General features: G+C 72.9%; 47 protein-coding genes, 1 tRNA gene and 2 riboswitches (2 of these 50 cut by a window edge). Of the genes, 21 read left to right on the top strand and 27 right to left on the bottom strand.

The features are described from left to right. From ACIP4P_RS34000 to ACIP4P_RS33930, 15 genes are all read right to left on the bottom strand, one after another. Nucleotides 1-341, bottom strand: the start of a protein-coding gene (locus ACIP4P_RS34000) for an aspartate aminotransferase family protein (RefSeq protein ID WP_400925108.1). It extends 1,144 nt beyond the left edge of the window; only the first 341 of its 1,485 coding nucleotides appear in the window; its start codon is at nt 339-341; its stop codon lies beyond the left edge, outside the window. Continuing rightward, a complete protein-coding gene (gene dxs, locus ACIP4P_RS33995; protein WP_400925106.1) occupies nt 331-2,241 on the bottom strand; it encodes a 1-deoxy-D-xylulose-5-phosphate synthase in 1,911 nt (636 codons plus the stop codon). The genes ACIP4P_RS34000 and dxs overlap by 11 nt, the downstream gene beginning before the upstream one ends. 132 nt (nt 2,242-2,373) lie before the next feature. Continuing rightward, entirely contained in the window at nt 2,374-3,402 is a 1,029-nt protein-coding gene (gene hpnH / locus ACIP4P_RS33990; RefSeq protein ID WP_350512777.1) for an adenosyl-hopene transferase HpnH, read from the bottom strand. A 2-nt stretch (nt 3,403-3,404) separates the two neighbouring features. Beyond that, nucleotides 3,405-4,106 carry a 1-hydroxy-2-methyl-2-butenyl 4-diphosphate reductase gene (locus tag ACIP4P_RS33985; RefSeq protein WP_400925103.1) on the bottom strand — a complete coding sequence of 234 codons (702 nt, stop codon included), beginning with the start codon at nt 4,104-4,106 and terminating at the stop codon, nt 3,405-3,407. Then, a complete protein-coding gene (gene shc, locus ACIP4P_RS33980) occupies nt 4,103-6,184 on the bottom strand; it encodes a squalene--hopene cyclase (RefSeq protein WP_400925101.1) in 2,082 nt (693 codons plus the stop codon). Before shc ends, ACIP4P_RS33985 begins: the two co-directional genes overlap by 4 nt. 7 nt (nt 6,185-6,191) lie before the next feature. Next, nucleotides 6,192-7,280 carry a polyprenyl synthetase family protein gene (locus ACIP4P_RS33975; RefSeq protein WP_400925099.1) on the bottom strand — a complete coding sequence of 363 codons (1,089 nt, stop codon included), beginning with the start codon at nt 7,278-7,280 and terminating at the stop codon, nt 6,192-6,194. Between the two features lie 197 nt (nt 7,281-7,477). Then, a complete protein-coding gene (hpnE, locus tag ACIP4P_RS33970; RefSeq protein WP_400925097.1) occupies nt 7,478-8,905 on the bottom strand; it encodes a hydroxysqualene dehydroxylase HpnE in 1,428 nt (475 codons plus the stop codon). 154 nt (nt 8,906-9,059) lie between these two features. After that, nucleotides 9,060-9,917 (bottom strand): presqualene diphosphate synthase HpnD, encoded by an 858-nt coding sequence (hpnD, locus tag ACIP4P_RS33965; RefSeq protein ID WP_400925183.1) that lies wholly within the window; start codon nt 9,915-9,917, stop codon nt 9,060-9,062. Between the two features lie 41 nt (nt 9,918-9,958). Continuing rightward, a complete protein-coding gene (hpnC, locus tag ACIP4P_RS33960; RefSeq protein ID WP_400925095.1) occupies nt 9,959-10,906 on the bottom strand; it encodes a squalene synthase HpnC in 948 nt (315 codons plus the stop codon). Between the two features lie 299 nt (nt 10,907-11,205). Beyond that, nucleotides 11,206-12,015, bottom strand: a complete 810-nt coding sequence (locus ACIP4P_RS33955) for an ABC transporter ATP-binding protein (protein ID WP_400925093.1) — start codon at nt 12,013-12,015, stop codon at nt 11,206-11,208. Further along, a complete protein-coding gene (locus tag ACIP4P_RS33950; RefSeq protein WP_400925091.1) occupies nt 12,008-12,949 on the bottom strand; it encodes an ABC transporter permease in 942 nt (313 codons plus the stop codon). The genes ACIP4P_RS33955 and ACIP4P_RS33950 overlap by 8 nt, the downstream gene beginning before the upstream one ends. Nucleotides 12,950-13,092: 143 nt before the next feature. Beyond that, nucleotides 13,093-14,007 (bottom strand): glycosyltransferase family 2 protein, encoded by a 915-nt coding sequence (locus ACIP4P_RS33945; RefSeq protein ID WP_400925089.1) that lies wholly within the window; start codon nt 14,005-14,007, stop codon nt 13,093-13,095. After that, nucleotides 14,004-14,741 carry a CDP-alcohol phosphatidyltransferase family protein gene (locus tag ACIP4P_RS33940; RefSeq protein WP_350512825.1) on the bottom strand — a complete coding sequence of 246 codons (738 nt, stop codon included), beginning with the start codon at nt 14,739-14,741 and terminating at the stop codon, nt 14,004-14,006. Before ACIP4P_RS33940 ends, ACIP4P_RS33945 begins: the two co-directional genes overlap by 4 nt. A gap of 91 nt (nt 14,742-14,832) precedes the next feature. Then, nucleotides 14,833-15,894: an iron-containing alcohol dehydrogenase family protein gene (locus ACIP4P_RS33935; protein WP_350512770.1), complete on the bottom strand. Its 1,062-nt coding sequence runs from the start codon at nt 15,892-15,894 to the stop codon at nt 14,833-14,835. Continuing rightward, complete coding sequence (locus ACIP4P_RS33930) at nt 15,882-16,637, bottom strand: sugar phosphate nucleotidyltransferase (RefSeq protein WP_400925087.1); 756 nt, start codon at nt 16,635-16,637, stop codon at nt 15,882-15,884. The genes ACIP4P_RS33935 and ACIP4P_RS33930 overlap by 13 nt, the downstream gene beginning before the upstream one ends. 489 nt (nt 16,638-17,126) lie before the next feature. On the opposite strand from ACIP4P_RS33930, the gene idi reads away from it, so the two are divergent. After that, nucleotides 17,127-17,777 (top strand): isopentenyl-diphosphate Delta-isomerase, encoded by a 651-nt coding sequence (gene idi / locus ACIP4P_RS33925; protein ID WP_400925085.1) that lies wholly within the window; start codon nt 17,127-17,129, stop codon nt 17,775-17,777. Nucleotides 17,778-17,857: 80 nt separating this feature from the next. On the opposite strand, the gene ACIP4P_RS33920 is transcribed toward idi, so the two are convergent. Continuing rightward, entirely contained in the window at nt 17,858-18,379 is a 522-nt protein-coding gene (locus ACIP4P_RS33920; protein WP_400925083.1) for an ATP-binding protein, read from the bottom strand. 431 nt (nt 18,380-18,810) lie between these two features. On the opposite strand from ACIP4P_RS33920, the gene ACIP4P_RS33915 reads away from it, so the two are divergent. Further along, nucleotides 18,811-18,895 (top strand) — tRNA-Leu (locus tag ACIP4P_RS33915). 307 nt (nt 18,896-19,202) lie between these two features. Further along, the gene (locus ACIP4P_RS33910; protein ID WP_400925081.1) at nt 19,203-20,852 is read left to right on the top strand and encodes an APC family permease; all 1,650 of its coding nucleotides are present in this window, start codon (nt 19,203-19,205) and stop codon (nt 20,850-20,852) included. A 102-nt stretch (nt 20,853-20,954) separates the two neighbouring features. Here the strand turns inward: ACIP4P_RS33910 and ACIP4P_RS33905 are convergent, their stop codons facing one another. Beyond that, nucleotides 20,955-21,929, bottom strand: a complete 975-nt coding sequence (locus tag ACIP4P_RS33905) for a class I SAM-dependent methyltransferase (protein WP_400925079.1) — start codon at nt 21,927-21,929, stop codon at nt 20,955-20,957. A 649-nt stretch (nt 21,930-22,578) separates the two neighbouring features. Between ACIP4P_RS33905 and ACIP4P_RS33900 the strand changes: the two genes are divergently transcribed. After that, the gene (locus ACIP4P_RS33900) at nt 22,579-24,012 is read left to right on the top strand and encodes an aldehyde dehydrogenase family protein (protein ID WP_400925077.1); all 1,434 of its coding nucleotides are present in this window, start codon (nt 22,579-22,581) and stop codon (nt 24,010-24,012) included. 133 nt (nt 24,013-24,145) lie between these two features. On the opposite strand, the gene ACIP4P_RS33895 is transcribed toward ACIP4P_RS33900, so the two are convergent. Then, nucleotides 24,146-25,612, bottom strand: coding sequence for a glycine hydroxymethyltransferase (locus tag ACIP4P_RS33895; RefSeq protein ID WP_400925075.1), 1,467 nt, complete (start codon nt 25,610-25,612; stop codon nt 24,146-24,148). A 20-nt stretch (nt 25,613-25,632) separates the two neighbouring features. Continuing rightward, nucleotides 25,633-25,728, bottom strand: a riboswitch (ZMP/ZTP riboswitch). Between the two features lie 304 nt (nt 25,729-26,032). Here ACIP4P_RS33895 and ACIP4P_RS33890 point away from each other — a divergent pair. The 6 genes from ACIP4P_RS33890 (at nt 26,033) to ACIP4P_RS33865 (ending at nt 33,060) form a co-directional block, all read left to right on the top strand. Further along, a complete protein-coding gene (locus tag ACIP4P_RS33890) occupies nt 26,033-27,004 on the top strand; it encodes an ABC transporter permease (protein ID WP_400925073.1) in 972 nt (323 codons plus the stop codon). Nucleotides 27,005-27,093: 89 nt separating this feature from the next. After that, nucleotides 27,094-28,848 carry an ABC transporter substrate-binding protein gene (locus ACIP4P_RS33885; protein ID WP_400925071.1) on the top strand — a complete coding sequence of 585 codons (1,755 nt, stop codon included), beginning with the start codon at nt 27,094-27,096 and terminating at the stop codon, nt 28,846-28,848. A 116-nt stretch (nt 28,849-28,964) separates the two neighbouring features. Further along, nucleotides 28,965-29,957, top strand: a complete 993-nt coding sequence (locus ACIP4P_RS33880) for an ABC transporter permease (protein ID WP_400925069.1) — start codon at nt 28,965-28,967, stop codon at nt 29,955-29,957. Nucleotides 29,958-30,004: 47 nt separating this feature from the next. Next, the gene (locus tag ACIP4P_RS33875) at nt 30,005-31,720 is read left to right on the top strand and encodes a dipeptide ABC transporter ATP-binding protein (protein ID WP_400925067.1); all 1,716 of its coding nucleotides are present in this window, start codon (nt 30,005-30,007) and stop codon (nt 31,718-31,720) included. Nucleotides 31,721-31,912: 192 nt separating this feature from the next. Then, the gene (locus ACIP4P_RS33870; RefSeq protein WP_400925065.1) at nt 31,913-32,329 is read left to right on the top strand and encodes a cytidine deaminase family protein; all 417 of its coding nucleotides are present in this window, start codon (nt 31,913-31,915) and stop codon (nt 32,327-32,329) included. 167 nt (nt 32,330-32,496) lie between these two features. Next, nucleotides 32,497-33,060 carry an EF-hand domain-containing protein gene (locus ACIP4P_RS33865; protein WP_400925063.1) on the top strand — a complete coding sequence of 188 codons (564 nt, stop codon included), beginning with the start codon at nt 32,497-32,499 and terminating at the stop codon, nt 33,058-33,060. 96 nt (nt 33,061-33,156) lie between these two features. On the opposite strand, the gene ACIP4P_RS33860 is transcribed toward ACIP4P_RS33865, so the two are convergent. Continuing rightward, nucleotides 33,157-34,191: an EamA family transporter gene (locus tag ACIP4P_RS33860; protein WP_400925061.1), complete on the bottom strand. Its 1,035-nt coding sequence runs from the start codon at nt 34,189-34,191 to the stop codon at nt 33,157-33,159. 133 nt (nt 34,192-34,324) lie between these two features. Here ACIP4P_RS33860 and ACIP4P_RS33855 point away from each other — a divergent pair, with 133 nt between their 5' ends. The 6 genes from ACIP4P_RS33855 to ACIP4P_RS33830 all read left to right on the top strand — a co-directional run bounded on the left by ACIP4P_RS33855 (nt 34,325) and on the right by ACIP4P_RS33830 (nt 38,905). Beyond that, complete coding sequence (locus ACIP4P_RS33855) at nt 34,325-34,813, top strand: gamma-glutamylcyclotransferase family protein (RefSeq protein WP_400925059.1); 489 nt, start codon at nt 34,325-34,327, stop codon at nt 34,811-34,813. Nucleotides 34,814-35,019: 206 nt separating this feature from the next. Continuing rightward, the gene (cbiE, locus tag ACIP4P_RS33850; protein ID WP_400925057.1) at nt 35,020-36,258 is read left to right on the top strand and encodes a precorrin-6y C5,15-methyltransferase (decarboxylating) subunit CbiE; all 1,239 of its coding nucleotides are present in this window, start codon (nt 35,020-35,022) and stop codon (nt 36,256-36,258) included. Continuing rightward, nucleotides 36,255-37,016 carry a precorrin-4 C(11)-methyltransferase gene (gene cobM, locus ACIP4P_RS33845; protein ID WP_350512754.1) on the top strand — a complete coding sequence of 254 codons (762 nt, stop codon included), beginning with the start codon at nt 36,255-36,257 and terminating at the stop codon, nt 37,014-37,016. The genes cbiE and cobM overlap by 4 nt, the downstream gene beginning before the upstream one ends. Next, nucleotides 37,013-37,780 carry a cobalt-precorrin-6A reductase gene (locus tag ACIP4P_RS33840; RefSeq protein ID WP_400925054.1) on the top strand — a complete coding sequence of 256 codons (768 nt, stop codon included), beginning with the start codon at nt 37,013-37,015 and terminating at the stop codon, nt 37,778-37,780. Before cobM ends, ACIP4P_RS33840 begins: the two co-directional genes overlap by 4 nt. Before the next feature lie 55 nt (nt 37,781-37,835). Further along, a complete protein-coding gene (locus ACIP4P_RS33835; RefSeq protein ID WP_400925052.1) occupies nt 37,836-38,336 on the top strand; it encodes a DinB family protein in 501 nt (166 codons plus the stop codon). 44 nt (nt 38,337-38,380) lie between these two features. Continuing rightward, complete coding sequence (locus tag ACIP4P_RS33830) at nt 38,381-38,905, top strand: protein phosphatase (protein WP_400925050.1); 525 nt, start codon at nt 38,381-38,383, stop codon at nt 38,903-38,905. 31 nt (nt 38,906-38,936) lie between these two features. On the opposite strand, the gene ACIP4P_RS33825 is transcribed toward ACIP4P_RS33830, so the two are convergent. Beyond that, nucleotides 38,937-40,466, bottom strand: a complete 1,530-nt coding sequence (locus tag ACIP4P_RS33825; RefSeq protein WP_400925048.1) for a UDP-N-acetylglucosamine 1-carboxyvinyltransferase — start codon at nt 40,464-40,466, stop codon at nt 38,937-38,939. Nucleotides 40,467-40,897: 431 nt separating this feature from the next. Here ACIP4P_RS33825 and ACIP4P_RS33820 point away from each other — a divergent pair, with 431 nt between their 5' ends. After that, the gene (locus ACIP4P_RS33820; RefSeq protein WP_400925046.1) at nt 40,898-42,637 is read left to right on the top strand and encodes a TIGR03767 family metallophosphoesterase; all 1,740 of its coding nucleotides are present in this window, start codon (nt 40,898-40,900) and stop codon (nt 42,635-42,637) included. A 136-nt stretch (nt 42,638-42,773) separates the two neighbouring features. Here ACIP4P_RS33820 and ACIP4P_RS33815 read toward each other — a convergent pair whose 3' ends face one another. The 3 genes from ACIP4P_RS33815 to ACIP4P_RS33805 are packed head-to-tail and all read right to left on the bottom strand — an operon-like array spanning nt 42,774 to nt 46,197. Next, nucleotides 42,774-44,291 (bottom strand): precorrin-2 C(20)-methyltransferase, encoded by a 1,518-nt coding sequence (locus ACIP4P_RS33815; protein ID WP_400925044.1) that lies wholly within the window; start codon nt 44,289-44,291, stop codon nt 42,774-42,776. Continuing rightward, on the bottom strand, nt 44,288-44,914 hold the full coding sequence (locus ACIP4P_RS33810) for a precorrin-8X methylmutase (RefSeq protein ID WP_350512747.1): 627 nt from the start codon (nt 44,912-44,914) through the stop codon (nt 44,288-44,290). Before ACIP4P_RS33810 ends, ACIP4P_RS33815 begins: the two co-directional genes overlap by 4 nt. Continuing rightward, nucleotides 44,911-46,197, bottom strand: a complete 1,287-nt coding sequence (locus ACIP4P_RS33805; protein WP_400925041.1) for a cobalamin biosynthesis protein CobG — start codon at nt 46,195-46,197, stop codon at nt 44,911-44,913. Before ACIP4P_RS33805 ends, ACIP4P_RS33810 begins: the two co-directional genes overlap by 4 nt. A 202-nt stretch (nt 46,198-46,399) precedes the next feature. Continuing rightward, nucleotides 46,400-46,485: riboswitch (cobalamin riboswitch) on the top strand. A 47-nt stretch (nt 46,486-46,532) separates the two neighbouring features. Here ACIP4P_RS33805 and ACIP4P_RS33800 point away from each other — a divergent pair. The 3 genes from ACIP4P_RS33800 (at nt 46,533) to lnt (ending at nt 52,088) form a co-directional block, all read left to right on the top strand. Then, a complete protein-coding gene (locus tag ACIP4P_RS33800; protein WP_400925039.1) occupies nt 46,533-46,667 on the top strand; it encodes a hypothetical protein in 135 nt (44 codons plus the stop codon). Then, nucleotides 46,664-50,320 carry a cobaltochelatase subunit CobN gene (gene cobN / locus ACIP4P_RS33795; protein WP_400925037.1) on the top strand — a complete coding sequence of 1,219 codons (3,657 nt, stop codon included), beginning with the start codon at nt 46,664-46,666 and terminating at the stop codon, nt 50,318-50,320. The genes ACIP4P_RS33800 and cobN overlap by 4 nt, the downstream gene beginning before the upstream one ends. Before the next feature lie 190 nt (nt 50,321-50,510). Continuing rightward, a complete protein-coding gene (gene lnt / locus ACIP4P_RS33790; RefSeq protein WP_400925035.1) occupies nt 50,511-52,088 on the top strand; it encodes an apolipoprotein N-acyltransferase in 1,578 nt (525 codons plus the stop codon). A gap of 10 nt (nt 52,089-52,098) precedes the next feature. Here the strand turns inward: lnt and ACIP4P_RS33785 are convergent, their stop codons facing one another. The 3 genes from ACIP4P_RS33785 to gdhA all read right to left on the bottom strand — a co-directional run bounded on the left by ACIP4P_RS33785 (nt 52,099) and on the right by gdhA (nt 55,613). After that, nucleotides 52,099-52,863: a VOC family protein gene (locus ACIP4P_RS33785; protein ID WP_400925033.1), complete on the bottom strand. Its 765-nt coding sequence runs from the start codon at nt 52,861-52,863 to the stop codon at nt 52,099-52,101. A gap of 295 nt (nt 52,864-53,158) precedes the next feature. Next, nucleotides 53,159-54,034 carry a GyrI-like domain-containing protein gene (locus ACIP4P_RS33780; RefSeq protein ID WP_400925031.1) on the bottom strand — a complete coding sequence of 292 codons (876 nt, stop codon included), beginning with the start codon at nt 54,032-54,034 and terminating at the stop codon, nt 53,159-53,161. Between the two features lie 163 nt (nt 54,035-54,197). Beyond that, nucleotides 54,198-55,613, bottom strand: coding sequence for an NADP-specific glutamate dehydrogenase (gene gdhA / locus ACIP4P_RS33775; RefSeq protein ID WP_400925029.1), 1,416 nt, complete (start codon nt 55,611-55,613; stop codon nt 54,198-54,200). A 328-nt stretch (nt 55,614-55,941) separates the two neighbouring features. On the opposite strand from gdhA, the gene ribA reads away from it, so the two are divergent. Then, nucleotides 55,942-56,571, top strand: coding sequence for a GTP cyclohydrolase II (ribA, locus tag ACIP4P_RS33770; RefSeq protein ID WP_400925027.1), 630 nt, complete (start codon nt 55,942-55,944; stop codon nt 56,569-56,571). 105 nt (nt 56,572-56,676) lie between these two features. Here the strand turns inward: ribA and ACIP4P_RS33765 are convergent, their stop codons facing one another. Continuing rightward, nucleotides 56,677-57,473 carry the 3' portion of a hypothetical protein gene (locus ACIP4P_RS33765; protein WP_400925025.1) on the bottom strand. 2,464 nt of this gene lie beyond the right edge of the window, so 797 of the gene's 3,261 nt are visible here — the last part of the coding sequence; its start codon lies off the right edge, out of view; the stop codon is at nt 56,677-56,679.

Here is a 57,473-nt window from a genome sequence, read left to right as displayed (position 1 = left end):
GAGGAGCGCACCACCGGGTGGTGCCGGCCGAGCGCGAAGATGCCGAAGCCGGCCAGCATGTCGAGGTACTCGTTGCCCTCGGCGTCGTAGAAGTACTGGCCCTCCGCACGCTCGTAGTACTTGTCGAAGCCGATGGTGCGGAGCATCCGGGGCAGCTGCGGATTGAGGTGGCGGCTGTGCAACTCGTAGCGCTCGCCGCCGCGTTCGGCGAGCAGGGCGGCGAGGTCGAAGGCGGGGCGACCGCCGGCCGGGCGGCCGACGGCGGCGGGGTCGGCAGCGGTGCGCTCGGCGGCGGTGCGCTCGGCGGCGGTGCGGTCGGCGGCGGCGGGGTCAGCCGGCATGGCGCGGGTTCGCTCCTCGGGTCGGTAGCAGGTTCTTGGCGAAGACGGCGGTCTGGGCCGCGACCCCGGTGCCGGTCAGCCCGGCCTCCTCCAGGATCTCGCCGCGGGCGGCGTGGCCGAGGAACTCCTGCGGCAACCCGAGCATCCGGACCGGGACGTCCACGTCGGCGTCGCGCAGCGCCTGGGCGACGGCCGAACCGACGCCCCCGGTACGGCCGTTGTCCTCGACCGTGACCACCAGCCGGTGGGCGGCGGCGAGTTCGGCCAGCGCCGGGTCGACCGGTTTGACCCAGCGCGGGTCGACCACGGTCGCGGTGAAGCCCTCGGCCAGCAGCAGCCGGGCGGCGTCCAGACAGGCCGAGGCGGTGACGCCGACGGCCACCAGCAGGATCTCCGGTGCCCGGCCGGTGCGCAGCAGCACGTCCGTCCCGCCGATCCGCTCGACCGCCGTGACCACCGGCCCGACGTTGCCCTTGGGGAAGCGCACCACGGTCGGCGCGTCCGCGACCTCGACGGCCTCCCGCAGCTGGGCCCGCAGTTGCTCGGCGTCGCGCGGCGCGGCCAGCCGCAGCCCGGGGACGACCTGGAGGATCGACAGGTCCCACATCCCGTTGTGCGAGGCCCCGTCGGAGCCGGTCACCCCGGAGCGGTCGAGCACGAAGGTGACGCCCAGCCGGTGCAGGGCGACGTCCATCAGGACCTGGTCGAAGGCCCGGTTCAGGAAGGTCGCGTACACCGCCACCACCGGGTGCAGCCCGCCGGTGGCCAGCCCCGCCGCGCTGGTGACGGCGTGCTGCTCGGCGATCCCGACGTCGAAGGTCCGGTCCGGGTACGCCTTGGCGAACGGCGCCAGCCCGACCGGTTGGAGCATCGCGGCGGTGATCGCCACCAGGTCGGGCCGCTCGGCGCCGAGCTCGACCATCTCCTCGCCGAACACCGAGGTCCAGGAGACCCCGGCGCTGGGCGAGATCGGCAGACAGGTGTACGGGTCGATCGGGTTGACGGCGTGGAAGCGGTCCGCCTCGTCCTGCTCGGCGGGCCGGTAGCCGCGTCCCTTGACGGTCAGGCAGTGCACGATGACCGGGCCGCCGAAGTTCCGGGCCTGGCGCAGCGCCTGCTCGACCGCTCCCGGGTCGTGGCCGTCGATCGGGCCGAGGTACTTGAGCCCGAGGTCCTCGAACATGCCCTGCGGGGCGAAGGCGTCCTTGAAGCCCTTCTTGGCCCCGTGCAGGGCGTCGAAGATCGGCTGCCCGACCAGCGGGGTGCGCTGCAGCGCCTCCTTGCCGATGGCCAGGAAGCGCTCGTAGCCCTGGGTGGTGCGCAGGGTGGCCAGGTGGTTGGCCAGGCCGCCGATGGTCCGGGCGTAGGAGCGCTCGTTGTCGTTGACCACGATGACCAGCGGCCGGTCGCGGGCTTCGGCGATGTTGTTGAGCGCCTCCCAGGCGAGGCCGCCGGTGAGCGCGCCGTCGCCAATGACCGCGACGGTGTGCCGGTCGTGCTGGCCGAGCAGTTGGGCGGCCTTGGCGAGTCCGTCGGCGTAGGAGAGCGCGGTGGAGGCGTGCGAGTTCTCGACCAGGTCGTGCTCGGACTCGGCCCGCGAGGGGTAGCCGGACAGTCCGCCCTTCATCCGCAGCCGGGAGAAGTCCTGGCGCCCGGTGAGCAGCTTGTGGACGTAGCTCTGGTGTCCGGTGTCGAAGACGATCCGGTCGTACGGCGAGTCGAAGACCCGGTGCAGCGCGATGGTGAGCTCCACCACGCCGAGGTTGGGTCCGAGGTGTCCGCCGGTGCGGGTGACGGCGTCGATCAGGAAGTCGCGGATCTCGTCGGCGAGCAGCGGCAGTTCGGCGGCGGGGAGCTTGCGCAGCTCGGCCGGGGACGTGACGCGGGAGAGCAGTGACATGGGTACACCTCACGACTCGGAGCGGTGGTGCCCCCGCCCACCGGGGGCGGGGCCGGCCCGGGCACGAGGGCCCGGGCCGGGCGGGAGCTCAGGACGCGGTCGGCTGCGGGGCCGGGCGGCGCCGGCCCGGCCTCAGCGCCCGCGGTTGGAGCTGACGGTCTCGGTGATGGCGCGCAGCGACTGCTGGAGCGAGCCCATCGTCGCGAGGACGGCGGTCGGCTCGTAGCCGCAGTGGGCCATGCAGTTCTCGCAGCGCGGGTCCTTGCCGCGCCCGTACTTGCTCCAGTCGGTCTTCTCGACCAGCTCGCGGTAGGTCGGCACGTAGCCGTCGGCCATCAGGTAGCAGGGCCGCTGCCAGCCGAACAGGGAGTAGTTGGGGATGCCCCAGGGGGTGCACTCGAAGTCGGCCTTGCCCTCCAGGAAGTCCAGGAAGAGCGGGCTGTGGTTGAGGCGCCAGCGCTTGCGGTTGCCGCCGGCGAAGGCCTTGCGGAAGAGCTCCCGGGTCTGCTCGACGCCGAGGAAGTGCTCCTGGTCGGGGGCCTTCTCGTAGGCGTAGGCCGGAGAGATCATCATCTCGTCGACCTTGAGCTCGTCGTTGAGGTAGTCCAGCACGTCGATGACGGTCTGCGGGGTGTCGGTGTTGAAGAAGGTGCTGTTGGTGGTGACCCGGAAGCCGCGCCGCTTGGCCTCCTTGATCGCCGCCACCGCCTCGTCGAAGGTGCCCTCCTTGGCCACCGACTCGTCGTGCCGCTCGCGCAGCCCGTCGATGTGCACCGCGAAGGTGAAGTACGGCGAGGGCTTGAACTTGTCCATCTTCTTGCGCATCAGCAGCGCGTTGGTGCAGAGGAAGACGTACTTGCGGCGCTCCACCAGCTGTCGGACGATCTCGTCGATCTGCGGGTGCATCAGCGGCTCGCCGCCGGCGATCGAGACCATCGGGGCACCCGACTCCAGGACCGCGCCGACCGCCTGGGCGACGGGCATCCGCTGCTTGAGGACGCCCGCCGGGTGCTGGATCTTGCCGCAGCCCTCGCAGGCGAGGTTGCAGGCGAACAGCGGTTCCAGTTCGACGATCAGCGGGAACTTGTCGCGTCGCTTGAGCAGCTTCTGCTGCATCAGGTAGGTGCCGACCCGCACGGTCTGGCGCAACGGCATGGCCATGGCTAGCTCGCCTCCTGGGGGAGCGTCGAGGATGTGGGGTGGTTCAGGTCTGCGGAGCCCGTGACGTGCTCCTGGGAGCCCGTGACGTGCTCCTGCCGGTACCAGTCGACCAGGGCGGGTACCGTCGCCCGCAGGGTCCGCCAGGCGCGCACCCCGGCCGGCAGGGTGCCGGGCCGCAGCAGTTCGTGCTCGGGGGTGTCCACCACCACCCGCAGCACCGCGACCGGCAGGACCGGGCGCACCTCCCGCAGCGCGGCCAGCACGGCCGCCGCCTCCATGTCGACGGCGAGCGCGCCCTGGAGGTGCAGGGCGCGCCGCTCGATGCCGCGCACCACGTGGTCGGCGGTGTGGTGCACCCCGGTGTGCGCGGTCAGGCCCTGTTCCTTGAGCGCCCGGGCCAGTTCCGGCCCGGAGTCGACCGGGTAGAGATGGCCCTCGGCGTCGCGCACGCCGTCGGCGGCCACCACCTCGCCGGGTGCCACGCCCGGTCCGACGGCGGCGCCGAAGCCCGCGACCACGACCGCGCCGTAGCCGCCCGGGGCGGAGCCGAGCAGCCGGCGCACGGCCGTCCCGGCGCGCCGCCGGCCGACCCCGGTGCGCACCAGCACCGGCGGTCCGCCGGCCGAGCCGCGCCAGTCACCGCCGCGCAGGGCCCACACCTCGGGGCCCAGGGCGCAGAGCACCAGCAGGGGGGCGGTGGTCACCGCGCCGCCCCGATCGTCGGGGTGCCGCCCGGCGACACCATGCCCGGGGCGCCGTTGAGGTAGCGGCCGAGCGCGGTGACCGGGAAGACCAGCCGGTAGAGGTGGTAGTTGATGGAGAAGTCCCAGGGGAAGCCGGTGCCGGTGAACTGCGGTTCGTCCCAGGTGCCCTCGGGCAGCTGGGTGCGCACCAGCCACTCCACCCCGCGTTCCACCGCCGGGTTGGTCCGGCCGTCCGGGCCCTCGCCCGCCGAGAGCAGTGCCATCAGCGCCCATGCGGTCTGCGAGGCGGTGGAGTCGCCGCGTCCGGCCCAGCGCGCCGGGTCGTCGTAGGAGCGCATGTCCTCGCCCCAGCCGCCGTCGGCGTTCTGCCGGTCCTCCAGCCAGCGCACCGCCCGGCGGATCGCCGGGTGCTCGTCCGGGACGCCGGCCGCGGCCAGGGCGGGCAGCACCGAGCCGGTGCCGTAGATGTAGTTGGTGCCCCAGCGGCCGAACCAGGAGCCGTCCGCCTCCTGGTTGCGCAGCAGCCACTCGATGCCGCGCCGGGTCCGCGGGTCCCGGGCCCGGCCGGTCTCGGCGAGCATCTCCACGACGTGGGCGGTGACGTCGGCGGACGGCGGGTCGACCACCTCGCCGAAGTCGCAGAACGGCAGCTTGTTCGGCAGCAGGCTGGTGTTGTCCACGTCGAAGGCGCCCCAGGCGCCGTTCTTGGACTGCATCCCGAGGTTCCACAGCACGCCCCGGTCCACCGCCGCGTCGACCCGGCCCTGGTCGGGGTGGGCGACCCGGCGCAGCGCCAGCACCACCTCGGCGGTGTCGTCGATGTCGGGGTAGGTGTCGTTCTCGAACTCGAAGGCCCAGCCGCCGGCCGGCAGGGCGGGCCGCTGGACGGACCAGTCACCGGGCTTGCGGATCTCCTCGGCGAGCATCCAGTCGACCGCGGAGACCAGCGCCGGGTGGTCGGCCGGCACCCCGGCGTCGACCAGCGCGATGGTGGCCAGGCAGGTGTCCCAGACCGGGGACTGGCAGGCCTCCATCCAGCGCATGCCGTCCTCGGTGTGCACGGTGAAGCGGTCGAAGGAGGAGAGCCCGGCCGTCATCACCGGGTGCTCCAGCTCGTAGCCCTCCAGGTGCAGGGCGATCAGCGAGTAGACGGCCGGCGGCTGGATGCCGCCCCAGCAGCCGTCCGCCTCCTGGCGCTCGACGATCCAGCGGCAGGCCTGGGCGACGGCGAGTCGGCGCAGCGGTCGGAAGGCCCGGCGGTGGTAGGCGTGCAGCACCTTGTCCAGGCGCTCGAACATGCCGTCCCAGCTGGTGGCGGGGGCGAACGGCCGGTCGGGGAAGGGGTGGTCCGGGTCGGTGTGCAGCTCGGTGAGCGCGAAGGGGGCCGGACGGACCGGGCGGTGGGCCGAGACGATGGTCAGCGGGACGATGGTCTGGCGGGCCCAGCAGCCGAAGGCGTAGATGTTCAGCGGCAGCCACTTGGGCAGGAAGATGATCTCGGGTGGCATCTCGGGCAGCCGTTCCCAGGGCCACCAGCCGAAGAGCGCGAGCCAGATCCGGGTGAACACCCGGGCGGCCGCGATGCCCCCGGCGGAGCGGACGTAGCGCGCGGCGGCCAGCATGTGCGGGGCGTTCGGGTCGTCGCCGGCGAGTTTGAGGGCGACGTAGGCCTCGACGGTGGTGGACAGTTCGGCCGGCCCGCCGTGGAAGGTGGCCCAGGTGCCGTCCTCCCGCTGCTGGGAGCGGATCCACTCGGCGGTGGCCCGGGTCTGCTCCTCGGTCCGGATGCCCAGGAACTGGCGGAGCAGTAAGTCCTCGGCGTCCATGGTGACGTTGGTCTCCAGGTCGCCCTTCCACCAGCCCTCGGAGGACTGCAGCGAGAGCAGGTGGGTGGTGGCACGCGCGAGCGCCTCGCGCGCGTCACCGGGCTGCCGGCCCGCCTCACCGACCGGCCGCGGCCGGTCGGTGTCCTCGGGCTGGCGCCGCCCCGCGCCCAACAGGGTCGGGGGGCGGTCGCCCACCGCGACCGGCTCGGAATCGTACTCAGGGTCGAGCCGGCCGTCCGCGGTTGCTGTCAACGTAACGTCACCTCTCTCGTACCACCACGAATTCGGCGAGTGCGACGAAGTGCTCGCGCACCCCGTCGGCCATGGGCACCTCGTCCAGGGCGGCGAGGGCAGTCGTGTGCTGGCGGCGGGCCTCCTCCTGGGTCCAGGCGCGGCCGCCGGCCTCCTCGATCAGCGCGGCCCGGGCGGCGAGCTCGGGCTCGCCCTCCTCACCGCGGCCCTTCGGGTCGGCGAGCTGCTCGGCCAGCCGGCGGGAGGCGGCCCCGCCCTCGGCCAGGGCGGCGGCGACCGGCAGGGACTTCTTGCGCTGGCGCAGGTCGCCCCAGTGCGGCTTGCCGGTGACCTCGGTCGCACCCCAGATGCCCAGCAGGTCGTCCACCGCCTGGAAGGCCAGGCCCAGGTGGTGGCCGTAGCGCTGGAGCGCGTCGGAGACCTTGTCGTCGGCCCCGGCCAGGACGGCGCCGATCGCCGAGGCGGCGGAGAGCAGGGCGGCGGTCTTGCCGCCCTCCATCTCCAGGCACTCGGCGACGGTGACACTGTCGCGCTGTTCGAAGGCGACGTCCATGGCCTGGCCGTCGATCAGTCGGCGGGTCGCCGTGGTGAGCAGCCGGACGGCCCGCGCGGCGTCGGTGGGGCTCGCGCCACCGGTCACCGCGGCGTCGAGCAGCACCTCCGTGCCGAGCGTCGCCAGGGCGTCGCCGACCAGGATCGCCTGGGCCGGCCCGAAGACCGTCCAGGCGGTGGCCCGGTGCCGCCGGGTCTCGTCACCGTCCATCAGATCATCATGAAGGAGGGAAAAGTTGTGCACCAGTTCAACCGCCACCCCACCGGGCACGCCCACCTCGGCCGCCGCACCGGCCGCCCGGGCCGACAGCAGCGCCAGGGCCGGGCGCACGGCCTTGCCGCCGTCGCCCTCCACCAGGGTGCCGTCCCGGTCGATCCAGCCGAAGTGGTACGCGGCGACGGTGTCCATGGGTGCGGCCAGACGGGCGACGGCGGCCCGGAGCGGCGGGGTGCAGAGCGTACGGCTGCGGGCGAGCAGCTCCGGCACGGAGACCGGTTCGGCGTGCGCCGTGCCTCCGACGGCGAAGCCGGTGCGTGACTCCACGTGCGTTCCCTCTCCCTCGTGGTGCCGGACCGCACGGGGCGGCCGGGTGCTGTCGGTGCGGCTGGTGCCAGTACGAGTGGTGCCAGTACGAGTGGTGCCAGTGCGGGTGGTGCCGGAACGAACGGTGTCGGTACGGCCGATGGGGCCGACGGTACGCCCGTCGGCTCTGGCGGGCTCTCCGGCGCCGGGGCCCACCGTCACCTCGGCCACCGCCCGTCGCCCCGGTCCACCGGCACCCGGGCGCCGGCCGCGGCGAGCGCGGCGTCGGCCGCGGCGTGGCCGCTGCGCACGGCGCCCTCCATGGTCGCGGGCCAGCCGGTGGCGGTCCAGGCGCCGGCCAGCAGCAGCCCGGGGACGCCGGTCGCGGCCGCCGGGCGCAGCGCGGCGCTGCCCGGGGCCCCGTCGAAGGTGGCGGTGCGCTCCCGGGTGACGAAGAAGTCCAGCACCTCGGCGCCCGCGGCGGCCGGGAGCAGCCGGGCCAGCTCGGGCAGGTAGCGGTCGCGGAGTTCGGCGACCGGCAGGTCGATCTCGTCCTGGACGGCGGACTGCGAGAGCGCCAGGTACTGGGCGCCCGGGTGGGTTCGGCCGATCGGGGTGCCGGCCAGGCCCGAGTGGGTGGTGCGGTCGAAGACCCATTGGACCGGGCTGTCGAGCGCGGCGAAGAACGGTCGGCGCAGCACCTTGCGGTCGTAGACCACGTGCACGTTGAGGATCGGCGTGGTGCCGAGGTCCGCCAGCCGCTGGGGGACGGCGCCCGGCGGCAGCAGGGCGGCCGCGGTGTCCTGGGCCCCGGCCAGCACCACGGTGTCGGCGGTGAGCAGCTCACCGCCCTCCAGCCGGACGGCGTGCTGGGGCGTGGCGGGCTTGAGCTCCGCGACCCGGGCGCGCAGCAGCACCCGCACGCCGGCGCGTTCCAGCTCGGCGAGCGCCCGGTCGTGGTGGATCACCCCGAGCGGAACGGCGGCGATGCCGATGTCGGAGGCCCCGGGGTCGGAGAGCAGGCCGGTCTTGAAGACCATCGCGGCGAGCGCCAGCGACACCTGGTCGGCCCGGGCGTTCAGGGTGGCCACGCCGACCAGGTCCCACAGGGCGGCCGTGGTGGCCGCGTTCTGCCCGTTGCGGCGCAGCCACTCGCCGAAGGAGAGCTCGTCCAGGGCCGGGTCGGCGAGGTCCAGGCCGTTCAGGGCGAGGGCGCCGCGGACCACCCGGGCCCGGTCGGCCGGGGACAGGTGGGGGTAGCGGGCCAGGCTGCCGGCCAGGTGCAGCGGGACGGGCAGACCGGCCCGGCGCAGTCGGCCGAGGGTGCGCACCGGGGCCCGGTCGGGGCCGGTGACGGAGAGCACCGGGACGTCCAGCCGGTCCTGGAGGTGGGTCATCCGGGTGGCGCCGAGGCGCTCCAGCAGGCCGCGGTAGGCGGTGCAGCAGCGCAGGAAGACGTGTTGGCCGTTGTCGACGGTCAGCTCGCCGCGCTGGAAGGAGAAGGCCAGGCCGCCGAGTCGGGGACGCCCCTCGGCGAGGGTGACGTCGTGGCCGGCCTCGGCCAGTCGCAGTGCGGTGGTGATGCCTGCCAGGCCGCCGCCGACCACGACGGCGGCCGGGCGTGCGGCAACGGCTCGCCCGGTCATCGACCCTCCCCCTCGCAGTCGCCGGACCGCCCGGCGGCGGTCGCGGTGGCCGGCCCGCTCGCGGCCGGCACCCTCGTGGTCAGCGACGTGGTCAACACGGCTCTACCCGGATGTGATTCCCCGCTGACACAGCGTGACAGAACTGTGACGAGATTCAAGAACGCCCCCCGGCGAGCCCGGAAAGCGCGACGTACGCCTTCTCCCAGCCCGGCAGCGAGACCCGGCCGCGCAGCACCGACTCGGGATCGGCGGCGATCCGGCCGAGCAGCCGGTGGTAGATCCCGGCCATCGCGGCGGTGCAGGCGCGGCTGCGGCGGTCGAGCATCGGCAGCAGGCGCAGGCCCTCCTCGAAGGCGGCCTGGGCGCGGGCGGCCTCGAAGGCCACCAGTCCGGTGAAGTCCGCGCCGACCGGCGGCTTGGGCAGCGCGAAGCCCTGCTCGCAGCCGAACCGGGCCAGGTCCTCGCTGGGCAGGTAGGTGCGGCCGGTCAGGGCGTCCTCGCGCAGGTCGCGCAGGATGTTGGTGAGCTGCAGGGCCAGGCCCAGGGTGTCCGCGTAATGCGCCCCGCGCTCGGGGTCGTCGCAGCCGTAGACGCCCAGCGAGAGCCGGCCGATCGCGCCCGCCACGCAGCGGCAGTAGACCTTCAGCTCCTCGTAGGTCTGGTACTCGGCGCCCTTGAGGTCCATCTCCACGCCGTCGATCAGCTCGTCGAAGCCGCCGAGCGGGATCGGGAAGCGCCGGGCCGCGTCGGCCAGGGCGACCTTGATCGGGTCGGTGTCGTCCTCGGCGACCGTGCCGGCGCGGACCTCGTCCACCAGCTCCCGGGTGCGCACCAGCGCCTCGGCCTTGCGGTCGGCCGGGAGGTCGCCGTCGCCGATGTCGTCCACCCGGCGGGCCAGCGCGTACAGGGCCGACATGGCCAGCCGCTTGGGTTCGGGAAGCAGCCGGATGCCGTAGCTGAAGTTGCGCGCCTGCAGCCCGGTGACTGCCTCGCAGTACCGGTACGCCGCCATGGTCGGGGCCGACGCCAGTGGTGATGCCGCCACTCGGGCGTTCACCTTCCCTTCGCGAAGATGGCCGCCGCCTTCATTGCGAGGCGGCGCTTGTCCGGCTTCGCCTGCCGGGCGAGTACGTCGTACCCGGCGTCCTCGACGGCCGCCAGGGCCGCGTAACCACCTGCGGTGAATCCCGCCAGGAGCAGTCGAAGCCTCCCCCGAACCGTACCTACCAATGGTGCGCCGTGGTCGAGCAGGGTGCGGGCCCGTTCGACCTCGAAGGCGATCAGTTCCCGAACCGCACCGGTCGCGGCGGGCTCGGCGAGCTCCTCCTCGGTGACGCCGAAGCGTTCGAGGTCCTCGGCGGGGAGGTAGATCCGGCCGCGGGTGAGGTCCTCGGCCACGTCCTGGATGTGTTCGACCAGCTGGAGGGCGGTGCAGATGGCGTCGGAGAGCTCGATCCGCTCGGGGGTGGAGACGCCGGCGATGGCCAGCACCAGGCGGCCGACCGGGTCCGCGGAGAGCGTGCAGTAGCCGACCAGGTCCTCGTAGCCGGCGTAGCGGGTGGTGGTCTGGTCCACCCGGTTGGCCTCGATCAGACGGCGGAACGGCTCGGGGGTCAGGCCGTGCCGGTCGACCAGCGGGACCAGCCGGGCCAGCAGCGGGTGGCGGGGCTGTTCGGCGCCGCCGGGACGCAGGGCGGACTCGAACACCCGGTCGAGGTCGTGCTCCAGTCCGTCCAGCAGTGCGAACCGGAAGGAGACCTCCGCCGGGCTCGGCGGGCCGGACTGGGCCGAAGGGGTGGCGGGGGGCCGCTGCTCGACCCCGAGCAGGGCGGCGGTGGCGGCCGGGTCGGCGAGGTCCCCGTCGCCGGCGTCGTCGACCAGCCGGGCGAAGCCGTAGACGGCCATCAGGTCGTCGCGCCAGGCCGCGGGCAGGAAGAAGGGGGCGACCGGGAAGTTCTCCGCACCCGCCTTGTCCAGGGTCTGTCCCGCGGAAGGGTTCACCGGCGTATCTCTGGGCTGGGCCGAAGCCGACACTGCAGTCACTCCCCCGTTCTACACCGCTGGGTACCACCGGTCCGACTCGGACACGCGTCCGAGCGCGGGCGTCACGCACGGCACACCGCCCCCGCGGCCCCCAGCCTGACACCCCGCGACGCGCCCGAGAAGAGCGCCCCGCCCGGCGCACGGTGGCGCTCACCCCCGCGGCGGCGGGCCACCCGGGGTAGGGCGGCACGCCGAAGGGCCGGTTCCGGAGTATTCCGGGACCGGCCCTTCGGTGCCAGGGCTTTTCGCGCGGACGGTTACGGGCGCTCGCCGCGCTCGTACCGGCCGACGACCTCCTCGGTCGGGCCGTCCATGACCAGCTCGCCGGCCTCGATCCAGATGGTCCGCTCGCAGACCTCGCGGATCGAGTTGTTGTCGTGGCTGACCAGGAAGACCGTACCGGCGGAGCCGCGCAGCTCGTCGATGCGGCGCTTGCTGCGCTGCTGGAAGGCCTGGTCGCCGGTGGCCAGCGCCTCGTCGATCAGCAGCACGTCGTGGGTCTTGGCCGCGGCGATCGAGAAGCGCAGCCGGGCGCCCATGCCGGAGGAGTAGGTGCGCATCGGCAGGGAGATGAAGTCGCCCTTGTCGTTGATGCCGGAGAAGTCGACGATCTCCTGGTAGCGCGCCTTCACCTGGGCCGGGGTCATGCCCATCGCCAGGCAGCCCAGAATGACGTTGCGCTCACCGGTGAGCTCGTTCATCAGGGCCGCGTTGACGCCCAGCAGCGAGGGCTGGCCGTTGGTGTAGATGCCGCCCTTCTCGGTCGGCAGCAGGCCCGCGATGGCGGACAGCATGGTCGACTTGCCGGAGCCGTTGGAGCCGATCAGACCGATCGCCTCGCCCTTGTACGCGGTGAAGCTGATGCCCTTCACCGCGTGCACCTCGCGCACGCCGGAGCCGCGCTTGCGGCTGAGGATGCGGCTGATCGCCGAGGTGGCGCTGCCCTTGCCGGAGCCGGCGCCGTGCACCCGGTAGACGATGTGCACGTCGTCGACGACGACGGTGGGCTCGCGGGCGATCTTGGTGTCCGTCACCACGTCGCGCTTGCTCAGGTCGGTGTCAGCCACGGCCGTACTCCTCCTCGGCCTTCCAGAAGAAGACGTATCCGATGATGAAGATCCCGACCGCCCAGGCGATGCCGTAGGTCCACTGGTGCGGCGGCAGGGTCTGGTGCACGGGCTGGTGCTTGTTGTAGATGACCGGCGCGAAGGCGTGGCGCAGCAGGTTCATGTAGACCGAGGCCGGGTTGAGGGCCATGATCGTCTGGATGGAGTGCGGCCAGCTCTGGATCTTGTCCTGGATGCTGAACATCACGCCGGACAGGAACATCCAGGCCCGCATCACGAACGGGATCAGCTGGGAGATGTCACTGGTCTTGGAACCGATCCGGGCGAAGATCAGCGAGACGCCGGTGTTGAACAGCGTCTGCAGCAGCAGCGCCGGGATGACCAGCAGCCAGGTCTTGCCCGGCGTGACGCCGCCCGCGAGCACGGTGATGACCAGGACCACCATCGAGATCAGCAGCTGCTGGAGCTGGATCACGGTGAAGGCGATCGGCAGGCTGGCGCGCGGGAAGTGCAGCGCCCGGATCAGGCCGAGGTTGTCGGAGATCGCCCGGGTGCCGGACTGCACGGCGTTCTGGGTGAACTGGAAGACGAAGACGCCGATGCACAGCCAGGAGATGTAGGTGTGCCCGGGGAAGCCCTGCTTGCTCGCCAGGATGACGCCGAAGACCAGGTAGAACACCCCGCAGTTGAGCAGCGGGGTCACGACCTGCCAGAGCTGGCCCAGCTTGGCGTCGGTGTACTGGGCCACCAGACGGGCGGTGGCGAAGGCCCAGATGAAGTGGCGCCGGCTCCAGAGCTGCTTGGTGTAGGCGAACAGTCCGGGGCGGGCACCGCTCACCGACAGACCGTACTTGTCCGCAAGCTGCTTGGGGGTCAGGCCCGCGTCCGCCCCCGTGGGGGCTGAGAGGCTGACGGGTTCACTCACTGTCGACACATTCGTCCTTCGCGCGGGATCGGTCGGGGCGGCCGGTCGGCGGGGTCCGCCGGCCTTGCGCCGATGGGGATCCACTGGGATCACGGGGGGAGGCCCGGCCGGTGTGTGGTCACCGGCCGGAAGCGATCGATCACCTGATCCAATCAGATGATCGGAGGTCGGCCCATCCTGGTCAGTCGCCAGACGGTACGCCATCGCATCGGCTTCCGCTGACCGCAGGGTTCGCGGAAGCCCGCCCGGAATCCGCTCAGCCAGGCCTTCAGCCCCTCCGCGGAGGGACGTCGGGCCAGGGTCAGCAGAAACCAGGTTCCCAGATAGAGAGGCACCAACGGGGCCGGAAGGTTCCGCCTCGCGAGCCAGACCCTGTTACGGGCCACGTTGTGGAAGTAGGTCGCGTGCCGGGCCGGCGACGTGGCGGGGTGGTGCAGCACCACGTCCGCGCGGTAGTCGATGGCCCAACCGGCGTCCAGGGCGCGCCACGCGAGGTCGGTCTCCTCGTGGGCGTAGAAGAACTCGGCGGGCAGCTGCCCGGCCTGCTCGAACACCTTGCAGCGCACGGCGCTCGCGCCGCCCAGGAAGGTGGTCACCCGGGAGGAGCGCAGCGGGTCGCTGGCGCGCAGCCGGGGGACGTGCCGGCGCTGGGTGACCCCGGTCTCCGGGTCCTCGATCCGGAAGGACACGATGCCCAGTTCCGGGTCGGAGGTGAAGGCCTCGCGCAGCAGCCGGGCCGAGTCGGTGCGCGGCAGCAGGCCGTCGTCGTCCAGGAAGAGGACGGCGTCCACCTCCCGGCCGTCCGGCCCGAACAGCTCGATGCCGACGTTGCGCCCGCCCGGGATGCCGAGGTTCTCCGGCAGCTCGACGCTGCGCACGCCCTCGGGCAGCTCGGACAGCCGGACGCCCTGGCCGACCACGGCGAACTCGACCGCCGGGCCCTCCTGGGCGCGGACCGATTCGATCAGGGCGTTGAGCTCGACCGGCCGGTTGCCCATGGTGATGATGACCGCGCCGAGGCGGAAGTCCTCGGCCGTCGTGGACGTGGAAGAAGTGGAAGTGTTCATCGGAGCCTGCTCGAAAGGACGATGCTCAACAGGTGCAGGACGGTCTGCAGCATGGCGATCGCCGCCAGCACCACGACCGCGAGGCGGGTGAAGAACAGCCCGCCGTGGACGGCGTCGCCGATCCCGGCCGCGAGGATGAACAGCGAGGCCTCGACCGCGCCGACCAGCCGGTGGAACTTCAGCAGGGAGGCCGCCTTGCGGGCCCTGGCCACCGAGGCCGAGCGCGGCACCGAGGCGCTGTCCTCGACCGCGGTCATGCCGCTGCGGGCCCGGGCGACGTCCACCAGGTCCGTCTCGGACTTGATCAGGATCGCGCCGAGCGCGGCCAGCGTGCCGAGGAACGCCCACTCCCAGTGCGAGCCGCTGCCCTCGCGGTGCAGCAGGTCGGTGGCGCGCAGGCCGAGGCCGGTCAGCAGGGCCGCCTCGGACATGTAGTGTCCGACCCGGTCCAGGTAGACCCCGGTGAGCGAGGTCTGCCGACGCCAGCGGGCCACCTCGCCGTCCACGCAGTCCAGCAGCAGGTAGACCTGGATCAGCAGCGCGCCCAGGACCGCGCCGGTGATGCCCGGCAGGACCAGGGCGGCGCCGGCCAGGATGCCGGTGAACATCATCAGGTAGGTCAGGCCGTTGGGCGTGATCGCCGTCACGGTGGACAGCACGCGGGTGATCCGCAGCGAGATCCTCCGCATGTACAGACGCCCGGCCCAGTGCTCGGCGCTGCGGCGCTGGAGCATGCCCTCCGGGTGGATCACCGCACGCAGTTCCTCGATCGAGGGCCTGCGGCTCAGGTCCACCGGGGGCCGCTCGGCACCCGCGGTGGAGGGGTCAGCTGTTGACGGCTTGGACATAGTCGGCGTACGCGTCCCTGATTGCGGAAGGGGAGAGGTCGAGGTGTTCCAGGATGGTGAAGCGCCCCGGGCGGGTGTTCGGAGCGTAGTGCACCGCCTCGGTGAACTCCGCTTCGCTGAAACCGATTTGAGCTGCGGTCACCGGCAGTCCATGGCTCGCCAGGCGCTCCACGATCAGACCGGTCAGCTCGCGCTCGCCCCGCAGGAAACTGGCGAACGCGGCGCCGAGGCCCACCTGTTCGCCGTGCTGGGCGGAACGCTTGGGGTACAGCACGTCCAGGGCATGCGAGATCTCGTGGCAGGCGCCCGAGGAAGGCCGGGTGCTGCCCGCGATGTTCATCGCGATGCCGGACAGTACCAGGGCTTCGGCGAGGGCCGTCAGGAGGTCCTGGTCCTGAGTGCTCCCCGGGTGCCGCAGCAGGTTCTCGCCCGCCGAACGGGCCATCGCGACGGCCAGTCCGTCCACCGGCTCGCCGGTGACCGCGTGCGACAACTCCCAGTCCGCGCAGGCCGAGATGTTGGAGACCACGTCGCCGATGCCGCCCGCCACGAAGCGCTGCGGGGCCTGCCGGATCACGTCCAGGTCGACCACGATGCCGATCGGGCTGGGCACCCCGTAGGAGCCCCGGCCGGTGTCGTTGTCGAGGGTGGAGACCGGCGAGCAGATGCCGTCGTGGGCCAGGTTGGTGGCCACCGCGACCACCGGCAGGCCGACCCGGGCGGCGGCGTACTTGGCGGCGTCGATGATCTTGCCGCCGCCGAGGCCGACGACCGCGTCGTAGTGCTTGCCGCGCATCTCCTCGGCGAAGCGCACCGCGCTGTCGAGGCTGCCGTCGTCCACGTTGTACCAGTCGGCGCCGGGCAGGGCGGGCTCCAGGCGCTCGCGCATCGCGGCGCCCGAGCCGTTGCTGATCGCCACCGCGATCCGGCCCGAGGCCGACAGCCGCTGGTCCGCCAGGATGCCGCCGAGCGCGTCCAGCGCGCCCGGGCGGATCTCGGCGAACAGCGGCGACGGGACCAGTCGGGTCAGTACTGGCACGCGATCTCCCGCGCCTTCGCCAGGTCGTCGTGGTTGTCGACCTCGACCCAGGACACCTCGCCGATCGGCTGCACGTCGATCCGCAGGCCCCGGTTCACCATCTCCTGGTAGCCGTCCTCGTAGTACAGCTGCGGGTCGCGCTCGTAGGTGGCGCGCAGCGCGTCGGTGAGGTCGGCGGCGGCGGACGGGTTGATCACGGTGACGCCGATGTACTCGCCGGTCGCCTCGGCCGGGTCCATCAGCTTGGTGATCCGGCGCATTCCGGTGGCCGGGTCGACGACGACCTTCATCTCCTCGTCGGCGAGCTTCTTCACCGTGTCGAGGGCGAGCAGGATGCCGGGGGCGCCGCCGTCCTCGGTCAGCCGCCGGTTGCCCTCCAGCATGGTGCGCTGGACGGAGGCCGGGTGGACGGTGTCGCCGTTGGCGAGCAGCAGGCCCTCGGCGAAGAGGTCGCGGGCGCACCACAGCGAGTAGGCGTTGTTCCACTCCTCGGCCTTGTCGTTCTCGACCAGGTGGAGCTTGACGCCGTACTTGCTCTCCAGGGCGTCCTTGCGGTCCTGGACGGCCTCCTTGCGGTAGCCGACGACGATCGCCGCGTCACGCAGCCCGACCTCGGCGAAGTTGCGCAGGGTGAGGTCCAGGACGGTCCGCTCCCCGTCGACCGGCACCAGCGCCTTGGGCAGGGTGTCGGTGTACGGGCGCAGCCGGCGGCCGGCGCCGGCTGCCAGAACGAGGCCGATCATGCGGGGTCTCCTGATCCGTCGTGCGTCGTGCGGTGCGCGCGGGATGTGCCGACGGTCACGGCGGCGCTCTGTCGGCCCCCGGACCGGCGTTCGGCCGGGCCCGACGGCGGCGCGCCGAACCGGCACAGATCCGGGCAGCGTTTCGTAAGTGATGGTAGGCGACCCGGGCGACCCACCCGAACTCGCCCGGAGGCGGCGAGGTGACGGTGGGGTGGAGGAGCGGTGATCGAACACGATGGGAACGGATACCGAACGGTTCTTCGAGACCAATGACCCTTCCGTGGACGACTCGGACCCTTCTCCGCCCGGATCCGGACTCCCCGTGGTCATGATCCGCCCGGATGTGCGTGGGACCCGTCCGGACCGCCACCCATACGGCAGACTGGGGATCGACGCCGGCGCCGGTGCCCCCGCTGTGTCCCGTGCACTCCACCCGGTGCACAGGACGCACCCGATGCTCCCGTTGCTCCCGCTCCCGAAAGAGGCCCCATGCCCCAGAGTCCGCCGACCGACCAGAGCCAGTTCGCCGCCGAGATCGACACCGGTCTGGACGTGGAGACCGACGTGACGGCCGACCCGGGGTCCTCCGCCGCCGCCGCGGGCGCCGAGATCCTGCTGGAACTGGTCGACGACGAAGGCGTCACGATCGGCACGGCCGAGAAGCTCTGGGCCCACCAGATGCCGGGCCGACTGCACCGGGCGTTCTCGGTGTTCCTCTTCGACCGCCAGGGCCGGATGCTGCTGCAGCGCCGGGCGCTCGGCAAGTACCACTCCCCCGGGGTCTGGTCGAACACCTGCTGCGGGCACCCGTACCCGGACGAGCCGCCGTTCGTCGCCGCCGCTCGGCGCACCGCCGAGGAGTTCGGCGTCGCGCCGGCCCTGCTCTGCGAGGCCGGGACGGTCCGCTACGACCTGCCGGACGAGGCCTCCGGGCTGATCGAGCGGGAGTGGAACCACCTGTTCGTGGGACTGGTGACCGGGCCGGCCGAGCCGAACCCGGAGGAGATCGACGACTACGCCTTCGTGACCGCGCAGGAACTGCGCGAGCTGCGGGCGGAGCGGCCGTTCTCGGTGTGGTTCGAGACGGTCTTCGAGGCCGCGCTGCCGGGGATCCGGGAGATCGCCGGGCGGGACTGGTAGCGGCCGCCGGCTCGTGGGGGTGCCCGTCCCGGTGGGGGCGGGCATCTCTGTTCGGTCGCCCGCGCCCGTGGGGGTGGCCGTCAGTGCTCGGGCTCCGGCGGGATGGGCAGCGAGGCCCAGATGACCTTGCCGCCCTCCCCCGTGTGTTCGACGTCGCACACCCCGCCGGCCTGCAGCGTGACGCTCTTCACCAGCAGCAGGCCGCGTCCGCCGGTCCGGCCGGTGTCGCTCTCCAGCGCCTTCGGGCGGTACGGGTCGCCGTCCTCGACCGAGATCCGCACCCAGCCCCGGCGCACCGACAGCTCGGTGGCCACCTCGGGGGACAGCTCGGCCGCGTGCTTGACCGCGTTGCCGACCAGCTCGGAGACGATCAGCAGCACGTCGTCCACCAGCTCCTGGTAGCGCACACCCGTCATGCCCAGGGCCAGCAGGCAGTCCCGCACCGCGTGGCGGGTGCGCGGCACGGACGCCTCGACGGCGGGCTCCCGGAAGTGCCACACGCCCTCGACCGGACCACCGGCCGGACCACCGACCGACCGCCGGCCGACCGACCGGCCGTCGCGTCTCGGCTCGGCCTTCGCCGCCCCGCTGATCTGCTCCACGTCCAGCCGCCCTTCGTCCGCGACCCGGGAATCAGGCGATCCGCATCATGGCGCCCTCGGTCCACAGAGGCTAGGAGAGCGCCCGGCGCGGCCGTGGCACCGTCGACAAGTTGCCCGTGTCGGATCGCTTCCGATCGGAATCGATCACGGGTGGGGGCGGAACCGATCGTTTGCTTCGCGCTCACCACCACTTCGGGCGGGGTTCGAGCGCCCGGCCGAGCGGTACCAGTCAGTCCTGCCGGGCCGGTCGTCCCGTTGCGGCGCGGGTGGGGCGGGCGGCGCGCGGGCCCGACGGTCGACCCGGCGGCCGGGCCCGGCGGCGGACCGTCGGGCCCGGCCGAGGAAACGCAGGTGAGAAGCACTCCAGAACCCTGGTAATGTTCTCTCTGTCGCCGAGGGGGCGAGGGAAAAACCCCCGAAGCACACACCCCGTCCGGGTGGCGGAATGGCAGACGCGCTAGCTTGAGGTGCTAGTGCCCTTTATCGGGCGTGGGGGTTCAAGTCCCCCCTCGGACACAACCGAAATTCCCCGTGGAATCCGAAAGGATCCTGCGGGGAATTTCCTTTTTCCGGCCGGATTCCCGATCCGCGCCGACCTCACTCCTCGATCCACCGCCGGTGGCGGTGTGGCGCTCGTCTCGCCAAGCGGAGCAGGACCGTCCGGAAATCGGACACGAGATGGCAACGATCGAGTGGTTTGAGCTTCCTCTGAGGTATTCGCCCCATTTCGGACCCTAGGCTGCTGGGGTTTGTCCGAAATACCGACCCAAAACCGCAAAAGCCCCGACACCACCACTGAACCCCGAGCGAGAGGACCGATACGTTGAGTGAGCCCGATTCATCGACGGCGTCACACCAGAACTACCGCCGATCGCTCGGCACCATCAGTCTGACCGCGGTCGGACTGGGGTCGATCATCGGTTCCGGCTGGCTCTTCGGCGCCGAGCGGGCGGCCAAGCTGGCCGGCCCCGCCTCGATCCTCGCCTGGGTGATCGGTGCCGCCGTGGCACTCACCATCGCCCTCACGTACAGCGAGCTGGGTTCGATGTTCCCCAAGGCCGGCGGCATGGTCCGGTACGGGCAGTACTCGCACGGCTCGCTGGCCGGCTACCTGGCCGCCTGGGCCAACTGGATCGCCATCGTCTCGGTCATCCCGGGTGAGGCCACCGCCTCCGTCCAGTACATGAGCTCCTGGCACTACGGCTGGGCCAAAGCCCTGTACGACGGCAAGGAGCTGAGTACCAGCGGCGTCGCACTGGCCAGCGTCCTGCTCCTGGTGTACTTCGCGCTGAACTGGTTCGCGATCACGCTGTTCGCCAAGACCAACACGGCGATCACCGTGTTCAAGGTCGTCGTGCCGACGCTGACCGCCGGCGCCCTGCTCTTCGCGCACTTCGACACCTCGCACTTCACCGACCACGGCGGCTTCGCGCCGAACGGCTGGAGCGCGGTGTTCACCGCCGTCGCGACCTCCGGCATCGTCTGGGCCTTCAACGGCTTCCAGTCGCCGCTCAACCTGGCCGGTGAGGCCCGCAACCCCGGCAAGTCGCTGCCGAAGGCCGTGATCAGCTCGATCCTGATCGCCCTGGTGATCTACATCGCGCTGCAGGTCGCCTTCCTCGGCGCCGTGCCGGACGAGGGCCTGGCCAACGGCTGGAGCGGCCTCGGCTACACCTCGCCACTGGCCGACCTCGCGATGGCCTGGGGCCTCAACTGGCTCGCCATGCTGCTGTACGCGGACGCCTTCGTCTCGCCGTCCGGCACCGGCATGATCTACGCCGCCACCACCTCGCGCATGATCCACGGCGTGCAGGAGAACGGCCACCTGCCGAAGGTCTTCGGCAAGGTCGACGCCAAGACCGGCATCCCGCGCCCCGCGCTGGTGCTCAACCTGGTGGTCGCCTTCCTGTTCCTCGCGGTCTTCCGCGGCTGGGGCTCGCTGGCCGAGATCGTCTCGGTGGCCACCGTGATCTCCTACATCACCGGCCCGGTCGCCGTGATGGCGCTGCGCCGACTCGCCCCCGACCTGCCGCGACCGGTGAAGCTCAAGGCCATGCCGGTGATCGCGCCGATCGCCATGGTGTTCGGCTCGCTGGTGCTGTACTGGGCCAAGTGGCCGCTCACCGGCAAGGTCATCCTGCTGATGGCCGCCGGCCTGCCGATCTGGGCCTGGTACGAGCTGCGCAAGCCGTTCCCCGAGCTGAAGCCGCACCTCAAGGCGGGCGCCTGGATGGTCGCCTACCTGTTCGTGATGGCCGGGATCTCCTGGGCCGGCAGCTCCGACTTCGGCGGACACGGGTACCTGCCGGAGGGCTGGGACCTGCTGATCGTGGCCGCGATCGGGCTGGCGTTCTACTACTGGGGCGTCGCCAGCGCCTGGGCCAACCCCTCGCTGGCCGAGGTGCGCCGGGAGCTGGAGACCGAGCCGGCGGCCGAGGCCGCCAGCGGGGCCGCGGAGGCCTCGCGGGTCTGAGCGGGTACGTGCTTCGAAGGGCCGGTCGGGATTCCGACCGGCCCTTCGGCGTCGCCGGCCCTTCGGCGTCGCGGGCCCTTCGGCCCGGCCGACCGTCCGGCGTCAGCCTCGGCGGGCGCGGCGGATCGCGGAGGTGACGACCGGGGGCAGCAGGTCCCTGGCGGCGCGCTTGGCGACGTTGACCGGGCGGCGGGCCTCGGCGGCGCGGGCGCGGCGGACCGCGAGGTCGAGCGCGGCCTCGTCCTGGGCCGTCCGCAGCGAGCCGCGGGACTCGGGGTGCCCGCCGCCCAGCCGCTGCACGTGACGGGAGCCGCGGAACGGCCCGATGCCCGTCGAGTCGCCGGTCATCCGCAGCAGCTGCCGGCCGTTCAGGGTCTCGGTGCTCAGGTAACAGCCGGACGCGAGGTCCACCCGGTCGAGCAGGTCGCGCTGGAACGGCTCCGGGTCGCCCCAGGTGCCGTAGAACTTGCACTCGGTGAGCATGATCGGCTTGAGGCCGTGGTTGAACACCGCCTCCCAGGTCGCGGCCGCGACGCCCGGGGTGTGCTGGGCGCGGTAGTCGTCCAGCACCACGACGCCCTGCTCCTGGAGCGCCGTCCGGGCCACCCGGAGGTCGTCCGCCACGTGCTCGTAGAGGTGCGAGGCGTCGATGTGGATGAAGCGGTACGCCCCGGCCGGGACCCGTCCGCCCGCCAGCACCGAGGTCGGGGCCTGGATGATCTCCGGCAGTTCCTCGTGGAAGGCCAGGTAGTTGGTCTCGAAGGCCGAGCGGGTCAGCGTCTTCCGGTAGGAGATGTTCATCTCGGAGGAGTTCTCGTCGTCCGGCGCGTCCGAGTCGAACAGGTCACAGACCGTGAAGGTCTCGCCGGGGTTGAGGTACTCGCCGATCACGATCGCGCTGCGACCGAGGTAGGCCCCCAGCTCCATCAGGTCACCGGTGACACCGTCCTTGGCCTGCCGCCCGAGGAACCACTCGAAGGAGTGCCGGTCGTGGTCCCAGAACCATCCCGGTACGTCCTCCAACACGGCTGGTCCGTCGGGCTGCTGCGATTCGCCCCTCAACGCGGTGTCGGTCACGGGATGCTCCTTAGCGGTACGGATGACCTGCGGGTTCTCAGCCACGCCTCGACGCGGCGGCGGCCCGCCCGGCCACCGAGATGTACCGGGCCCGCGACCGCCCATGCGTCGACCCTCCCCCGACAGTAGGCCCCACCACGGAGGGAGCTGCAATCTACAGCGGGTGCCGGGGCGCTGAGGAGGCCCCGGAGCCCACGAATTCCCGACGGGCCGTACCGGCGGGTCCGCGGCCGGACCTGAACCCCGGTCCGGTGGGCGGCGATGATCCGTTCCGCCCCGCTCCGTCGCTCCGTGTCACCGGGCCTGCGGATGGTCCTGGTCGCGCGCAGCCTTGGCCGCAGGCGGTCTACGTCGCGGGTGGCCTTGCTCGCGGGTGGCCTTGCTCGCGGGTGGCCGGATGGACGCTCAGGAGGCCACGGCGGCCGCCGAGTTGCCGGCGCCGACGACGGTCGGCGGTGGCCGGCGGTGGCGGCCGGCGTCGTGGGCGACCGGAACCGTTCGACGAGTGCACCGCACGGTTCGCCCGGGGGTAACCGACCGGTCCGCTCGGCGGGATTGGCTCTTGCGCGCGGCCGCCCGGCCGCCTTGACTGAGCTACTTACTAGCGCTGTTAGTTAAGACGCCTGACCAGCTGAGAGGACGGCCCCCCGTGCAGGAGCAGGAGTACGCGGAGTACGGCGACCAGTACATCGACGGTGCCTGGCGGCCCTCCCGGGACTCCGGATCGATCGCCGTGCTGAACCCGGCGACCGAGCGGGTGCTCGCCACCGTACCGGCCGGTGCGGCGGCCGACGTCGACGCCGCGGTGGCCGCGGCCCGCCGGGCCGCCCGCGGCTGGGCCGCCACCTCGCGCGAGGAGCGGATCGCGCTGCTGACCCGGCTGCGGGACGGGATCGCCGCCGCCCAGGCCGAGATCACCGCCACCGTGGTCGCCGAGTTGGGCGCCCCGGTCGGCTTCGCCGGGGCCGTGCACGCCGGGCTGCCGCTGACCGTGACGACCTCGTACCTGACGCTGCTGGCCGAGCACCCCTTCGAGGAGCGGATCGGCAACTCGGTGGTGCTCGCCGAGCCGGCCGGGGTGGTCGCGGCGGTCACGCCGTGGAACTACCCGCTGCACCAGATCGTGGCCAAGGTCGTCCCGGCGCTGGCGGCCGGTTGTCCGGTGGTGCTGAAGCCGGCCGAGGACACCCCGCTGGTGGCCCGGCTGTTCGCCCGGCTGGTGGACGAAGCCGGCTTCCCCGCAGGGGTGTTCAACCTGGTGACCGGCACCGGCGCGGTCGCGGGTGCGGCGCTCGTCGCCCACCCGGAGGTGGACGTGGTGTCCTTCACCGGCTCGACGACGGTCGGCCGGCAGGTCGCCGAGACGGCCGGGCGGGGGCTGAAGCGGGTCGCCCTGGAACTGGGCGGGAAGTCCGCCAACGTGGTGCTGCCGGGCGCCGACCTGGCCCGGGCGGTGAACGTGAACGTCGCCAACGTCTTCGCCAACTCCGGCCAGACGTGCAGCGCGTGGACCCGGCTGCTGGTCCACCAGGACCAGTACGAGGAGGCGGTCGGGATCGCCGCCAAGGCCGCCGAGAAGTACCTGCCGGGCGACCCGACCGACCCGCAGACCCGGGTCGGTCCGCTGGTCAACGCCCGGCAGCTGGAGCGGGTCCGCGGCTACCTGGAGGACGCGCTCGCGCAGGGCGCCCGGCCGGTGGCCGGCGGTCCGGAGCCGCTGCCCGGACTCCCGGCCGGCTTCTACGTCCGCCCGACCGTCCTCGCCGACGTCACCCCGGACCTGGCGGTGGCCCAGGAGGAGATCTTCGGCCCGGTGCTGAGCATCATCGCCTACCGCGACGAGGAGCACGCCGTCGAGATCGCCAACGGCACGGTCTACGGGCTGGCGGGCGGCGTCTGGGCGGCGAACACCGAGATCGCCGCCGCCTTCGCCCGCCGGCTCGACACCGGCCAGGTCGACCTCAACGGGGGCCGCTTCAACCCCCTTGCGCCGTTCGGCGGTTACAAGAGCTCCGGGCTCGGCCGGGAGCTGGGCCGGTACGGGCTGGAGGAGTTCCTCCAGTACAAGTCGCTGCAGTACTAGCCGCGGTACCGGCCACGCTGCCGAGCGCGGTCCTGGCCAAGGCGCCGGACGCGGTACTGCCCGCGCTACCGGTCGGGTCGACCCGGGGCTGCCGAACTCGGCGTCGGCGGCCCCGGGTTCGGGCCCGGGGAGGTCAGACCAGGTCGACGCCCGGGTAGAGCGGGAAGGGCGCGAGGAGGTCGGCGGCGCGCTTGGCCACGCCATCGCGGAGGGCCTCGTCGAGGGCGTAGTTCGCCTTGGACGGGGCACCGCTGGCAGCGGCGGTCGGCGTGGTGCCACGCAGGACGGTGTCGATCAGGGCGGCGATCTCGTCCATCTCGCCGGTGCCCAGGCCACGGGTGGTGAGCGCCGGGGTGCCCAGGCGCACGCCCGAGGTGTACCAGGCGCCGTTCGGGTCCTGGGGGACGGAGTTGCGGTTGGTGACGATGCCCGAGTCGAGCAGCGCCGCCTCGGCCTGACGGCCCGTCAGGCCGTAGCCGGAGACGTCGGCGAGCACCAGGTGGTTGTCGGTGCCGCCGGTGACCAGCTTGCCGCCGCGGCGCAGCAGGCCCTCGGCGAGCGCCCGGGCGTTGTCGACCACGGCCTGGGCGTAGGCCCGGAACTCCGGGCGGCGGGCCTCGGCGAGGGCGACGGCCTTGGCGGCCATCACGTGGGAGAGCGGGCCGCCGAGCACCAACGGGCAGCCGCGGTCGACGTGTTCGGCCAGTTCGGTGGTGCTGAGCACCATGCCGCCGCGCGGGCCGCGCAGGGACTTGTGGGTGGTCGTGGTGACGATGTGGGCGTGCGGCACCGGGTCGTGGTCGCCGGTCAGCACCTTGCCCGCGACCAGGCCGGCGAAGTGCGCCATGTCGACCATGAGGGTCGCGCCGACCTCGTCCGCGATCTCCCGCATCCGACGGAAGTCCACCAGGCGCGGGTACGCGGAGTAGCCGGCCACCAGGATCAGCGGGCGGAACTCGCGGGCGGTCTCGCGCAGCGCGTCGTAGTCGATCAGGCCGGTGGCCGGGTCGGTGCCGTAGCTGCGCTGCTCGAACATCTTGCCCGAGATGTTGGGGCGGAAGCCGTGGGTGAGGTGGCCGCCGGTGTCCAGGGACATGCCGAGCATCCGCTGGTTGCCGAGCTGCTGGCGCAGTTCGGCCCAGTCCTGCTCGGTGAGGTCGTTGACGTTGCGGACCGCGGCGCGCTCCAGGGCCGGGCTCTCGACCCGCTGGGACAGTACGGCCCAGAACGCGGTGAGGTTGGCGTCGATGCCCGAGTGCGGCTGGACGTAGGCGTGTTGGGCGCCGAACAGCTCGCGGGCGTGCTCGGCGGCGATCGCCTCGACGGTGTCGACGTTGCGGCAGCCGGCGTAGAAGCGCCGGCCGACGGTGCCCTCGGCGTACTTGTCGCTGAGCCAGTTGCCCATGGCGAGCAGCACGGCCGGGGAGGCGTAGTTCTCGCTGGCGATCAGCTTCAGCGAGGCGCGCTGGTCCTCCAGCTCCCGGCCGATGGCGGCGGCGATCCGCGGCTCGACGCCGGCCACGACGTCCAGGGCGCTGCGGAAGGCGATGTCGGCCGCGGGGGCGGCGGCGGTGTGGGGTGTCTGCTCGTGCTGGGCCATGGCGGTCTCCTGACGGGGATGCGGGTGGCCCAGGCGCTCGGCAACCGACGTGAGGATTCACGGGACCGCTTCCCGATGGTCGATTCCATCCCTACGCGCCAGTCGCGGTCCACCGGGATCGTACCAACACCCCGGGGACTGTGGCGGAGGTCTCAGAATGCGGAACGGGCCGCCCGGTTCACGGCGTTATGTCCGTTCTCCTGCAACGGCCGTGTTGCGGCGAAATGAAGCCGCCACAATTCCCGAAACAGTGCCGAAGGAATTCCATCGGAGCGCCTTCCGATGATTTGCGGAACCTCGGACGTATCCGATCTGATGGCGCTCGAACGGCCGCCGGGAAACCCCTGGGGACGGTTCGGAAATGCCCACCAGCGCACCCTCACCCATGGGGCGGCGGAGAATTCGGGGAGTACGCCTCTCATGGCAGCGGTCGACACAGTCGCAGTTTCCGGCACGGCCTCCGGGCCCGCCGCCCCGAGCCTGCCGCGCCGGATCCTGCGCGACCCGACCGGCGCCGTCGCGGCCGCCGTCGTGCTGCTGTTCCTGGTGCTCGCCCTCGCCGCTCCGCTGATCGCCGCCCTGTACGGCAAGAACCCGGTCGAGCACTACGGCCAGAACGCTCCGGGCCTGCTCAGCGACGGCGGCCTGCCGATGCTGCCGAACGGCGGGATCTCCGGCGAGTTCTGGTTCGGCCTGGAACCGGGCCTCGGCCGGGACGTGTTCACCCAGCTGCTCTACGGCATCCGCACCTCACTGCTGATCGCCCTCGCGGCGGCCGCCGTGACCACCACGCTCGGCGTGCTGGCCGGGGTCGCGGTCGGTTATCTCGGCGGAATCGCGGACCGGTTGTTCGGCTTTCTCGCCAATGTGCTGCTGGCCTTTCCGACGCTGCTCCTGCTGCTCGCACTGAGCCCGGTCATCCAGTCCCGACTGGTCGACCCGGGCACCGCGGAGCCGGAGTGGATGCAGTTCCTGGTGCTGATCCTGGTCTTCTCCGCGTTCGGCTGGATTCCGCTCGCGCTTTCCCTCCGGGCCACCGTCCGATCGCTCCGGGAAAGGGATTTCGTGCAGTCCGCCCGGGCGCAGGGGGCGAGCCGGTTCCATGTCGTCGTCCACGAACTGCTGCCGAACGTCCGCTCCCAGCTGCTGGTGCACGCCACCATGGCGGTGCCGACCTTCGTCGCCTCCGAGGCCGCGCTGTCCTTCCTCGGCGTCGGCGTCACCGAGCCCGTCCCCGACTGGGGCCGGATGATCGCGCGCGGCTCGGAGGTGTTCCAGGCCGACCCGACCTACCTGGTCTTCCCCGGCGCGGCGCTGCTGCTGTTCGTGCTCGCCTTCAACCTGCTCGGCGACGCCGTCCGGGACGCGCTGGACCCGCGTCGCGGCCGCTGAACCGCCGCCCTCCGTCTGTTCTCCCCTTCCCTTCCCTTCCCTTTCTCTCTCCCTTCCCGCCCGCTCGACCACTCCTGAGGAATCTCGCCATGCGCTGGACCAGACCGTCGCTCGCCGTCATCGCCACCGCCCTGCTGGCGACCTCCTGCTCGGCCGGCGCGGGCAGCACCGGCTCCGCCGCGGGCGGGGCCCCCGCCAAGGAGACCTCCCCGCTGACCGCCGCGCTCGGCACCGAGAAGGACAGCGCCGGCCCCGCCCCGGCCGTCCCCGGCGCCCGCCCGGGCGGCACGGTGAACGTGTACAACAGCGTCGAGTTCCGCCACCTGGACCCGCAGAAGGTCTACGCCGGCGCCGCCTACAACGCCTCGCTGCTCTGGGGCCGCCAGCTGACGCAGTATCAGATCGTGGACGGCAAGGCCAGGTTGGTCGGCGACCTGGCCACCGACACCGGCACCGCGACCGACGGCGGGCGCACCTGGACGTACCGGCTCAAGGAGGGCGTGGCCTGGGAGGACGGCAAGCCGATCACCGCCCAGGACGTCAAGTACGGCATCGAGCGCACCTTCGGCAAGGGCTACGAGGTCGGCCCGCCGTACTGGCCGCAGTGGCTCACCGGTGCGCCCGACTACGAGTCGGCGCGGGCCAAGTACGCCGGTCCGCAGTCCGGTGACCTCGACGCGATCGAGACCCCGGACGCGCGCACCGTCGTCTTCCACTTCCCGCAGCCGCAGGCCGACGTGCCGTACATGGCCGCCCAGTCCTCCTCCTCGCCGGTGCGCCGGGACAAGGACACCGGGACGGGCTACGACCGGCTGCCGTTCGCCACCGGCCCGTACCGGATCGTCGAGCACGTCCAGAACACCCGCATGGTGCTGGAGCGCAACCCGGCCTGGAAGGCGGAGACCGACCCGGTCCGCAACCAGTACCCGGACAAGTTCGTGTTCACCTACGGCAAGGAGACGCTCAACCTCAACCAGCAGATCCTCTCCGGGCGCGACGGCGGCGCCGACGCCACCACCGCCGCCGACACCCTCTCCCCCGAGCTGTACCAGACCGCCGACACCGACCCCAAGGCGAAGGAACTCGTCGTCTCCGGCCGCCAGGGCGCCTTCGTCACCCAGCTGGTGGTCAACAACGAGCGGGTGCCGGACGTCGAGGTGCGCAAGGCGCTGAACCTGGCCTACCCGCGCCAGCAGGCCCGGCAGGTGCAGGGCGGTTCCCGGATCGGCGAGCTGGCCAGCACGCTCAGCTCGCCGGCGCTGATCGACTGGCAGAAGTACGACCTCTACCCGGCCAAGCCCGAGGGCGACCCGGAGGCCGCCAAGGCCGAGCTCGCCAAGGCCAAGCAGGCGCCGGCGAGCCTGACCTACGCGTACAAGAACACCCCGAACGGGCAGCGGGTCGCCCAGGTGCTGGTGGACGGCTTCGCCAAGGCGGGTCTGACCGTGGTGCCCAAGCCGATCGACCCCAAGGCCTACCTGGACGAGGTGCACCGCGCCGACTCGCCGTACGACCTGTTCGAGGAGACCAGCTCGGTCGACTGGCCGACCCCGTCCACCCTGATCCCGTTCTCCTTCGACGGCCGGGCCGGCGGCGACGTCAACTCCGCGCGCTACCGCAACCCGGAGGTCGACAAGGAGATCGACCGGATCAACCAGATCGGCGAGCCGCGCGCCAAGGCCAAGGAGCTGTACGCGCTGGAGCAGACCGTGATGAAGGACCTGCCGGTGCTGCCCTTCGCCTACCCGACCACCACTCAGCTGCGCGGCAACAACGTCGGCGGGGCGTTCATCCACCCGATCTACGGGACGGTCGGGCTGACCTGGCTGTATCTGAAGTCCTGAGTCCGAACACCTGAGGCGGTGGGGACCCGGGCCGGATCCCCACCGCCTCGGCCACCTCCACCGCTTGCACCGCTTCCACCGCCTTCCTCCCCCGTCCCGTCGACCCCGGATCGGCCATGCTCTCCTTCGCCCTGCGGCGGACCCTCCAGGCGCTCGGCGTCCTGGTCACGGTCTCCGCCGCCGCCTTCGCCCTGTTCTACGCCGCGCCCGCCGACCCGGCCCGGGCCGCCTGCGGCCCGCGCTGCGACAGCGGGCAGATCGCCGCGGTGCGCCAGAGCATGGGCCTGGACCAGCCGTTGCTCGCCCAGTACACCGATTACCTGGTCGGCGTGGTGGCCGGGCGGGACATCAACGACGTGGACGGCTCGGTCATCCACTGCGCGGCCCCCTGCCTCGGGTACTCCTACCGACTGCACCAGCCCGTCGCCGAGGCGCTGGCCGACCACCTGCCGGTCACCTTCTCGCTGACCGCCGGGGCGCTCGCCGTCCTGCTGGTGCTCGGCCTCGGCACCGGGTTCGTCTCGGCGCTGCGGCACGGCCGCCGCACCGACCGGCTGCTCTCCGGCTTCACCCTGGTCGGCGCGAGCGTGCAGATCTACTTCCTCGGGTACGTCGCGCAGTGGGCGCTGGTGTACTCGACGGGCCTGCTGCCGCTGCCCTCCTACACCCCGCCGGGCAAGGACCCGGCCGCCTGGGCGGGCGGGATGCTGCTCCCCTGGCTCGTCCTCGGTTTCGTCAACTCGGCCGTGTTCGCCCGGCTTTCGCGCTCCCAGCTGCTGGAGACGATGAACGAGGAGTACGTCCGGACCGCCCGCGCCAAGGGGCTGGGACGGCTGCGTGCCCATCTGAAGTACACCTCGCGCGGCGCCGCCGGGCCGCTGGTGCAACTGCTCGGCCTGGAGGCCGGGGTGCTGCTCGGCGGGGCGGTGATCACCGAGACGGTGTTCGGGCTGAACGGGATCGGGCGGTTCGCCGCCCAGGCCGTGTCCGGACAGGACCTGCCGGCCGTGGTCGGCACGGTGCTGCTGGCCGCCTGCTTCGTGGTGCTGTTCGTCGCGCTGGCGGACCTGGCGGTGGCCTGGCTCGACCCGCGCATCCGACTGAGCTGAGGGGAACCGATTCGATGAAGTCTCTTGATTCCCAGAAGGGTTGCGCGATGGATGCCGAGCCGGTGCTCAGCGTGCGGGACCTCACGGTGACGTTCGCCGATCCGCGCGGCGGCGACCCGGTGACCGCCGTCCGGGGCCTTTCCTTCGACCTCGCCGCGGGTGAAGTCCTGGGCCTGGTGGGCGAGTCGGGCTCCGGGAAGTCCACCGTCGGACTGGCCGTCCTCGGCCTGCACGACCCGCGGACCACCACCGTCAGCGGCTCGATCCGGCTCGACGGACAGGAGTTGGTCGGCGCCGGGGAGTCGGTGCTGCGCGGGGTGCGGGGCGGCCGGGCCGCGCTGGTCTTCCAGGACGCGCTCACCTCGCTCAGCCCCTTCCACGGCGTCGGCGCCCAACTCGCCGAGATGTACCGGCTGCACCACCCGGGGGCCGGACGCGCCGAGGCCCGGCGCCGGGCGGCCGCGATGCTCGACCGGGTCGGCATCCCGGCCGCCCGGCTGCGCGACCATCCGCACCGGTTCTCCGGCGGGATGCGGCAGCGGGTGATGATCGCGATGGCGCTGATGAACGACCCCCGACTGCTGATCGCGGACGAGCCGACCACCGCGCTGGACGCCCGGGTCCAGCGGCAGGTCCTGGACCTGCTGGGCGAGTTGCAGCGCGAGCACGGCACGGCCGTCCTGCTGGTCAGCCATGACCTCGGGGTGGTCGCGGGGACGACGGACCGCACCCTGGTGCTGCGCGGCGGGGCCGAGGTGGAGTCCGCGCCGACCGGCGAGCTGCTGGTCGCCCCGCGCCGGCCGTACACCCGTGCGCTGGTGGGGGCGGCGTTGCGGCTGGATTCCGTACCGGGCACTGCACTGCCGACAGTTGACGATCCGTCACCGTCGCGGGTGTTCGCGCCCAGGCCCGTGGCGGGGACCGGGGCTGTGGCGGGGGCGGACACTGGGACCGGGGCGGGTGCGGGGGCGGCCGAGCGGCCGGGGCGGTGGCTGGTCGAGGTGGAGCAGCTCTCGGTGCACTTCCCCGGACGGCGGCGCCTCCCCTCGCTGCGGGCCGAGCCGGTCCGGGCGGTCGACGAGGTCAGCCTGCGGATCGCGCCGGGCGAGACCCTCGGACTGGTAGGCGAGTCCGGCTCCGGGAAGTCCACCACCTCCCGGGTGCTGGCCGGACTGCAGCGGCCCACCGGTGGGCGGGTGCGGTACGACGGCCAGGACGTCACCCGCCCGGACCGGGAGCTGCGGCGGCGGCTCAGCCGGGAGATCCAGCTGGTGTTCCAGGACCCGTACGCCTCGCTCAACCCGCGCCGTACCGTCGGCCAGACCCTCGACACCCCGCTGCGCCTGCACACGGCGCTGGACGCGGCGCAGCGGCGGGAGCGGTCCGCCGAGCTGCTGGAACAGGTCGGGCTGTCCGCCGCGCACCTGGACCGCTACCCGCACGAGTTCTCCGGCGGGCAGCGGCAACGGATCGGCATCGCCCGGGCGCTGGCCCCCGAGCCGCGCCTGATCATCGCGGACGAGCCGGTCTCGGCGCTCGACGTGTCGGTGCAGGCGCAGGTGCTCAACCTGCTGATGGAGCTGCGCGAGCGACTCGGGGTCGCCTTCCTGTTCGTCTCGCACGACCTCGCGGTGGTGCGGCACTTCTGCGACCGGGTGGCGGTCATGCACCGGGGGCGGCTGGTCGAGTCGGCCGACCGGGACCGGCTGTTCGGCGCACCGCACACCGAGTACACCCGGGAGCTGCTGGCGGCGGTGCACTGAGGGCAGCGGGGCCGCCGGAGAAGGGGTTCACCCAAATGGTTGGCACGATCGGGACCCGAACGGTCATGCTCGAAGTGTTTCGGGTTTGACCAGGAGGGACTGAGGATGATGTCCGGTATCGATCACGAGGCCGTCGATCACACGACCGTCGATCACACGACCGTCGATCACACGGCCGTGGATCACGCGGCCGTGGATCACGCGGCCGACGACCGTGAGGCCGTCGACCAGGAGCTCGTCGAGGCGGCCCTCGAAGTGGCCCGGCGGTACTCGCGGGGCGACAACCACACCGTCGCGGCGGCCGGGCGCAACGCCGACGGGCGGATCATCACGGCGGTGAACGTCTACCACTTCACCGGCGGCCCGTGCGCGGAACTGGTGCTGATCGGGGCGGCCGCGGGCCAGGGGGCGTACGACCTCACCACCGTGGTGGCGGTCGGCGACCGCGAACGCGGGGTGATTCCCCCCTGCGGGCGCTGCCGGCAGGTGCTGCTCGACTACTTCCCGAAGGTCGGCGTCATCGTCGGGGAGGGCTCCGGCCTGCGCACCTTCCCGATACCGGAGCTGCTGCCGGCGACGTACGTCTGGGCCGACCACCAGGAGGACTGAGCCTGGCGCGGGACGGCGAGTGCGGGCGGGACCTGCGGGCGGGAAGTGCGGTACGGGGGCAATTGTTCGCCCCTCGTTCGGATGCGCGGGCGTGGCTCAAGGCGTTAGCGTGCTGGCGACGTGACGTCGCTCAACGCACCGCGGGGATCGCCACCGGAGGGGGCACATTGTCGGACAACCTGCTCATCGCAAAGATCAATCACGGTTTCGACCACCTCGATGCCGACGGGGACGGGCTGCTCACCGAGCGGGACCACGTACTGATGGGCCACTCGGTCGCCCGCTCGCTCGGTCACCAGGAGGGCTCGGAGGCGGAGGCGGCCATCGTCCGCGCCTACCTGACCATCTGGCACGACCTGCACCTGACCGGCCGGTCCACCGGAACGGAGGCGATCACCCGCGAGCAGTTCGTCGCCTCGACCGGCGCGCTCGCCGACGACCCGGTCGCCGCCCAGGAGACCATCGGCGCACTGGCCGAGGCCTTCCTCGCCGTCGCCGACGCGGACCGCAGCGGGACGGTGGACGCCGGCGAGTTCTTCGTCTTCCAGCGCGGCCACTTCGCCGGCCTCTGCCGCGACGACGCCGACGAGGCCTTCCGCCACCTCGACCGCGACGGGGACGGAACGCTGTCGGCGGCCGAGTTCATCGGCGCGATCGTCGAGTACTGGACCAGCCGTGACCCGGAGGCGCCGGGGAACTGGTGGACCGGAAAGCCGCCGCACGCGTTCTGACCTGCTGGTACGGGTCGACCGGACCTGTAGACCGACCGGCCGGTCTACAGGTCGACTGCTGCCGCCCGGGCCGCTCCGCGCGGCCCGGGACCGAGCTCAGCTACCAGCGGACCGCCCCCACCTGGGACGCCGCTTCCCCGCGCCCTGCTGGCCCGGGCGTCGACTGACGCTCACCACCAGGCACACCCCGACCACCACGATCGCCCCGCCCGCCAGCGTCGGCCCGGTCAGCGGCTCGGCCAGGATCAGCCAGCCCAGCAGCACCGCGACCACCGGGTTCACGTACGCGTAGGTGCCGACCAGGGTCAGCGGGGCGGAGCGCAGCAGCCAGGAGTACGCGGTGAAGGCCAGCAGCGAACCGAACAGCACCAGGTAGCCCAGGGCCAGCCAGGACCGGCCGGAGATCGCCCCGAGGTCGAGCCCGTGCTGCTCGCCGCGGGCCAGTCCGACCGCCAGGTCGGCGAGGCCGCCGGCCAGCATCTGGTAGGCGCTCGCGGCGAGCACGTTGCCCGGCATCGGCAGCTTCTTGCTGACGAACGAACCGGACGCCCAGCACAGCGTGGCGCTGATGATCACGATCACCCCGAGCGGCTTGATCGACCCGCCGATCGCGGGGGCGGACAGCACTCCGAGGCCCACCAGGCCGAGCAGCACCCCGGCGAGCTCGGCGGGCTTCGGGCGCTCGCCGCCGCCGAAGGCCGTCAGCACGACCATCCAGAGCGGGACGGCCGCCACCAGCAGCGCGGCCAGTCCGGACGGGACGGAGGTCTCGCCGAGCACCACCAGGCCGTTGCCGCCGGTCAGCAGCAGGAGGCCGACCAACGCGGCGGAGGCCAGCTGGCGGCCGCTCACCCGCAGGGCGGCCGGGCCCTGGCGGATCAGCAGGAAGCCGACCATCAGCAGGCCGGCGGTGAGGAAGCGGGCGGCGGCGGAGAAGAACGAGGGCATCGTCTCGACCGCGATCCGGATCGCGAGGTAGGTGGAGCCCCAGACGACGTAGACCACCGCGAGGGCCAGCCAGACCCCGCCGGAGAGGCGGGCGGTGGGGGCGGCGGTGCCACCGGGGGTACTGGGGGCGGCAGGAGTGCTCCCGGGGGTCGTTGCCGGTGACGGGGAGGCGGGTGATGTCATGTGTGTCCCCCTAGGACGGTGCTGGCAGAACATCCGATATGACAGCGCATCGACCGCCCCGTGCGCCAGTGGGTTCCACGGATCGATCGGCAGGACGTACCGTGGGCGCTCCCCCAGCGAGGAGGTCGAACCCGTGTCCGCGTCCGAGCAGGCCCCACCGGCCGGGGCGGCGACGCTGCCGTTCTTCGTGTACGGCACTCTGCGCAGCGGCGGCCACAACCATGCCGCCCACCTGGCCGGGCGCTGCACCGAGATCCGTCCGGCGGTGCTGGACGGCGCGGCCCTGCACGACGGACCGGGGTTCCCGTACGTGGTGCCGGACCCGGCCCCCGGGCGCCGGGTCGTCGGCGAGCTGATCACCGTACGGCCGGACGCGTACCCGGGGGCACTCGTGGCGCTGGACCGGCTGGAGGAGTGCCGGGCGGACGGTACGGGACTGTACGTGCGCCGGCGGTTGACGGTGCGGACGGCGGCGGGCGAACGGCGCGAGGCGTGGGTCTACCTCGCCGGACCGGCGGCCGAGGCCCGGCTCCGGGCCCGGCCGGCGCTGATCGCCTCGGGGGACTGGGCGGACCGGTGGGGGCGGGCCGGTGAGAGCGGGCCGGTGACGGGTGACAGCTGACAGATTTCAGCGAACGGATTTCAGATGTTGAAAGCTGTTCGCTGAAAGTTGTCAGCTGAAAGTCGATCGTCGAAAGCTGTTCACTGAAAGCCGCCCGCCGGAAGTCGTCGCCCGCTGCTCGGCTGCCCTCACCTCGCCTGAGTCCGCCCGGATCCGGCCAGGTAGGCTGCCCCGGCCAGCAGGAACGAACCACGAGGAGCCACCCGGTGCCCGAGCTGCCCCCTCCGATCACCGTCGTCGGGATCGGGGCCGACGGCTGGTCCGGCCTCTCCGCCGCCTCCCGGGCCGCGCTGGAGTCCGCCGAGGTGGTCATCGGCGGCCCCCGACAGCTGGAACTGCTCCCGACCGACGCGGTCACCGCCGAGCGGGTCCCCTGGCCCTCCCCGCTGCGCCCGGCCGTCCCCGGCCTGCTCGCCGAGCACGCCGACCACCGCCTCGCCGTGCTGGCCAGCGGCGATCCGATGTTCTTCGGCATCGGCCGCGCCCTCGCCGAGACCGTCGGCGCCGAGCGGCTGCGCGTCCTGCCGCACCCTTCCGCCGTCTCCCTCGCCTGCGCCCGGCTCGGCTGGCCGCTGGAGGCCACCGAGGTGGTCAGCCTGGTCGGACGCCCGCTGGACACCCTCGCGCTCGCCCTCCACCCCGGCCGCCGCCTGCTGGTGCTCAGCGCCGACGCCACCACCCCGGCCACCGTCGCCGCGCTGCTCACCGAGCGCGGATTCGGCACCGCCCGGTTGCACGTGCTGGAGCAGCTCGGCCACACCGAGGAGCGCCGGCTCGACGGCCGCGCCGAGGACTGGCCGCACCCGCCCGGCGCCCCGCTGAACCTCATCGCCGTCGAACTCGGCGACGGTCCGCGCGGCTCGCTCGTCCCCGGCCTGCCGGACGACGCGTACGAGAGCGACGGCCAGCTCACCAAGCGGCACGTCCGCGCCGCCACCCTGGCCACCCTCGCCCCCTCCCCCGGCGAACTGCTCTGGGACGTCGGCGGCGGATCCGGCTCGATCGCCGTCGAGTGGCTGCGCGCCCACCGGGACTGCCAGGCCGTCAGCATCGAGCGCGACCCGGTCCGGGCCGAGCGGATCGCGCACAACGCCGCCCGGCTCGGCGTGCCCCGACTCCGGGTGGTGACCGGCCGCGCCCCCGACGCGCTCGCCGAACTCCCCACCCCCGACGCCGTCTTCATCGGCGGCGGACTCACCGCCCCCGGCCTGCTGGAGAGTTGCTGGGCCGCGCTGCGCCCGGGCGGCCGACTGGTCGCCAACACCGTGACGCTGGAGTCCGAGGCGCTGCTCGCCGAGTGGTACCGGCGGCACGGCGGGGAGCTGGTCAAGCTGGCCGTCGCCCACGCCGTCCCGGTGGGTGGCTTCACCGGGTGGCGGCAGGCCATGCCGGTCACCCAGTGGTCCGCCGTCAAGCACAACCCCCCTCAGGAGGACGCCTCGTGACCGTCTACTTCATCGGAGCCGGCCCGGGCGCCGCCGACCTGATCACCCTGCGCGGCCAGCGCCTGCTGGCCCGGGCCGAGGTCTGCCTGTACGCCGGCAGCCTCGTCCCGCGCGAGCTGCTGGACGAGTGCCCGCCCGGCGCCCGGCTGGTCGACACCGCGCAGCTCACCCTGGACCAGATCATCGCCGAGCTGGTCGCCGCGCACGAGCAGGGCCGGGACGTGGCCCGGCTGCACTCCGGCGACCCGTCGGTCTTCTCCGCCGTCGCCGAGCAGATGCGTAGGCTGGACGCAGCCGGCGTCCCGTACCAGGTGGTCCCCGGGGTGCCCGCCTTCGCGGCCGCCGCGGCCGCGCTGAAGCGGGAGTTGACGGTGCCGACCGTCGGCCAGACCGTCATCCTGACCCGGATCGCCAAGCGCGCCACCCCGATGCCGGAGGGCGAGGACCTCGCCACCCTCGGCCGCAGCGGCGCCCTGCTGGTGCTGCACCTGGCCGCCGGTTACGTGGACGACGTGGTCGAGCAGCTGCTGCCGCACTACGGCGCCGACTGCCCGACCGCGGTGGTCGCGATGGCGAGCCGCCCGGACGAGCTGGTGCTGCGCGGCACGCTGGCCGACATCGCCGGGCAGGTCAAGGCGGCGGGCGTGGTGCGCACCGCCGTCATCCTCGTCGGCCGCACCCTCGCCGCCGAGCAGTTCCGCGACAGCCACCTCTACTCGGCGGACCGCGAGCGCCCGCACGAGCCCTGCGGCGCATGACCCGGGACGGCCGGAGCCGCTTCCCCGCCCATGTGCTGGTCCTGGGCGGGACGACGGAGGGGCGGGCGCTCGCCGCGGCGCTGGACGGGCGGCCGGGCCTGCGGGTGACCAGCTCGCTGGCCGGGCGGGTCGCCCGACCTCGGCTGCCCGTCGGGGACGTGCGGATCGGCGGCTTCGGCGGCCCGGACGGGCTGGCCGCCTGGCTGCGCACCGAGGCCGTGGACGCCGTGGTGGACGCCACCCACCCGTTCGCCGCCGGGATGTCGCACAACGCCGCCCTCGCGGCCGCCGCCACCGGCGTACCGCTGCTGGTGCTGCGCCGCCCCGGTTTCGCCCCCGTCGCCGGGGACCGCTGGCACCGCGTCCCCTCGCTGGCGGCCGCGGCCGAGCTGCTGCCCGGCCTCGGGCGCAGGGTCTTCCTCAGCTCCGGCCGACAGGGCATCGCCGCCTTCGCCCACCTGGACCGACTGCACTTCCTGTCCCGGTCGGTGGACCCGCCCGAGCCGCCGTTGCCGGCCTCACTCGACGTCCTGCTGGACCGCGGCCCGTTCACCCTCGACGGCGAACGGGCGCTGCTGCGCGAGCACCGGATCGACGTGGTCGTCACCAAGGACAGCGGCGGCGCCGCGACCGCCCCCAAGCTCACCGCCGCGCGTGAACTCGGCCTGCCCGTGGTCGTGGTGGAGCGCCCACCGGTACCGGACGGGGTGCCGGTCGCGCCGGACGTCGAGCAGGCGGTCCGCTGGCTGGAACGGCCCGCGTAGATCCCACCTGGTGGAATTGCCGGTCGGCCGGCGGACCGCCCGGCAGGATGGCGCGATGACCGACGACCGCACCACCACCCTGCGCACGGCCGACGAACGGGCCACCCTGGCAAGCTTCCTGGACCACCAGCGGGACACCCTGGCGATGAAGTGCGCCGGCCTGACCCCCGAACAACTGCGCACCCCCGCACTGGCGCCCTCCGGGCTCTCCCTGCTCGGACTGGTCCGCCACCTCGCCGAGGTGGAGCGCAGCTGGTTCCGCAATGTGCTCAACGGCGAGGACCGGCCCGGCTTCTGGAAACACCCCGACGGCAGCTTCGCCGAGTTCGACGCCGAGAGCGCCGACCCGGCGGAGGCCTTCGCGATCTGGCGCGGCGAGTACGACCACGCCCGGGAACTCGTCGCCGCCGCGGAGTCGTTGGACGTCCTGGGCCGCTACGGCGAGGAGGTCTTCTCGCTGCGCTGGATCCTCACCCACATGATCGAGGAGTACGCCCGCCACAACGGCCACGCCGACCTCCTGCGCGAGCACCTCGACGGCAGCACGGGCGAGTAGCCGCACGGGCGAGCAGCCGCGTCGGCGAGCTGGAAGGAGCAGGGATGCGGACCTGCCAGAAGGAACGGGGCACCCCCGGGCCGTCCGAGCCCTGGAACGAGGTCGTCCCCGGCCTCTGGATGGGCGGGCACTACTGCACCCCACCCGGCGGCGAGCTGGAACCGGTGGTCGTCGGGCGGCAGTTCGACCTGGTGGTCAGCCTGTTCACGCTCCCCGGGCACGGCCCGGCCGCCGGAGTGGAACACGTCGTCCGGGAGGTGCCGGACGCCCCGCTCGCGCCCGGCCAGCTGCTCGCCGTCCAGGAGGCGGCGGAGCTCACCGCGTCCGCCGTGCGCCGTGGCCGGCGGACGCTGGTGCGCTGCCGCTCCGGCTACAACCGCTCCGGTCTGGTGGCCGCGCAGGCGCTGGTGCACCTCGGGCACGAACCGGACGGGGCGGTCCGACTGGTCCTGGAGCGCCGGTCGCCCTGGGCGCTGAACAACCCGGTGTTCGTGGACTACCTGAACACCGGGTTGGACGTGGCGATCCTGCTGACCGGCCTCAGCGACGCGGACCGGTCGGCGGACTGACAGTTCGACCCAAGGGGATCTTGACGGTCCGTCAGATGTCGCGGAAGGTCTCGATCTGGGCGCCGATCGAGTTGAGGCGCTCGGCGAGGTCCTCGTAACCGCGGTTGATGACGTACACGTTGCGCAGCACCGAGGTGCCCTGGGCGGCGAGCATCGCGAGCAGGATGACCACGGCCGGGCGCAGCGCGGGCGGGCACATCATCTCGGCGGCGCGCCAGCGGGTCGGACCCTGGACCAGGACGCGGTGCGGGTCGAGCAGCTTGACGTCCGCGCCGAGCCGGGTCAGCTCGGTCAGGTAGATCGCGCGGTTGTCGTAGACCCAGTCGTGGATCATCGTGGTGCCGTGCGCGGCCGCGGCGATGGCGGCGAAGAACGGCACGTTGTCGATGTTGATGCCGGGGAACGGCATCGGGTGGATGGTGTCGATCGGCGCGGTCAGCTTGGAGGGGCGCACGGTGAGGTCGACCAGCCGGGTGTGGCCGTTGTGGGCCCGGTACTCGGGGGTCCGGTCGTAGTCGAGGCCCATGCCCTCCAGCACCGCGAGTTCGATCTCCAGGAACTCGATCGGCACCCGGCGGATGGTCAGCTCGGAGGAGGTGACCACGGCGGCGGCGAGCAGGCTCATCGCCTCCACCGGGTCCTCGGCCGGGGTGTAGTCGACGTCGCAGCCGATCTGCGGGACGCCGTGCACGGTGAGGGTGGTGGTGCCGATGCCCTCGATCTTCACGCCCAGCTTCTCCAGGAAGAAGCAGAGGTCCTGGACCATGTAGTTGGGCGAGGCGTTGCGGATGACGCTGACGCCGTCGTGCCGCGCGGCGGCCAGCAGGGCGTTCTCGGTGACGGTGTCCCCGCGCTCGGTCAGCACGATCGGGCGGTCCATCGGGGTGCCCGGCTCGACCGAGGCGTGGTAGGCGCCGCCGGTGGTGGCGACCTCCAGGCCGAAGCGGCGCAGCGCGGTGAGGTGCGGCTGGACGGTGCGGGTGCCGAGGTCGCAGCCGCCGGCGTACGGGATGGCGAAGTGCTGGGCGCGGTGCATCAGCGGGCCGAGGAACATCAGCACGCTGCGGGTGCGGCGGGCGGCCTCGACGTCCATCGCGGCGAGGTCGAGCTCGGCCGGCGGGGTGAGTTCGAGGTCGCGGCCGTCGTTGAGCCAACGGCTCTTGACGCCGATGCTGGTGAGCACTTCGAGGATGCGGTAGACCTCCTCGATCCGGGCGACGCTGCGGATCGTGGTGCGGCCGGTGGTCAGCAGTGAGGCGCACAGGATCGCGACGCAGGCGTTCTTGCTGCTGCGGACGTCGATGGAGCCGGAGAGTCGGGTGCCGCCGGTGACCCGCAGGTGCATGGGGCCGGAGTAGCCGAGGGACACGATCTCGCTGTTGAGGGCGTCGCCGATGCGAGCGATCATCTCAAGGCTGACGTTCTGCTTGCCCTGTTCGATGCGGTTGACCGCGCTCTGGCTGGTGCCGAGTGCCTCGCCGAGCTGCGCCTGGGACCAGCCGCGGTGCTGGCGAGCGGTACGGATGAGGGTGCCGATACGGGTGAGGTAGTCGCCTGTCACTCGGCAGACCATATCTCATGGCTGAGATGGCGACAGAATCAAGGGTGGGCGCGGCGCTACATTTGTCCGTTTCTCTCCCTGTATGGGTGTCGGATCTTCACATCACCAGACGGTATTGCAGAGGCTCCCCTGCACCGGCCGACTGAGCACCGCTCCCCCAACTCGACGCCGCCCAGGGCCCCGGCGGTTCCGGGCCACCGGGATGCCGCCCGCACGCCACCGGGGGCGGGGTGACGACCGACGACCCGTGTGCAGCCTGCGAACGGGGGCCGTCCCGCGTTCCCGGAAAGTTCTCCGCACGGGTCTAACGCCCGACAGCTACCCGTGGGTAATCTGGCGGCCCGCCAGCAGCGGGTTCATGACACTCAGCCCCGGTGGACGGGACGTCCTTCCCGACCGGGCATCGGCATGTGGGAGTTTTCGTGGCAGGTATGAGACGCCGTACGTTCCTCACCGGCACGTCGGTGGCCGCCGCCTGGTCGGCCCTGTCCCTGGGCGGCGCGCAGCTCGCCTCGGCCGCCGCGCGGGACCGGGCGCTGGCGACCACGGCCGCACGGGCCGTCAAGGTCACCGGGACGACCCTGGAGCAGGTGGCCACGCCGGCCGGCACCGGCCCCTACAAGCGACTGACGGCCGGACCGGGCTGGCCGCTGGTGGTGCGCGGGGAGCTCGCGGCACCGGGCTCCGGCCGCGACGACCGCCGCACCGGACTGGCCAGCTTCGTCCAGTTCAGCGACCTGCACCTGGTGGACACCGAGTCGCCGGTGCGCTTCGAGTTCCTGGCCAAGTTCACCGACAGCGCCTACCGGCCGCAGGAGGCGCTGAACGCCCGGGGCGTCTCGGCCCTCGTCGAGCGGGTCAACTCGCTCGACGGCGGCCCCTACACCGGGATGCCGTTCAGCCTGGTGATGGCCACCGGTGACAACACCGACAACCACGAGCTGGCCGAACTCGACTGGTACCTCACCGTCATGGGCGGTGGGCGACTGGCCCAGAACACCGGCGACCCGAACCGCTACGAGGGCGTCCAGAACTCCGGCAACGCCGGCTTCTGGAACCCCGAACTCGCCTACCAGGACGCCTACAAGGCGAAGGGCTTCCCGCAGATACCCGGCTTCCTGTCGGCGGCCGGCCGACCCTTCGACGCGCCCGGCCTGAAGACCCCCTGGTACACCACGGTCGGCAACCACGACGACAGCATCGAGGGCTCGCTGCCCGACTTCGGGCTGCTGAACGACCTCTACACCGGCGGACTCAAGCTGGAGGGCTGCGACGACGCGACCGCCGGACAGCTGGCCGACTCGCTGCGCCGCGACCCGGCGGGCGCCGTCCTGCTGCTCGCCAAGCTGCTCACCAACGGCGAGGCGGTGCGCCGGGTGACCCCGGACGAGCGCCGACACCCGTTCACCCTCAAGCAGTTCGCCAAGGCGCACCTCGACCCGGCGGTCACCGGCGCCGGTCCGTACGGGCACGGCTTCACCTCGGACATGGTGGGCAGCGGCAAGCTCTACTACACCTTCCGGATCTCGGAGAAGGTCGTCGGCATCAGCCTGGACACCACCAACCAGGCCGGATTCGCCGACGGTTCCCTGGGCACCTCCCAACTGCGCTGGCTGGAGCAGCAGTTGAAGAACCACAGTGGGCACTGGTACGACCCCAACGGGAACCGGGTCAACGGCGGCAGCACGGACGACGTGATCCTGGTCTTCAGCCACCACACCAGCGGCTCGATGGGCAACCTGCTGCCGGACCCGCGCAACATCTTCGAGAAGCGGCACGACGGCAACGAGTTGGTCGCGCTGCTGCAGCGCTACCCGAACGTGGTCGCCTGGGTGAACGGGCACACCCACATGAACAAGATCACGGCGCACGGCCACGCGGTACCGGAGCGGGCGTTCTGGGAGATCAACACCGCCTCGCACATCGACTACCCGCAGCACGGGCGGATCATCGAGATCGCGGACAACGGGGACGGCACCCTGTCGCTGTTCACCACGCTGATCGAGTCCGGCGCGCCGTACACGACGGACTTCGGCGGCACCTCGGACGCCAACCTGGCGGCGCTGTACCGCGAGTTGGCGTACAACGACCCGAACGGGCGGGTCACGTCGCTGCTCGGCACCGGGGCGGACCACAACACCGAGCTGCTGATCACCAAGCCGACGCGGTGACGGCGCGCGGCTGACGGCAGACGACCGACGGCGAACAGGGAACAAAGAACAGATGACAGCTAACAGATGATGAACTCTGTTAGCTGTCATCCGTTCGCTGATCGCTGTTCGCCGCTCGTGGATCAGCCGGCCACCGTCACGCCTCCGGGTACCGCCGGGGCGTCCAGACGACCTCCACGCCCTCGCTCCGCTCGACCGCCTGGGTCTGCGAGGAGCCGATCAGCAGGATGGTCCGCATGTCCACCAGCGCCGGGTCCAGCTCGCCCAGCCGAACGATCCGGATCCGCTCGGTCGGCCCGCCCACATCGCGGGCCATCACCACCGGGGTCTCCGGCGCGCGGTACTCCAGCAGCAGGTCCTTGGCCAGGCCGACCTGGGTGGTGCGGGACTTCGACCCCGGGTTGTACAGCGCGAGCACCAGGTCCGCTCCGGCCGCGGCGCGCAGCCGCTCCGCCACCACGTCCCAGGGCTTGAGCCGGTCCGACAGCGACACCACCGCGTAGTCGTGCCCGAGCGGGGCGCCCGCCCGGGAGGCCGCCGCGTGGGCGGCGGTCATCCCGGGGACGATCCGCACCGGCACGTCCCGGTAGTCCGGCTCGCAGGCGACCTCCAGCACGGCGGTGGCCATCGCGAAGACGCCCGGATCGCCCGAGGACACCACGCACACCTTGTGGCCGCGCCGGGCGAGGTCCAGCGCGAACTCGGCCCGCTCGGACTCCACCTTGTTGTCCGAGCCGTGCCGCCGCTGCCCCGGCCGCTCCGGCACCCGGTCCAGGTACGTGGTGTAGCCGACCAGGTCGGTGGCCTCGGCCAGCGCCCCGCGCGCCTCCGGGGTGAGCCAGAGCGGCCCGGCCGGCCCGGTGCCCACCACGGTCACGCCGCCCACGCCGTCCGCGAGCCGCACCACCGGCTCCAGCGGTGCGACCTTGCTCGGCAGCACCGCCACCGAGAAGTACGGGACGCTCTCCTCCGCCACCTCGGCGAGCGGCACGATGCGCTCCCCGTCCATGAAGGCGCGCTCGACGTACTGGGCGTCGTCCAGTCGCCCGGCCCGCTCCAGCGCCCGCCGGACGGCCGGGAAGGTGCGCCCCAGCTTCATGATCACCGCGGAGTCGGCGGCGGCGATCCGCGCCGTCAGCTCCTCCTCGGGCAGCGTGCCCGGGATGACGGTGAGGGTCTCCTCGGCCTCGGTCAACGGCTGCCCGAGCCGGGCCGCCGCCGCGCTGACCGAGGTCACGCCGGGCACCACCTCGGTCGGGTAGCGGTGCGCGAGCCGCTTGTGCATGTGCTGGTACGAGCCGTAGAACAGCGGATCGCCCTCGGCGAGCACCACCACGTCGCGCCCGGCGTCCAGGTGGGCGGCCAGCCGCTCGGCGGCCTCCTCGTAGAACTCGTCCAGCGCACCCCGGTAACCGCCGGGGTGGTCGGTGGTCTCGACGGTGAGCGGGTAGACCAGCTTCTCCTCGATCTGACCACCCGTCAGATAGCGCTCGGCGATCGACCGCGCGATGGAGCGGCCGTGCCGGGCGCTGTGGTAAGCCACCACGTCAGCCTTGCCGATGAGTTCGGCCGCGCGGACGGTCACCAGCGAGGGGTCGCCCGGGCCGAGCCCGACCCCGTACAGTCGGCCCGCGCTGCTCTGATCGTTCGTCACTCTGCTTCGCTCGCAATCGCGTTGATCGCCGCCGCGGCCATCGCGCTGCCGCCACGGCGACCGCGCACCACCAAGTGCTCCAGACCGGAGGGGTGTTCGGCCAGGGCCTGCTTGGACTCGGCGGCGCCGATGAAGCCGACCGGCACGCCGATCACCGCGGCCGGACGCGGCGCGCCCGCCTCGATCATCTCCAGCAGCCGGAACAGCGAGGTCGGCGCGTTGCCGACGGCGACCACCGCGCCCTCCAGCCGGGGCAGCCACAGCTCCATGGCCGCCGCACTGCGGGTGTTGCCCATCGCGCGGGCCAGCTCGGGGACCGACGGGTCGGTGAGGGTGCAGATCACCTCGTTGTCGGCGGGCAGCCGCTTGCGGGTGACGCCGCTGGCCACCATGTTCACGTCGCACAGGATCGGCGCACCGGCGTTCAGCGCCGCGCGCGCCGAGGCGACCACACCGGGCGAGTACACCAGGTCCTCGACCAGGTCGGTCATCCCGCAGGCATGGATCATCCGCACCGCGACCTGGGAGACGTCCGCCGGGAGGGAGGCCAGATCGGCCTCCGCACGGATGGTGGCAAAGGACTGGCGGTAGATGGACGCGCCGTCCTTCTCGTACTCGATCAATTCGTGGTCCTCCTGGCCGCGGCGACCGCCTCGGCCATCTCCTCGTTCCTCACGTCCACGGGTACGCCCGCGGTCGTGGTCGATCCGTTCACCGTCGCCCCGTTCACCGTCGGTCCGGTGACCGTCGCCCCGTTCACCGTCGGCTCGTTCACCGTGACCCGGTAGCCGCGCCCGGTGGCGAGCACGTCCACCCACCGCCCGGCCGGGTGGCCGCAGCGCCGCTCGCAGCCGGACCAGTGGACGGGCAGTCCGCCGCTCCCCTGCTCCAACGCCCGGGCCGCGTCGGCCCGTACGTCCGCGAGCGACTTGGCGCAGCCCGGCAGCCCGGTGCAGGCGGTGGCCCGCTCCCAGGCCGAGCCCGGCTCGGTGCGGAACCCGGCGGCCGCCAGCGCGGGCAGCCGGTCGGCCGTCGCGCCCGGCAGCACCGCGCCCCGCCAGGGGGTCAGCCGCAGTTCGCCGGCCGAGGCGTCGACCAGTGCGCGCCACTGCTCGGCGCTCGCCCGGCCGAAGCGCATGCCCACCGCGAGTCCGCCGGGCAGCGCACCGACCGGGGCCACGGCGGCGGGGCCGGCGGGCGCGGGCAGCGGCACCTCGCCGGGCGGCAGCAGGTCGGGCACCTCGCGCAGGTGCCAGGCCGTGCGGCCGGTGCGGCGCAGCGCGTCCAGGAAGGCGCGGGCCGCGTCCAGCACGGCCGTCACCTCCTGCCCGGCCGCGACGGGGCGCCCGTGGACGGCCCGGCCGAGCCGCAGCAGCGCAGGGCCGGCCGAGGCTGCGATCAATGTCACATCGGCGTCGAGCGCGGCGACGTCGCCCCGCCCGTCGTCCAGCGCGAACAGGAACTTGCCGGAGAGCCCGGTCGCCCAGTCGCTCGCGCACAGCCGGGCGTCGAGTTCGCGCACCCAGGCCTGCACGTCCGCGCCGCCGGTCCCGTCCAGCCCGGCCAGCGGCGAGGCGACGATGTTGCGCACCCGCTCGTGGGTGTCCGAGGGCAGCAGTCCGACCGCGCGCAGCCGCTCGGCGAGTTCCGCGCCGCAGTCCGGACTCAGGCCGCGCAGTTGGACGTTGCCGCGCGAGGTGGTCTCCAACTCCCCGTCACCCAGGGCCTGGGCCGCCTCGGCCAGGGCCGTCGCCTGACGGTCCGTCAGCAGTCCGCCGGGCAGCCGGACCCGGGCGAGGCCGCCGTCGTCGGCGGTGTGCAGGCGCAGTGCCCCGGGGCAGGCGTCCGCGCGCCCCCGGTCGGGCACGGCGGCGCCCGGCGCGGTGGCGTCGGGTGTCGGTGGCATGGCGGCGAGCATACAGATGATCCGATCGCTTGCCGCCGTCCGTTGCATCACACCCGGAGCACCGGGCGACGCCGTGCGCCGGGTCACCGCCCACCCGTGCGCCGGGCCCGGCGAAGCCGACTCTCCCCCAGGTCAGCCCTACCCCGTACGATGCAGGGCGGACGGTCCCAGCGGGCCGTCCACCGCCAGCGACGGCGCAGGGGAGGAAGCCGGTGCAAGCCCGGTGCGGTCCCGCCACTGTGACCGCGGCTCACCGGGAAACCGGTCGACCGCGGGAGCCAGGAACTCCCGCCGTCGTCCACCGGCCCGGGGCGCGGACCCCGAGGAAGGCAGAAATGCACCACCGCTGTCGCATACCCGCACCCGTTTCCCCGGCCACCACCGTGGCCGCCCCGGTCACCATCGTGGCCGCCCCGGTCACCACTGCGGCCGCCCTGGCCACCGACGAGGCCGGGAGGGCCTTCGCATGATCCTGCTGCTGTCGACGTCCGACACCGACCTGCTCAGTGCCCGCGCCTCGACCGGACCGGTCCCGTACCGGCTCGGCAACCCGGCCCGCCTGACCCCCGAGGACCTGCCCGCCCTGCTGGAGGGCACCGAGCTGGTGGTGGTCCGGCTGCTCGGCGGCCGCCGCGCCTGGCAGGAGGGCCTGGACGCGCTGCTGGCCGGCCCCCGCCCGGTGGTCGTGCTGACCGGTGAGCAGGCCCCCGACGCCCAGCTGATGGAGCTGTCCACCGTCCCGGCCGGCATCGCGGCCGAGGCGCACGCCTACCTCGCCCACGGCGGCGCGGCCAACCTGGCCGAGCTGGCGGCGTTCCTCTCCGACACCGTGCTGCTGACCGGCCACGGCTTCGCCCCGCCCGCCTCCGCACCCGCCTGGGGCCCGCTGGAGCGCGAAGCCCGTACCACCGAGGCCGCCGGCGGCGAGGGCCCCGGCGGCGGCGGTCCGACCGTCGCGGTGCTGTACTACCGGGCCCACCACATGAGCGGCAACACCGCCTTCGTGGAGACGCTCTGCGGGGCGATAGAGGACCAGGGCGCGCAGGCCCGGGCCTACTACTGCGCCTCGCTGCGCGGCGCCGAGCCCGAGCTGCTGGCCGCGCTCGGCGAGGCCGACGCGATCGTCACCACCGTGCTCGCCGCCGGCGGCACCCGCCCCGCCGACGCCCAGGCCGGCGGCGACGAGGAGGCCTGGGACGCCGGCGCGCTGGCCGCCCTGGACCGTCCGATCCTCCAGGCGCTCTGTCTCACCTGGTCGCGCGCCCAGTGGGAGGCCAGCGACGACGGCCTGTCCCCGCTGGACACCGCCACCCAGATCGCGGTGCCCGAGTTCGACGGCCGCCTGATCTCCGTCCCGTTCTCCTTCAAGGAGCTGGACGAGGACGGTCTGACCGTCTACGCCGCCGACCCGGAGCGCGCCGCCCGGGTGGCCGGCACCGCCGTCGCCCACGCCCGGCTGCGGCACGTCCCGGCCGCCGAGCGCCGGCTCGCCCTGGTGCTGTCCGCGTACCCGACCAAGCACTCGCGCGTCGGCAACGCCGTCGGCCTGGACACCCCGGCCAGCGCGATGCGCCTGCTGGAGCGGCTGCGCGCGGAGGGCATGGACCTCGGCGCCGAGCTGCCCGGCTTCAACTCCGCCACCGACGGCGGCGAGGACGACGGCCACGAGGGCGACGCCCTGATCCACGCCCTGATCGCGGCCGGCGGCTACGACCAGGACTGGCTCACCGAGGACCAGCTGGCCCGCAACCCGGTCCGCATCCCCGCCGCCGACTACCGCCGCTGGTACGCCACCCTCCCCCAGGGCCTGCGCGAGCAGGTCGAGGAGCACTGGGGCCCGGCGCCCGGCGAGCTGTACGTCGACCGCTCGCAGAACCCGGACGGCGACATCGTGCTCGCCGCGATCCGCTCCGGGAACCTGCTGGTGCTGATCCAGCCGCCGCGCGGCTTCGGCGAGAACCCGGTCGCCATCTACCACGACCCCGACCTCCCGCCGAGCCACCACTACCTGGCCGCCTACCGCTGGATCCAGGCCCGCCAGGAGGACGGCGGCTTCGGCGCCCACGCCGTCATCCACCTCGGCAAGCACGGCAACCTGGAGTGGCTGCCCGGCAAGACCGCCGCGCTGTCCGCCGAGTGCGGCCCGGACGCCGTCCTCGGCGACCTCCCGCTGATCTACCCCTTCCTGGTCAACGACCCGGGCGAGGGCACCCAGGCCAAGCGCCGCGCCCACGCCACCCTGGTCGACCACCTCGTCCCGCCGATGGCCCGCGCCGACTCCTACGGCGACATCGCGCGGCTGGAGCAGCTGCTCGACGAGCACTCCAACATCGCCGCGATGGACCCGGCCAAGCTGCCCGCGATCCGCGCCCAGATCTGGACCCTGATCCAGGCCGCCAAGCTGGACCACGACCTCGGCCTGGACGAGCGCCCCGAGGACGACGGCTTCGACGACTTCCTGCTGCACGTCGACGGCTGGCTGTGCGAGATCAAGGACGCCCAGATCCGCGACGGCCTGCACGTCCTGGGCCAGGCCCCGGCCGGCACCGACCGGGTCAACATCGTGCTCGCCATCCTGCGGGCCCGGCAGATCTGGGGCGGCGTCAGCGCGCTGCCCGGTCTGCGCGAGGCGCTCGGCCTGGACGAGGCGGCCCTCACCCTCGGCGCCACCGACGCGGCCGAGGCGCAGGCCCGCGCCCTGGTCGAGGCGATGGAGGCGGAGGGCTGGGCGCCCGAGGCGGTCGAGAAGGTCGCCGCCGGGCTGCCGGAGGCCGTCCACCGGGTCCTCGACTTCGCCGCCGTCCAGGTGGTGCCGCGGCTGTCCGCCACCACCGACGAGCTCGACGCCGTGCTGCACGCGCTCCAGGGCGGCTTCGTCCCGGCCGGCCCCTCCGGCTCGCCGCTGCGCGGCCTGGTCAACGTGCTGCCGACCGGCCGCAACTTCTACTCCGTCGACCCCAAGGCCGTCCCCAGCAAGCTGGCCTGGGAGACCGGCCAGGCGCTCGCCTCCTCGCTGATCGACCGCTACCGGGCCGACAACGACGGCGCCTACCCGCCGTCGGTCGGGCTCTCGCTCTGGGGCACCAGCGCGATGCGCACCGCCGGCGACGACATCGCCGAGGCCTTCGCCCTGCTCGGCGTCCGCCCGGTCTGGGACGACGCCTCGCGCCGGGTCACCGGCCTGGAGGCGGTCCCGCAGGCCGAGCTCGGCCGCCCTCGGATCGACGTCACGCTGCGCATCTCCGGCTTCTTCCGGGACGCGTTCCCGCACGTGGTCGCCCTGCTGGACGACGCGGTGCGCTTGGCCGCCGCCCAGGAGGAGGCCGACGAGGACAACTTCGTCCGCGCCCACGTCCAGGCCGACCTGGCGGTGCACGGCGACGAGCGCAAGGCCACCGTCCGGGTCTTCGGCTCCCGCCCGGGCACCTACGGGGCGGGCCTGCTCCAGCTGATCGACAGCCGGGACTGGCGCACCGACGCCGACCTCGCCGAGGTGTACACCGTCTGGGGCGGCTACGCGTACGGCCGCGGACTGGACGGGCGCCCGGCCCGCGAGGAGATGGAGACCGCGTACAAGCGGATCACCGTCGCCGCGAAGAACACCGACACCCGCGAGCACGACATCGCCGACTCGGACGACTACTTCCAGTACCACGGCGGCATGGTGGCCACCGTGCGCGCCCTCACCGGCAAGGCCCCGACCGCCTACATCGGCGACTCGACCCGCCCGGAGACGGTCCGCACCCGCACCCTGACCGAGGAGGCCGCCCGCGTCTTCCGCGCCCGGGTGGTCAACCCGCGCTGGATCGAGGCGATGCGCCGCCACGGCTACAAGGGCGCCTTCGAGATGGCCGCCACCGTCGACTACCTGTTCGGCTACGACGCCACCACGGGCGTGGTCGCGGACTGGATGTACGAGAAGCTCACCCAGGAGTACGTCCTCGACCCGGTCAACCGCGAGTTCCTGGCGGGCGCCAACCCGTGGGCCCTGCACGGGATCAGCGAGCGACTGCTGGAGGCGGCCAGCCGCGGACTGTGGGAGCAGCCGGACCCGCAGCTGATCGAGCAGCTGCAGGCCGCGTTCCTGGAGACCGAGGGCGACCTGGAGGGCGACGAGGGCTGACGCCCCGGTGGGTGGCGCCTCCCGGGGTGCCACCCACGAGCCCGACCCGGCTCCCCTGGCCCGACCCCGGCCCAGCCCGAGCCCGCTCCCGGCCCGCTCCCGCTCCTGCTCCTGCTCCCGCCGAGGACCGGCGTCAACCTGGCGTACCGCCATCTGGCACCGGGCGGCGCCCGAGCGGACAATACGGGGCATGTCGCGCCACAGCGGTCCCACCGCCCCAGTCCTGAGCACGGCTGCCCCGGAGGAGCCGGAGCCGCGCCCGCCGCGCCGTCTCCGGTACCGGGCGCGGGTCGGGGCGCTGGCGGCCGGGGCCGTGCCGGTGGTGGCGTTCCCGGTGCCCGGGCAGGCCTGGCTGGCCTGGGTCGCGCTGGTGCCGGGGTTGCTGCTGATGCAGCGGGCGCCGTCGGGGCGGGAGGCGGCGGTGCGCGGGTGGTGGTTCGGGGCCGGGTTCATCCTGACCGCGATGTACTGGCTGGTGCCGTCCGTCGGGCCCGCGCTGCCGCTGCTCGCGGTGCTGTTCGGGGCGCTGCAGGCGCCGGTCGGGTACGCCGTGCACCTCCTGCTGCGCCCGCCGCTGACCACCCGTCGGGCGCTGCTCGCGCTGCTGGTCGTCCCGGCGGTGTGGGTGGGCACCGAGTACGCCCGGTCCTGGCACGCGCTCGGCGGGCCGTGGGCGCTGCTCGGCGCCACCCAGTGGCAGCACCCGGCGGTCCTCGCCCTGGCGTCGGCGGGCGGGATCTGGCTGGTCAGCGCGGCGGTGGCGGCCGTCAACACCGGGGTGCTGGTCGTGCTGACGGCGGTGCACCGGCGCCCCCGGGCGGTCGCGGCACTGGCCACCGTGCTGGTGCTGGCCGCCGGTCCGCTGCTGTTCGCGCTGCGCCCGGGACCGGCGGGGGCCGGGGCGGTGACGGTGGCCCTGGTCCAGCCCGGCATCGTCGAGGACCCGCAGGCCCGGTTCGACGCCAGCGCGCGGACCACCGCCGACCTGGTCGGCGAGCCGGTGGACCTGGTGGTGTGGGGCGAGAGCAGCACCACCGCCGACCTGGACCGCGACCCGGCCGCCCTGGACGCGCTGCGCCGGCTCGCCACCACCACCGGCGCCGAGGTGATGGCCGGGGAGGACGCCCGCAAGGCGGACGGGCGGATCTCCAAGGACGCGGTGCTGGTCTCCCCGGCCGGCGTGGTGGACCGCTACCGCAAGATCCGGCTGGTGCCCTTCGGCGAGTACATCCCGCTGCGGCCGGTGCTCGGCTGGATCGCCGGGGTCAGCCGGGCCGCGGGCGAGAACCGGGCCCCCGGCACCGCCTTCCACGTGCTGCCCGCCACCGACCGCGCGGGGCGGCCGCTGCCGGTCGGGGCGCTGATCTGCTTCGAGTCGGCCTTCCCGGACATGGCGCGCACCGCGGCCCGGGACGGCGCCCGGGTGCTGGTCTACCAGTCCTCGACCTCGACCTTCCAGCACACCTGGGCGCCCGAGCAGCACGTCTCGCTGGCGGCGATCCGGGCCGCCGAGACCGGGCGGCCGGCCGTCCAGGCCTCGCTGACCGGGGTCTCCGCCGCCTTCGACGCCCAGGGCCGCGAGCTCGGCCGGCTCGGCACCGACCGCACCGGCGCGCTGACCGTGCGGCTGCCGCTCACCGCGCCCGGGACGCTGACCTGGTACGACCGGATCGGCGACGTGGTGCCGCTGGGCGCGCTGCTGGTCACGGCGGGCGCGGCGGTGGCCGCGTGGCGCTCGCGTCGCTCGGGGGGCTCCCGGGCCGCGTAGCGCCCCGCCCTCAGGGCGCGTCGCCGTCGCGGTAGATGCCGAACACCGCGCCCTGGGCGTCGCGCAGCACGGCGATCCGCCGACCGCCCTCCATCGAGACGGCGGGCATCAGCACGTCCGCGCCCATCCCGACCGCCCGGCTGACCGTGTTGTCGGCGTCGGCGACCGAGAAGTACGGCAGCCAGTGCGGCGGCACCTCGGGCGGGAAACGGTCGTCCATCACCAGCATGCCGCCGAAGTCCTGGCCGTCCAGGCCCCATTGGGTGTAGTGCTCGCCCGGGGCGACGGACCAGCCGAAGACCGCCGGGTAGAACGCGGTCGCGCCGGCCGCGTCCCGGGTGGCCAGTTCCGCCCAGCCGAGCGAGCCGGGCTCGTTGAACACCCCGGCGCCCTTGAAGCCGCGGCCCTGCCAGAGGATGAAGACCGCGCCGGACGGGTCGGCGGCCACCGAGAAGCGGCCGTGGTCGGGCACGTCGGTGGGCTCCTTGCGGAGCACGCCGCCAGCCGCCTCGACCTTGGCCGCCGCGGCGTCGGCATCGGCGACCGCGAAGGCGACCGTCCAGGCGGTCGGCTGCTGCGGAGCGTTGCGCGGGCCGACGGCGGCGGCCGCCGCCTCGCCCAGGAACATCCGGGTGTAGCCCTCGGCCTCGGGGCGGACATCGCTGTCGGGGCGCCAGCCGAACAGTTCGGTGTAGAAGGTCCGGGCGGCGGGCGGGTCGTCGGTGCCCAGCTCGACCCAGCAGGGGGCGTTGGTGGTGACGGAGGTCTGCTTCATGGCTCCTGGCTCTCAGGGGCTGTCGGGACTCTCAGCGCTCTCGGGCTTCTCGGGGCTCTCCGGCTACCGCCCCCACCGGCGGCCACCCCGGTCCCAGCATGCGGGGCGGGGGTGGGCGGAGCTGGCGCTGGTGGGCCGAACGGGGGGACGAGCACGGGGGCGAACAGATGACAGCAAACAGATAACAGCGAACGGATGACAGATGTTGACATCTGTCATCCGTTCGCTGTTACTTGTTCTCCGTTATCCGCTGGCCGTTAGCCGCTATCCGTTACGCGTCGGCCGCTGCCGCGGGTCAGCCGCGCGCGGTCCGTGTCACCGGCAGCCAGAGCTCCGCCTCGGCGTCGCCCGTCCCCGGCACGAAGCGGGTCTGTAGGAGCTCCGGGCCCGGCCGGGTCTCGTACGGGTTGGACGGGAACCACTGGCTGTAGGTCTCCCCCCACATCTCCTGCAGCGCCTGCGGGAACGGCCCGCTGTTGGTGAACACCGCCCACGTCCCGGCCGGGACGTGCAGGACCTCCAGGTCATCCGGGACGACGGCGTCCTCACGCGCCACCACCGCGTGCCAGTAGTCGAGTTCGGACCCCTCCTCCCGGTTGGGCGAGAAGTCGTCGGACACCGAGACGATGCCCTTCGGGTCCGCGGCGCTCAGCGCCGTGATCCGCCCGACGGTCTCCGCGCCGATCCCCTTGATGAAGTCGGCGATGTGCGGATTGACGCCCTGGTAGATCAGCGGCACCCGGGCCTTCCTGCCGACGATCCGGAAGTCCGGCTTCTCGATGATCCGGTATTCCATGCTGCTGCTTCCCTCCACGATGAGTCGGAAGGACATCCGGGGTTGGGAGATGAGCGTCGCACCGTCGCGCCGGGCCTCCCCGGGCCCGACCCCGTGCATCGCCCGGAACGCCCGGGCGAACGCCTCCCCCGAGGTATAGCCGTAACGGACCGCGATGTCGAGCAACGTCCGTCCGCCGTCCAGTACTTCGGCCCCGGCGACGGTCAGTCGCCGGCGCCGGACGTACTCCGACAGCGGCATCCCGGCGAGCATCGAGAACAGCCGCCGGAAGTGGTACTCCGACGTCATCGCGATCCGCGCCAGTTCGGCCACGTCGATCTCCTGCTCCAGGTTCCGTTCGATGTGCTCCATCGCCCGGTTCAGGTGCTCCAGCACGCCCACCCCGTCCTTCCCTTACTGATCACCACCGTAGGAAGGACCCACCCTGCCGCACCCGACAATCGGTGCCCGTCACGGTCGGGTACCGATCGCCGGGTGCCAGGTGCCGGGCCGGCTGGCGGGCTGGCTGGCAGGCGGACGGGCGGGCGGGAGCCGGGGATCAGACCAGGCCCTGGGCCAGCATCGCGTCCGCGACCAGCTCGAAGCCCGCGATGTTCGCGCCCGCCACGTAGTCACCCGGGTGCCCGTAGCGCTCGGCGGTGGTGAAGCAGGAATCGTGGATGTGCTTCATGATCCCGGCCAGCCGCTCCTCGGTGCGCTCGAAGGTCCAGGAGTCGCGCGAGGCGTTCTGCTGCATCTCCAGTGCGCTGGTCGCGACGCCGCCCGCGTTGGCCGCCTTGCCCGGACCGAAGGCCACCCCGGCCTCCTGGAACACCCGCACCGCCTCGGGGGTGGTGGGCATGTTGGCGCCCTCGGCGACGGCCAGCACCCCGTTGCGGACCAGGGCGAGCGCGTCCGCCTCGGTCAGCTCGTTCTGGGTGGCGCAGGGCAGCGCGACGTCCCCGGGTACGCTCCACACGCCCGGACCCTCGACGAACTTCACGTGGCTGCCCCGCAGTTGGGCGTACTCGGCGATCCGGCCGCGCCGGACCTCCTTGACCTCCTTGAGCAGGTCGAGGTCGATGCCCTTCTCGTCCACCACGTAGCCGGAGGAGTCGGAACAGGTCAGCACGGTCGCGCCGAGCTGCTGGGCCTTCTCGATCGCGTACACGGCGACGTTGCCGGAGCCGGAGACCAGCACCCGGCGCCCGTCCAGGCCCTCGCCGCGGCTGCGCAGCATCTCGGCGGTGAACAGCACGCAGCCGTAGCCGGTGGCCTCCGTGCGGACCTGGGCGCCGCCCCAGCCGAGGCCCTTCCCGGTGAGCACGCCGGCCTCGTAGCGGTTGGTGATCCGCTTGTACTGGCCGAACAGGTAGCCGATCTCCCGGCCGCCGACGCCGATGTCACCGGCCGGCACGTCGGTGTGCTCCCCGAGGTGGCGGTGCAGTTCGGTCATGAAGGACTGGCAGAACCGCATGATCTCGGCGTCCGAACGGCCCTTGGGGTCGAAGTCGGAGCCACCCTTGCCGCCGCCGATGGCCAGCCCGGTGAGTGCGTTCTTGAAGATCTGCTCGAAGCCGAGGAACTTGACGATGCCGAGGTTCACCGAGGGGTGGAAGCGCAGACCGCCCTTGTACGGGCCGAGGGCGCTGCTGAACTCCACCCGGAAGCCCCGGTTGACGTGGATGTCGCCGGAGTCGTCCGTCCACGGGACCCGGAACATCAGCTGGCGCTCGGGCTCGCAGATCCGCTCGATGATCCGGGCGTCGAGGAGTTCGGGGCGGTGGGCGAGCACCGGGGCGAGGGTCTCCAGCACCTCGTGGACGGCCTGGTGGAACTCCGTCTCGCCCTTGTTGCGGCGGACCACGTCCGCGTAGAGCGTCTCGATCGCGCGCTGCTCGGCGTCGAGGCGGGCCGGGTCGAAGGGGGCGGAGGGAGCGGGAGTGGCAGGGGTGGTGGCGCGGCTCGTGGGCATCTGATCAGGACCTTCCGTGGTCGTCGGTGGTCGTGCGCGAGGCGTTCCCGTGCCCAGGAAACGGGACGCAGTCTCGCAGTGTCCACACCTCGGTTCCCACTCCTTCCACATGCTGGAACGCGGGGCGGGAACAGCCGGGGCGGGTGGGGTGTTGTCCGCCTCCGTAGTCGGAGCGGTCACCGGCAGTAGGCAGTTGTTCAAATTGGAACAACCGAGTACGGTCGACACCCGAACCGCCCGAACGACCTGAACCACCCGGATCCATCCGGATGGACCGGGATCCACGGCGACCCGACCCGGTCCACCCCCGATCGACGGAGGCCCGTCCATGCCTCAGCCCGGCTCCGCCACGGTGCGCTCGCGCGTGCGCATCCCGCTGACCTTCCCCGACGGCTACCGCGCCGAGGCGGAGGTCTTCACCTTCCACGGCCTCGCCGACGGCGCCGAGCACCTGGCGCTCGCCCTCGGCACGGTCCCGGACGGCGGGACTCCGCTGGTGCGGCTGCATTCCGAGTGCCTGACCGGCGACGTCTTCGGCTCGGACCGCTGCGACTGCGGCCCGCAGCTGCGCGAGTCGGTGGAGCGGATCAGCGAGGCCGGCGGGTACCTGCTCTACCTGCGCCAGGAGGGCCGGGGCATCGGGCTCTACAACAAGCTCGACGCGTACGCCCTCCAGGACTCCGGGCTGGACACCTACGACGCCAACACCGCGCTGGGCCTGCCCGAGGACGGCCGGGACTACACCGCGGCCGCCCAGATGCTCGCCGCGCTCGGCGTCGGCGGCATCGACCTACTGAGCAACAACCCGGACAAGGCGGCGCAGTTGGCCGAACTCGGGACCGTCGTCCGCCACCGGGTGCCCACCGGCGTCCACCTGTCCGCGAGTAACGTCCGGTACCTGACAGCGAAGGTGGAACGGACCGGGCACTCGATCGAGCTCTCCCGGCTGGTGGGCTGAGCACGACCGCCGAGTACGACGGCCGACGACTGACAGCTGACAACTTTCAGATTTCAGCGTTCAGAGTTCAGCATTCAGACAACGGATAACAGATGATGAAATCTGTCAGCTGTCAGTCGTCGGCCACCCGCCCCGCACCGTCCGCAGCACCCCGTACGCCGCCAGCGGCAGCACCAGCAGCAGCGCCGCCCAGAAGGCGCCGTGCCCCCACCACCCGGCCACCGCGCCGAACAGCCCCTGGAACACGGGGATCCGCAAGGCCTCCAGCGGCCCCAGCGCCCCGGGCCAGGCCCCCAGGAACAGGGTGCCGAGGATCCAGCAGACGAACAGGACCCGCGCGGTGACCAGCGTCCCGAGGGTGCTCAGCAGCGACAGCGCCGCCAGCAGGATGACGAACCCGGCCTGGTACGCCGCGCCGGTCTGCCCGGTCCCCCAGGAGTGGGGCGTCCGGTGCACCCCGGTGGCCGCCAACCGCACCTCGACCGCCGCCCACAGCAGCAGCACCAGCACCCCGGTGCTGGCGAGGGCGAACCGCAGCCGGTCCCGCGTCCCCGCCCCGCCGGCACGCCAACGCCCGTCGACGGCACCGGCCGCACCGGACGGAACCGGCCGCCCCGCGGCGGCCGCCGCCCGGGCCGCCCGCCGGTCGAGGTCCCGCCAGGCCGCCCGGACCCTCCCCCGGGCCCGCTGGGCGGGCTTGAGCAGCCGGTTCGCCGCCCGCTCGGTCAGCACCACGGCCACCACGATCGCCACCACCGCCGCGATCCCGGCCCAACTCCCCATCCCACCCTCGAACATGACCACCCGGTCGGCCACCGGCTGCGGCGCCCGCAGGGCCGTCATCGGCGGTCCGAGCCGTAGGTAGCCGATCGCGAAGGCGCCCACGCCGGTCAGCAGGGCCG

This window comes from Kitasatospora sp. NPDC089509, from assembly GCF_044749365.1.
In the GTDB taxonomy this organism is placed as follows: domain Bacteria; phylum Actinomycetota; class Actinomycetes; order Streptomycetales; family Streptomycetaceae; genus Kitasatospora.
This window is presented reverse-complemented; position numbering and strand designations above follow the sequence as displayed.

Coding starts and splice junctions, on each gene's coding strand:
- hpnE (WP_400925097.1), bottom strand. CDS start 8,905: ATGACCGGGCGAGCCGTTGCCGCACGCCCGGCCGCCGTCGTGGTCGGC.
- ACIP4P_RS33890 (WP_400925073.1), top strand. CDS start 26,033: ATGGCAGCGGTCGACACAGTCGCAGTTTCCGGCACGGCCTCCGGGCCC.
- ribA (WP_400925027.1), top strand. CDS start 55,942: ATGCCTCAGCCCGGCTCCGCCACGGTGCGCTCGCGCGTGCGCATCCCG.
- hpnH (WP_350512777.1), bottom strand. CDS start 3,402: ATGGCCATGCCGTTGCGCCAGACCGTGCGGGTCGGCACCTACCTGATG.
- ACIP4P_RS33860 (WP_400925061.1), bottom strand. CDS start 34,191: ATGACATCACCCGCCTCCCCGTCACCGGCAACGACCCCCGGGAGCACT.
- ACIP4P_RS33800 (WP_400925039.1), top strand. CDS start 46,533: ATGCACCACCGCTGTCGCATACCCGCACCCGTTTCCCCGGCCACCACC.
- ACIP4P_RS33830 (WP_400925050.1), top strand. CDS start 38,381: ATGCGGACCTGCCAGAAGGAACGGGGCACCCCCGGGCCGTCCGAGCCC.
- ACIP4P_RS33895 (WP_400925075.1), bottom strand. CDS start 25,612: ATGGCCCAGCACGAGCAGACACCCCACACCGCCGCCGCCCCCGCGGCC.
- ACIP4P_RS33940 (WP_350512825.1), bottom strand. CDS start 14,741: ATGCTCCAGCGCCGCAGCGCCGAGCACTGGGCCGGGCGTCTGTACATG.
- gdhA (WP_400925029.1), bottom strand. CDS start 55,613: ATGCCCACGAGCCGCGCCACCACCCCTGCCACTCCCGCTCCCTCCGCC.
- ACIP4P_RS33840 (WP_400925054.1), top strand. CDS start 37,013: ATGACCCGGGACGGCCGGAGCCGCTTCCCCGCCCATGTGCTGGTCCTG.
- ACIP4P_RS33945 (WP_400925089.1), bottom strand. CDS start 14,007: ATGAACACTTCCACTTCTTCCACGTCCACGACGGCCGAGGACTTCCGC.
- ACIP4P_RS33930 (WP_400925087.1), bottom strand. CDS start 16,637: ATGATCGGCCTCGTTCTGGCAGCCGGCGCCGGCCGCCGGCTGCGCCCG.
- hpnD (WP_400925183.1), bottom strand. CDS start 9,917: ATGGCGGCGTACCGGTACTGCGAGGCAGTCACCGGGCTGCAGGCGCGC.
- lnt (WP_400925035.1), top strand. CDS start 50,511: ATGTCGCGCCACAGCGGTCCCACCGCCCCAGTCCTGAGCACGGCTGCC.
- idi (WP_400925085.1), top strand. CDS start 17,127: ATGCCCCAGAGTCCGCCGACCGACCAGAGCCAGTTCGCCGCCGAGATC.
- ACIP4P_RS33885 (WP_400925071.1), top strand. CDS start 27,094: ATGCGCTGGACCAGACCGTCGCTCGCCGTCATCGCCACCGCCCTGCTG.
- ACIP4P_RS33875 (WP_400925067.1), top strand. CDS start 30,005: ATGGATGCCGAGCCGGTGCTCAGCGTGCGGGACCTCACGGTGACGTTC.
- cobN (WP_400925037.1), top strand. CDS start 46,664: ATGATCCTGCTGCTGTCGACGTCCGACACCGACCTGCTCAGTGCCCGC.
- ACIP4P_RS33880 (WP_400925069.1), top strand. CDS start 28,965: ATGCTCTCCTTCGCCCTGCGGCGGACCCTCCAGGCGCTCGGCGTCCTG.
- dxs (WP_400925106.1), bottom strand. CDS start 2,241: ATGTCACTGCTCTCCCGCGTCACGTCCCCGGCCGAGCTGCGCAAGCTC.
- ACIP4P_RS33820 (WP_400925046.1), top strand. CDS start 40,898: ATGAGACGCCGTACGTTCCTCACCGGCACGTCGGTGGCCGCCGCCTGG.
- ACIP4P_RS33785 (WP_400925033.1), bottom strand. CDS start 52,863: ATGAAGCAGACCTCCGTCACCACCAACGCCCCCTGCTGGGTCGAGCTG.
- ACIP4P_RS33805 (WP_400925041.1), bottom strand. CDS start 46,197: ATGCCACCGACACCCGACGCCACCGCGCCGGGCGCCGCCGTGCCCGAC.
- ACIP4P_RS33835 (WP_400925052.1), top strand. CDS start 37,836: ATGACCGACGACCGCACCACCACCCTGCGCACGGCCGACGAACGGGCC.